The organism is Pseudomonas sp. SED1, from assembly GCF_034044025.1.
In the GTDB taxonomy this organism is placed as follows: Bacteria; Pseudomonadota; Gammaproteobacteria; order Pseudomonadales; family Pseudomonadaceae; genus Aquipseudomonas.
The window spans coordinates 1-54,900 of the sequence record NZ_JAXCIS010000046.1; the positions used below are offsets into that span (position 1 = coordinate 1).

Here is a 54,900-nt window from a genome sequence, read left to right on the forward strand (position 1 = left end):
CAACTCGGTCCCTCAGACTCACTCACCATGCCCAACCAATCCTGCCCCGACTGGGCCGAAGCCCTGCTCAACGGCTTCAGCCAGATTTTCCTCCAGCGCCACCCGCTGTGTGGCCTGCTCTGCCTGCTGGCGATCCTGATCGGCGCCCCGACCCTGCTCGGCGGCGCACTGCTGGGCGGTGTCGCCGGTTTGCTGACCGCCCAACGCCGCGGCTATCCCAAGGCCGAACGCCAAGCTGGCCTTTATAGCTATAACGGTGTGCTACTCGGCTTGCTGATCAGCCAGCATTTCACCTGGTCGGCACTGTTACCGCCGCTGATCCTCGCCTGCGGTGGCCTCAGCGCAATCCTCACCCGCCAATGGCTCAAACGCGCCGCCAACCCTGACGACCTGCCCGCCTACACCACACCGTTTGTGGTGCTCGGCTGGCTATTGCTCGGCGCCGCCCCGCCCACCGCATTCGCCGCCAGCGAACCCGGCACCTGGGCACTGCTCTGCGCACCGTTTAACGGCCTCGCCCAAGTCATTCTGCTTAACCAACCCTTGGCCGGCCTGTTGATCGCCCTCGGCCTGCTGCTCGCCAGCCCCCACGCCGCGTTGTGGGCGCTGGCCGGTGCGAGCCTCGGCGTGCTGGTCGCCCTGCTGATGGACGAACCCGCCAGCGCCCTGCTTGGCCTGCACAGCTATAACCCGGCACTGGCGGCATTGGCCCTCAGCCAGCATCGCCGCCAACCCTGGCTGCCGCTGATCGGTATCCTGCTGGCGATCATCCTCACGCCTGGCTTCACCGGCCTGAACCTGCCCGCGCTGACCGCGCCGTTTATCCTCGCCACCTGGCTGGTGCGCGCCAGCCATCGGGTGATGCACAAAGCCCGCATGGACAGCCCCTTCGAATCCCCCTAGGCTTGCTCGACATTCGATTCAGGCGGGTTTTATGGACAGCAACAACGACTGGCGTCAGCGGCTCTACGTCATGGTATTCCAAAGCGACACCGTCGCCGGGCGGCGCTTCGATGGCATCCTGCTGCTGATCATTCTCGCCAGTTTGGTGATCGTGATGCTCGACAGCATCGACCAGGTGCACCAGAACTACGCTGATGTGCTGGCCTATATCGAGTGGGGCTTCACGCTGATCTTTCTGATCGAGTACGGGTTGCGTCTGTACTGCTCGCCCAAACCCTTGCGTTATGCCTTCAGCTTTTACGGGCTGGTGGACTTGCTGGCCATTGTCCCCGGCATCCTGGCGCTGTATTACAGCGACGCGCAGTACCTGCTGATCATCCGGATCATTCGGATGCTGCGGATTTTCCGTGTGCTCAAGCTCAGCCCGTACCTCAAGCAAGCCAACTACCTGATGGCGGCGCTGCGGGGCAGCAAGCAGAAGATCGTGGTGTTCCTGGTCAGCGTCTGCACCCTGGTCACGGTGTTCGGCACCTTGATGTACGTGATCGAAGGCCCGGAACACGGCTTTACCAGCATTCCCAAAGGCATCTATTGGGCGATCGTGACCCTGACCACCGTGGGGTTTGGCGATATCGTGCCGAAGACCCCGCTGGGCCAAGTGATTTCGTCATTGGTGATGATCACCGGTTACTCGATCATCGCCGTGCCCACCGGGATCTTCACTGCCGAACTGGCCAATGCCATGCGGGGTGACGCGCTGCAAACCGATTGCCCGGTGTGCAAGAAAAACAGCCATGAGCCGAACGCCGCGTTTTGCTCACGCTGTGGTAACGGGCTTTTCAAGAAAGTGGAATAAGCAAAGTTCTTTTTAATCTTTAAGCGACTATGCGCCCCCCGTTATAGTCGCTGGCATATTGCCCCTACATCGTCGACAACCTTCTCGAACAACAAGGAATGAGCAGTGAAAAAACTCGTTAGCGCCTCTCTCCTGGCCGCCGGCCTCGCACTGGCTGGCGTCGTCCAGGCCGCCCCGGTCACTCTGCTCAACGTCTCCTACGACGTGATGCGCGACTTCTACAAAGACTACAACGCCGCCTTCCAGAAGCACTGGGCCGCCGAGCATCCAGACGACAAGCTGACGCTGCAGATGTCTTTCGGTGGCTCGAGCAAACAGGCGCGCTCGGTGATCGACGGCCTGCCGGCAGACGTGATCACCATGAACATGGCCACCGACATCAACGCCCTGGCCGACAACGGCAAGCTGGTGCCGGACAACTGGGTCACCCGCCTGCCGAACAACAGCGCGCCGTTCACCTCGGCCACGGTGTTCATCGTGCGTAAAGGCAACCCGAAAGCCCTGAAAGACTGGCCGGATCTGGTCAAGGACGGCGTACAAGTCATCGTGCCGAACCCGAAAACTTCCGGTAACGGCCGCTACACCTACCTGTCGGCCTGGGGTTATGTGCTGAAGAACGGTGGTGACGAGGAGAAGGCCAAGAAGTTCGTGGGCGACCTGTTCAAACACGCCCCCGTGCTGGACACCGGTGGCCGTGCCGCTACCACCACGTTCATGACCAACCAGATCGGCGACGTACTGGTGACGTTTGAGAACGAAGCAGAAATGATCGCCCGTGAATTTGGCCGTGATCAGTTCGAAGTGATCTACCCAAGCGTCTCCGCCGAGGCTGAGCCGCCGGTGTCGATCGTCGACAAAGTAGTCGAGAAAAAAGGCACCAAAGTGGCTGCCGAGGAATACCTGAAATACCTGTGGTCGCCAGAAGGCCAGGAAATTGCCGCCAACAACTACCTGCGTCCACGTGACCCGAAAGTACTGGCCAAGTACACCGACCGTTTCCCGAAAGTCGACTTCCTGTCGGTCGAGAAGACCTTTGGTGACTGGCGCACCGTGCAGAAGACCCACTTCAATGATGGTGGGGTTTTTGACCAGATCTACTCCGGCCAATAAGCAGTTCTGACTGGAGAAACCTGGTCAAAAATGTGGGAGCGGGCTTGCTCGCGAATGCGGTGGATCAGTCGGTACATCCGGTGACTGTCACACCGCATTCGCGAGCAAGTCGAATCGTCGCACCGCCGCTCCCACATTTGTTTCAGTGTTCAGCGGTTACATCGGCGGTGTCACGCCATCCTTGCCCGCAGAAATCGCCTGGGCCGTCACGCTCCCATCCGCGCCCTTCGCCGCAAACATCACCACTTTCACCCCCGGCTTCAGCAAGCTGCGATCACCCGGCTCCAGGTTGACGATCGGCACATCGTCCGGCACCACGATCTTCTGCTCGCCGCCCTTGTACTTGACGGTCAACGTCCGGCCATTGCTCACCACCAGGTCACCCACGGTGCCGTTGGTCATGCTGCTGCCTTCCTTCAGGTCGAACGCCCGATGCCCGTCGCCCGTACCCGCCATGGCCGGTGGAAACACATGCACTTCCAGCGCCGTCAGGGTGCCATCCGCGTTCGGCATGGCCGCCGAACCGATGTAACTGCCCGGCTTGATGTCTTCGATCTTGGCCAGGGTAACGGCGCGCACCAGGGTGTCTTTGGTCAAGTGAACAGTGACGTCTTCTCCGCTGTTGACCTTGACCTGCATCGCGTCGCCGTCCATCGCGGTAATCGCACCCCGCACGCCGATACGCGGGGCATCCGCGGCCTGGGCAACGCCCACGGTCATCAGCGCGGCCAGACTTGAGGCCAAGAGCATCTTGTTGAATGTCGTCTTCATGGCAGTCGATTTCCTGTTTATGCAGTTGTGACTGAATGTATCATCGACCTTCAGCCCGAAAGTTAACGTTTCAGTCATTAATTCCCGGCATGAGTGTTATCACCACAGACAGGCTACTCGCCCCCAGGCTCAATCATTATTCTCGCTCGCCTCTTTCCTTCGCTTTTATGAGAACGCCATGAACGCCACGCCCCACGCTACAAGCACCATGACCCGAGGCATGGTGATGCTGTTTGCGTTCTGTTGCGGCGCCATCGTCGCCAACATCTACTACGCCCAACCGATCATCGAGCTGATCGCCCCGGACATCGGCCTCACGCCGGCCATGGCCAGCCTGATCGTGTCCCTGACCCAGATCGGCTATGCCCTGGGCCTGTTCTTCCTGGTGCCATTGGGCGACCTGCTGGAAAACCGCCGGCTGATGATCACCACCACCGTGGTGGCCATCGCCAGCCTGCTGGGTGCGGCGTTCACCGAACAGCCGAATCTGTTCCTGCTGGTGTCGCTGCTGATCGGCTTCAGTTCGGTGTCGGTACAAATCCTGATTCCGCTGGCGGCACACCTGGCGCCGGCTGAATCCCGTGGCCGGGTGGTCGGCAGCATCATGGGCGGTTTGCTGCTGGGTATCCTGCTGGCGCGGCCGGTGTCCAGCGTGGTGGCCGACCACTTCGGCTGGCGCGCCATGTTCATGGCCGCCGCGGCCCTGATGGCGTTTATCAGCGTGGTGCTGATGCTGACCATCCCCAAGCGTCAGCCGGATCACGCCGCCAGCTATGGCCAGTTGCTCGGTTCACTGGGCACCCTGTTGCGCCGCCAACCGGTGCTGCGCCAGCGGGCGTTTTACCAAGGCTGCATGTTCGCTACTTTCAGCCTGTTCTGGACCGCCGCCCCGCTGGAACTGTCCCGCAACCACGGCCTGAGCCAGAGCCAGATCGCACTGTTTGCCCTGGTCGGTGCCCTGGGCGCCATCGCCGCCCCCATCGCCGGGCGCCTGGCGGATGCCGGCCACACCCACCGCGCCTCATTGCTGGCGATGCTGTTTGCCGCGCTGAGCTTTCTGCCGGCCTTCGTGCACCCGCTGTACAGCGTGATTGGCCTGGCGGTGACCGGCGTGGTCCTGGACTTCTGCGTGCAGATGAACATGGTCCTCGGCCAACGCGCCATCTACGCCCTCGACGCCAACAGCCGCAGCCGCCTGAACGCGCTGTACATGACCAGCATCTTCATCGGCGGCGCCTTCGGTTCGGCGATTGCCAGCAGCGTGTACGAACACGGCGGCTGGCTGGGGGTGATGCTGGTGGGCAGCGCCTTCCCGCTGGTGGCGTTGCTGCGGTTCCTGAGTGCCTCGCGGCAAGGCGCGGTAGCGACTGCCTAGTTACAACCGCACCAACTTCTCCAAAGCCGCATCGGCCAGAAATGATGAGCGACTTTTCACTTTGTGCTCGCGCACATAACGATCGATACGCTGGATCACGTAGCCGGGCAAGGTCACATTGACCTTCTCGGTCTTGCCCAGATACGGCGAGATGTCGAGCTCCAACATCCCCCAGCCCATGCCGGCGTAATCCTCATTATCGTGATGGGCGGCCACCGACGTTGGCATCGGAATCACCCGGCCTTCTGCCGCGATCTCCTGCAACAGGATGTGCGCCACTTCAACCGCAGCGTTGTAAGCCTCTTCAAAACTGTCCCCGGCAGTCACAGCACCCGGAATATCGGGGATCTGAATACCGGTGGCGACAAAATCATCACCCCATTCGATACAAATTGGGTATTGCATGGAAAATCTCCTTAAACCGTCCTAAAACGAAAACAGCCCGGCACGTTTCCTGATACTTCGCACGGTGCCCATGGGCAGATCCTTCTTGGGACGGGGCACCGGTATCGTGTACGGGTTATAGCGATGGGTGAAAAGATGATGGCTGCCCGTCACCCGATCCAGCACCCAACCTGCCTCTTGCAGCTCTTTGATCAATAGCCTGCTTTGCACCACAGCCTCCTTGCTCCGGCTCGAATAAAGGTAACTCCAGAGTTATCTTTACTCAAGCACAGAATTCATCAGGCTGACTGGCGGCTGTTTTACCGGATGTTGGAAAAACACCGGATCTATTCCTTTAAGGAATAAATTCTATGCCTCCGAATTGACTTCCACGCTTTTCCTAAAGGCCCCATGATTCCCGAAACGCCACGCCACAAGGACACCCGATGGACCGCCTCACTGCCATGGAAACCTTCGTCCACGTCGTCGAGACCGGCTCGTTTTCCGCTGCCGCAAAACGCATGGGAATCGGCCAGCCCGCCGTTTCCAAAGGCATTGCGCAACTGGAAGCCCGGTTGGCGGTCAGCTTGCTGATGCGCTCCACCCGGGGCCTGACGCCGACCGAGGCCGGGCTGGTATTTTTTGAAAAGGCCAAACGCGCGGTCGACGAAGCCAACGGTGCCGAAGACGCCGCCCGGGGCGTCGGCAACGGCCTGTCGGGCACCCTGCGCGTCAGCGCGGGCGTGACCTTTTCCCGCTTGCAAATCATCCCCAACCTGGGCCCGTTCTTGGATAAACACCCTGGCCTGAACGTCGACGTCGTACTCGACGACCGCCTGCTAAATCTGGTGGAAGAAGGCATTGACGTCGCCCTGCGCATCGGCAACCTGAGTGACTCCGGCCTGACCGCCCGCAAGATCGGCCAAAGCCCCAGCCGGATTTTCGGCACGCCGGCCTATTTCGAACGCCATGGCGAACCCCGTTCCCCGACAGACCTCCTGCACCACCAGGCGGTGATCTATAGCTTGAGCGAAAGCACCTGCTGGACCTTCAATCAAGGTGCGCATCAACACCCGGTGGTCGCTCACGGGCGCCTGCGCGTCACGTCCTCCGAAGGCATCCGCGCAGGGGTGCTGTCCCACCAGGGCGTGGCCATGACCGCCGAATGGATGTTCATGCCGGAGATCGCCAGTGGCGAGGTCAAGGCGGTGCTGACCGACTGGGAACTGCCGCCCCGGGACTTGTGGGCCGTATTACCCACAGGCCGTATGGTCAGTGCCAAGGCCCGGGCGTTTATCGAGTTTGTGGAGGGCGTGTTGTGCTGATGACCCAGGACCTTGATAGCCGTGCCCTTGGACTCACACCCAAGGGTCGAAAGGAACTGGCTTGCCGATTTGGCCTTACCGCTCAAGACGGTTTGGCAAGGCGTTGAAACAACTGCAGCAAGGCTGACAACGTCTTCGTGACCATCTCGCTTAGCTGTGAAAGCAGGTCCGGTTTCACATCAATCGACGGCGTCGGCTCCGGAGCCGGTTGCGGCACTACGTTCGGCACTGGCTGCACATTTGGCGTTTGCCCCTGCCACTGCACATCCGCAGGCTTGATCTCGCCAATGCCCTTGACCAGAAAACCGGGAGTGCCACTGCCCTTCAGGTCGATCTCCAGGCTTGAACGCCCCGTCGCAGCATCATGTTTGAGTATCGCCTCGCCCGCCCGGCCACTGAACCGATCAGTAAACACAAGGCCGCTGACGCCCGCCTCTTTCAGAACGCCCGAGACCTCTATTTTGTCGGTGCCACTGGTAAAGTTCTCGATCAGGTCAGGATTCTGCGGCGTGGAATCACTGGCCTTGTCGTAGGTACAAACGTCCGCCCCGCCGCCGCCGCGCAACGTGTCGCCACCCGCGCCACCCTTGAGCCGGCAGCCACCCTGATTAGCGATCAGCAGATCGTTTCCCGAACCGCCTATGGCGTTCTCGACCAAACAGCCCTTGGCGATGGAAACATTGCCCTTCAAACCACCCACATCCGAAAACGACTCGGCGTTCAAATTGATTGTCTGGTTTTGGGAAAACCCGGAAAAATCCAGCGTATCGTCGCCGCCGCCGTCCCATACACAGAAGAGGGGTTTGTCGCTGGCACTCTTGAGGGTCATGGCCTCACGCTCGGTATTGGAATTAAAACCGTAGGTCGTGTCGGTATTACGGGTTTGGCGATTGGCCCCGTAAAGCCGTTGGGCCGCCGCGATATCATCCATCATCGGCGCGGACGGGTTCAGCGCCTGGAAGTTGTGACCGGATTGGTTTTTCTCCGACCAGTAACTCATCACGCTGCGCGCCTTGGTATCTCCGGCATACACTGCGCCACTGTTGTAACTGGAGCCACCACCGTTGTAGTTACCCGGATGTTGAAGGCCGATGGCGTGGCCGATTTCATGCACGGTGGTCACCGAAAAGTGGCTGCCCAGCGCTGGTGAACCACCAGCCCTCTGCGTGCCGATGGTCGCCGATGTACTGGTGGTGGAACGCGTGGGTAATGTGGCGACGCCACCGTCACCGCGGCGGTTGTTTTTGATGTTTACCGTACCGTCCACACCGTTGGCCCGTTCCCTGAAGGTGATGTTTGCAACATCCTGCCAGGACTGCACCGCGTCGCGTACGCGTCGCTGCTGCTGTGGGGTGAAACTCGGATCGACGGTGTAGGACAGGTCAACTTTCTTGTCGCCGTTGCGGTCGTGAAACCGCTGGTTGTTCCGCGTGATCTGCTTTGCGGCCTGATCCGTGGTGTACGTAGGCTTTGTGTTGGCGCCGAAGCCAAGCGAATCAGGCTCAAACGCCGGAAAACTTTGAAGTAAAGGCCTGAGGGAAACCGCGTCAAAAGTATTCATGAGACAGAGCACTCTTCTAATTAATAAACGAGCCGGAACAATCGGCATCAGCTATTAAATTCTCATGCGTAAAAAGCTCGGGACAGCGCTTATTTGGTTCTCACTGAAACACTTTAACGCGGTGAAACACCCATTAATACATTCAATAAATTACTTGCAATTTAAACAATTCAACACACACGTGCACTGCAAGAACCACATTGGTTTATCAGTAAAAAATTAAATACCTACAAAGTGGCGCCCATTTGAATACGCCAAATCGGTATTAACAAAGACACATCCCTTCAAACTTTTTATCCAAATGCCCCTGTGACCAGGACTTCACCGCTTGACATAACTTCCCACGCTAAAGCACACGCCCGTCCCACCCTACCGTCACATGGCGCGGCAACTCCCGCCGATGCTGCAACAACCACGCATCCAGCGTATGCCCCACATGAGTGAGCACACCCAACTGCGCGCCGACCTCATCAATACACTGCAACGCCAGCGTCAGGTCATTGTGATTACGCGGTGCCTGCGGTTGCGGCGGCATGGAGCAGTCGAGCACCAGCACGTCCAGCGGTTCGCGTTGCAGCCATTCGCGAGTAGCGGGTGGCAGGCCGACGGTGTCGGTGAGGTAGGCGATGCGCCGCCCTTCGCCTTCCAGCAGATAACCCAAGGTGGGTTTGGAATGCACCAACGGCAATGCAGTGACGCTCAGCTCACCCAGCCGGCGGGTTTCAAATTCGGCAAATGGTTGGCTGAAATCCAGGATGCCGGGGTGCTTGTACAGGTCGGACAGCCCTTCCGGATCCACCGGCCCATGCACTGGAATCACCAGCCCTTGCCCCCACCGCAAGTGCAGCAGGCCTTGGGCGTGATCGGCGTGGTAGTGGGTCTGGATAATCCCGTTGAAACTGCGCGGCGGGAAGCGTTCGGTGAGGTCGGGCAACCCGCTGTCGATCAACCAGCGCTGGTCGCCGCACTCGATCAGCGCGCTGCATGGGCGACGCCGCAGGCTCTCGTCGCGGCGGGCCAAATCACAGGCCGCGCACTCACAGCCATACACCGGGACTTGCCGCGCGTCGCCGGTGCCCAGCAGGGTCAGGCGCATGCTGGTTGCCCGTCGAGGCAGCCCAGCAGACGCTCGACCGTGTGTTCCAGTTGGCCGGAATTATCGAGCAGGAACACATCTGGAGCAGCGCTCAAACCTTCGGCGAATCGCGCATTGCGTGCGAGCCGCAGATCAATCTCCGCCAGGGATTCGCGGCCCCGTGCCAGCAAACGCTGGCGCAAAACGCCTTGATCCACCGTCAGCAACACCACCAGCAGGTTCGGATAACGCAACCGGGTTTGCGCCAGGTGACCGCGAGAACCGTTGACCAGCACATCATCTCCCGCCGCCAGCCACCCATCGATTTCCCGGGGGATGCCGTAGGACAGGCCGTTGGCGTGCCAACTGAGGGCAAAGGCGCCCTCGGCCTCCATGGCGGCAAACTGCGCCGGGCTCACACCCTGCGCCGCTTCGCCCACCGCTTCCGCCGAGCGGGTGATGACCCGTCGCACAATGCGGCAGCCACGCTCGGCCAAACGCGGGCGTGCGGCATCCAGCAGGCTGTCCTTGCCCGAACCCGATGGTCCGATGAGATAGATCAACCTGCCTGCCATCAAAACACCCTCTTCGCTTGTCGCCAGACTTGTTGGACCACTGGCAGTCCGTCGCGGCTTTTTTTGGCTTGCACCAGGTCGGCCCTCAGGCCCACGGCGATTTCGCCGCGATCCCTCAGGCCCGCCGCTTGTGCGGGCGCCAGGCTGATCATCTTGACCGCCCGGGAAAGGTCGCCGCCGTCCTGTTGATCGGCCAGCACGAACGCCGCCTGCAACAGGCTGGCCGGGTAGTAGTCACTGGAAAGTATATCCAGCAATCCTTCAGCAGCCAGGCCGGCGGCGGCCACATTACCCGAGTGGGACCCGCCACGCACCACGTTCGGCGCACCCATCAAAACTTTCATGTTCAGTTGCTGGCAGCCACGCGCCGCTTCCAGGGTGGTGGGGAATTCAGCGATGGTCATGCCATAGCGCGCCGACTCCTCGACATGCGCCAACGTCGCGTCGTCATGGCTCGCCACCGACAGCCCGCGTTCCAGGCAATGCTCGACGATAGCGGCGCGGTAGCGGTCGCTGTATTCCTTCGAGTTGGCCATTTGCAGCTTGATGAACGCGTCCATGGTCTCGTCGTTCAGGTGGTACTTGCCCATGTAGTACTCACGGTACTTGGATTCGAGCACGAACTGGCGCTGGCCCGGCGAGTGGTCCATCACCGACACCAACTGCACCAGCGGGTTTTCCACCAGGTCACGAAACACGCTCAAGGTGTCGGGGTGGCACAGTTCGCAGCGCAGGTGCAGGCGGTGTTCGGCGCGGGTCAGGCCGGCGCTTTCTGCCGAGGCGATGGCGTTGAGCATCGCTGGTAGCTTCTGCATGCGGTTGCCCTTGGGGTTCACATCGCCGATGGACACCGCGTCGAACACCGTGGTGATGCCGGCCGCGATGATCTGCGCGTCGTGGCTGAGCACCGCCGAAGTCGACGGCCAGTCCACGCCAGGGCGCGGGGTCATGTGTTTTTCCAGGTTGTCGGTGTGCAATTCCACCAGGCCCGGCAGCAGGAAGTCACCGTCCAGGTCCTGGGCTTGGGGCAGTTGGCTGCGGCCTTCGGCGATGTCGACGATCAGCCCGTCGCGCAGCATCACGCTGCCAAGGAACACACGGTCAGTCGTCACCAGCTGGGCATTGCTGAGGATCTGTTCAGCGGGCATGGGCGTATTCCTCTTGGGCAACAGGCGCGGGGGTCATGTCGAAATGGCGGTCGGCAACCGCTTCACGGGCGGCGCGGTCGTGGAAGATGCCGATCAGTGCGGCACCGGCAGCCTTGGCTTCGTTCATCAGCTCCAGCACGACCTGACGGTTGCTGTCGTCGAGGGACGCGGTGGGTTCGTCCAGCAGCATCACTGGCCAATCCACCATGAAGCCGCGGGCGATGTTGACCCGCTGCTGCTCGCCACCGGAGAACGTGCCGGGTGCCAATTGCCAAAGGCGCTGGGGAATGTTCAGGCGGGTCAGCAGATGTTCGGCACGCGACTGTGCATTGGCCTTCGACCAGCCACGGGCCAGGGCCGGCTCCATCACCACATCCAGGCACGCCACGCGCGGAATCACCCGCAGAAACTGGCTGACGTAGCCCAGGGTCTGCTGGCGTACTTGCAGAATGTCCCGAGGCTCGGCGCCTACCAGTTCCAGCCACTCACCGGCATGCCGCACACGAATGCTGCCGCCCGCCGGTAGATAGTTACCGTACAAGGTGCGCAGCAGCGTGCTTTTACCGGCGCCGGACTGGCCGTGCAGCACCAGGCACTCACCGCCTTTCACACTGAATTCCACCCCGCGCAGCACGTTCAGCACCACGCCGTTCTGCTGGTGCAAGGTGAAGGTTTTCGAGAGGTCACGGACCTCGATCAAGGCATTCATCATGGCTGCAATACCGAAGACACCAGCAGTTGAGAGTAAGGGTGCTGTGGATCGTCGAGGATCTGGTCCGTCAGCCCGGTTTCCACCACACGGGAACGGCGCATCACCATCAGGCGGTCCGCCAGCAGGCGCGCCACGGCGAGGTCATGGGTCACGATCACCACCGCCAGATCCAGCTCGCGAACGAGGCCGCGCAGCAGGTCGAGCAAGCGCGCTTGTACCGATACATCCAGGCCGCCAGTGGGTTCGTCCATAAACACAAGGCGCGGGCTGGAGACCAGGTTGCGGGCGATTTGCAGGCGCTGTTGCATGCCGCCGGAGAAGGTCCGGGGCAAGTCATCAATACGCTGCGGGTCGATTTCCACCTGACCGAGCCAGTCGAGGCCGGCGCCGCGCAGTTGCTCATAGTTGCGCACGCCTTGAGCCATCAAGCGCTCGCCGATGTTGGCGCCGGCCGATACGCCCATGCGCAAACCGTCCCGTGGGTTCTGCTCGACAAAACCCCACTCGGTGCGCAGCAAGGTGCGGCGCTCGGCTTCGCTGGCGCTGTACAAATCCAGCCACTCGCCGTCCTTGCCGCGATAGCCGATGTTGCCGGCCTGCGGCGGCAAGCGCCCGCTGAGCAACGAGAGCAAGGTGGATTTACCCGAGCCCGACTCGCCGACAATCCCCAGCACTTCGCCGGGGTACAAATCGAAGCTGACGTCCTGGCAGCCCTTCTCTTCGCCGTATAACAACGACAGGTCACGCACTTGCAAAAGAGGCTGGCTCACTGGTTGTTCTCCTTCACCCGTTGGGCGCAGTACCAGGTGTCGGAACACACAAAACTCTGGGTACCGGCATCGTCGAGAATCAGCTCATCGAGGAACGATTCATGGCTGCCGCAGATCGCGCAGTTGTGTTCCCACTTCTGCACTTCGAACGGATGGTCTTCAAAGTCCAGGCTGGTGACCTGGGTGTACGGCGGCACCGCGTACAAGCGCTTTTCGCGACCGGCACCGAAGAGCATCAGCGCCGGGCTCATGTCGAGTTTCGGATTGTCGAATTTAGGGATCGGCGACGGGTCCATCACGTAGCGTTTATCCACCATCACCGGGTAGGCATAGCTGGTGGCGATATGGCCGAAGGTCGCGATATCCTCGTAGAGTTTGACGTGCATCACCCCGTAATCATTGAGGGCGTGCATGGTGCGGGTCTCGGTTTCCGACGGCTCGATAAAGCGCAGCGGCTCGGGAATCGGCACTTGGTAAACCATGATCTGGTCGGCGTGCAACGGGGTTTCCGGGATGCGGTGACGGGTCTGGATCACCGTGGCGTCCGGGGTGCTTTCGGTGGTGGCGACGCCAGCGGTGCGCGCGAAAAAGCGGCGGATCGAGACGGCGTTGGTGGTGTCGTCGGCGCCCTGGTCAATGACCTTGAGCACATCGTCAGCTCCCAGAATCGCGGCGGTCAGTTGCATGCCGCCGGTGCCCCAACCGTAAGGCAGCGGCATCTCGCGGCCACCGAACGGCACCTGGTAACCGGGGATCGCCACGGCCTTGAGCAAGGCGCGGCGGATCATGCGTTTGGTCTGCTCGTCGAGGTAGGCGAAGTTGTACGCCGGGTCACGCGCAGGTGTTTGGGTCAGGTCATTCATGGCGCGTGCCCTCGGCCGGTTGGCGCAGTTTGCGGATCAGTTCCAGCTCGGACTGGAAGTCCACGTAGTGAGGCAATTTGAGGTGGGAAACGAAGCCCGCCGCCTCGACGTTGTCGCAGTGGGACAGCACGAATTCTTCCTGCTGCGCGGGCGAGACGATCTCTTCGTTGAACTCATTGGCGCGCAACGAGCGGTCCACCAACGCCATGCCCATGGCCTTGCGCTCGGCATGCCCAAAGGCCAAACCGTAGCCCCGGGTGAACTGCGCCAGCTCGGTGGCCGAGCCGACGAACTGGTTGACCATCTCGCACTCGGTGACTTCGATACTGCCCAGGCAGATCGGGAAACCCAGCTCTTCCGGATCGATCCACACCTCGACGTCACCGATGCGAATCTCACCGGCAAACGGGTGGTTGCGGCCGTAACCACGTTGGGTCGAGTAACCCAGCGCCAGCAGGAAACCTTCATCGCCACGGGCCAGGGCTTGCAGGCGCTGAGCGCGGTTGGCCGGGTATTCCAGCGGGTCGCGGGTGATGTCGGCGACGCTGCCGGTGTCGTCGGATTCGTTCTTGATCAGGCCTTCTTTAGCCAACAAACCCAGGACTCTCGGGCATGCTTCCAGGGTCGCCTCCGCTGTGGTTTGCGGGCCTGGGTATTCACCTTCTGCCAGCAGCGCGAAGTCCAACAGACGGTGGGTGTAATCGAAAGTCGGGCCCAGCAGTTGCCCGCCCGGCACGTCCTTGAAGGTGGCCGACAACCGCCGGCTCAGTGACATCTGCGCGGTATCGATCGGCAGGCTCGGGCTGAAGCGCGGCAACGTGGTGCGGTAAGCCCGCAACAGGAAGATCGCTTCCACCAGATCCCCCGCCGCTTGCTTGATCGCCAGCGCGGCCAGCTCTGTGTCGTACAGCGAGCCTTCGCTCATCACTCGCGCCACCGCCAAAGGCAGTTGCTCGCGGATCTGCTCCACGCTCAGTTCCGGAATGGAGGTATCGCCCCGGCGTTTTTTCGCCAGCAGACGGTGGGCATTGTCGATGGCCTGTTCGCCACCCTTGACGGCTACGTACATCAGGCATGCTCCTGTGCAATTCGGGTGCTGCGTGGCAGGCCGATCAGGTGATGGCCAGCGGCGAACAACACATCCAGGCCACGGGGAAACGTCTCGCGGCGTTGACGTTCGAGCCAGAATGCTTGGGGCACCGGCAGGTTGACCTGACGCTGGGTCTTGATCCCCGGGCCGCGCCAGTTCAAGGCGCGACCGGCTTCCAGGTCGGTCAACTGGACCAGCAAGGTGCAGGACTGATCGGGGTAGCGGTCATTGCCGTGGTCGAAGCCGCTGAGGTCGAGCAAGTCCTGTTCACCGAGCAAGGCGAACGCGGCCTCTTCCCGGTTGGTGGTCAGCGGGCAGCCGCAGTGGAACGCCAGGTTGGCGCGAATCAGCGGCGTGTCGAAGCACGGTGCCAGCCACAGCGGGGTGTCCATATCCAGCAGCGCGAGGCACAGCGCGTAGGTGGCCGGCGCCAGGCCTTCAAGGCTTGGGGCGGCGGGTAAGGACTGGATCAGGCCGGGCTCGGCGAGAGCCTTGAGGGCGCCGCGAAAACCGCGCTGGGCATCCAGCACCGGGTCTACAAAGGCCGGTTGCAAGAGTTGGGCATTCATCAGTTTTCTCCTCGAACCAGGGTGAAGAACTCGACCTTGGTGGCGGCGGTGTCGGCCTCTTTTTGCGCCCGGCGTTCGGCCTGGGCGTTGGCCAGTGAGCCGATCAGATCGCTGAGCCAGGGGCTCGGGTGTGCCCCCTGCAAATGCGCATCCGCCAGGGCCGCCAGTTCGGCATGGACCTTGTCGCGCCCGGCCAGGTAGCTGTAGCCGGTGCGCCCGTCAGCCAGGCGCACCACGCAGCGGGTCACGCTCATTTCACCAACGTTGAACGGCGCGCCGTTGCCGCCCATGCGGCCGCGTACCAGGGTCATGCCGATTTCCGGGGCGCGGATCAGTTGGTAATCCACGTCGCGCAGGGCGTCTTCATGGGGCAGCAATTCACTGCGAAAGGCGCGGGCGAGCACGCCGATCCAGTGTTGACGCGGGGACAGGTTCATCGGGGTCTCCATCAGGTCACCACTTGGTACTGGAAGCGATCCGAGCGGCTGGTGGACTGCGCCAGCTCCACCGGGCGGCCGTCGCGATCGCGGGAAAGGGTGAATACGGTCAGCGCCGGCAAGTGCCGGGGCATCATCAGCAGCGCGGCTTCGTCACGGTTGGGCAAACGTGCGCCGATCAGGCTTTGGGTGCGGGTCAACGGCATGTCGCGCTCACGCAGGTAGTGGCGCAAGGAGCCGCCGTTGTAGTCCGCCAGCAGCGGCGCATGGCTGGCGCAGTAGCGGTGGCGGATCAGGCTGACCGGCTGGTGGTCGAGCTTGCGCAGGGTTTGCAGCTCGATCATCGGCGCCATCTCGGCGATGCCCAGTTGCTGCGCCTCTTCGCGGCTCGCGAAGCAGTAGCGGCGCTTGAGCAGCATCGCTTCCACGCCCACGCCTTGGGCCGACAACGACTGGCTGTAGGAGGTCTCGGCGCCCATCGGGTAAATCAGCGGGCGGTCCAGCACTTGGGTACCCTTGCCCTGGCGGCGCAACAGGCTGCCTTCGAACACCAGCTCATCGATGGCGCGTCGCAGGGTGTGGCGGTTGACGCCAAAGCGTTCAGCCAACTGCACCTCGCCCGGCAGAAATTCACCGGCCTGGTAGCTGCTCAGTTCGCGGCGCAGGATGTCGGCGAGTTCGCGGTACACCGGCTCATCTTGTCTAGACAACTGCATGCTTAAAAAAAAGCGCCCTGGGGCACCCCTCCGACGTCAGATGAACTGCTTGCGCAGGCGTTGGGACAACACGTCGATACAGCTCACCACCACGATGATCACCAGCAGCACCGCGCAGGTCTGCACGAACTGGAAGGCGCGGATGTTCTCCCAGAGGATCACGCCGATCCCGCCGGCGCCGACCATCCCCACCACCGTCGCCGAGCGCACGTTGGCTTCGAAGCGGTAGAGCGCGTAGGACACCCACAGCGGCATCACTTGCGGGATCACGCCGTAGATCACTTCCTGCAAGGCACTCGCGCCGGTAGCTCGCACACCTTCAACGGGGCCCGGGTCGATGGCTTCGACGGCTTCGGCAAACAGCTTGGCGAGGACGCCGGTGGTGCTGATCCACAAGGCCAGGACACCCGCGAAAGGACCGAGGCCCACCGCGACCACGAACAACATGGCGAACACCATTTCGTTGATCGAACGGAACGCATCCATCACCCGGCGCAGTGGCTGGTGGATCCACCACGGCGTGATGTTGTCGGCGCACAGGATGCCCAGCGGCACCGAGCAGACAATCGCCAGTACCGTGCCCCAGAGGGCGATTTGCACGGTGACGATCATCTCCTTGAGGTAGGAGCGCCATTCGTGGAAGTCCGGCGGGAAGAAGTCGGCGGCGAAGGTCGCCATGTTTCCGGAATCGCGGTACAGCGCCAGCGGGTTCATTTCGGCGCCGTGCCAGGCCCAGGCCAGCAGGATCAGGAACAGGCCCCAACCGAGGTACTGCGGCCAGGTGCGTTTGCCTACGGCTTCAGCGTGCAGAGTGGTCATGAATCCCTCTCAATGACTTACTGTAGGAGCGAGCTTGCTCGCGAAGGTCGTTAACGATGACGCGGGCACCCTGAATGAGCGCGGTGCCCTGACGTTTTTCGCGAGCAAGCTCGCTCCTACAATGGGGTGGGTTAGCCGTTGGCGGCCGTCTTCTTGTCCAGTTCGGTGATGCGCTGTTGCAACTTGGCGAGGTCGGCGTCGATATCCGCGAGCTTCTTGGTCTTGTCAGCCGCTTCCAGCTTGTCGTCGGCGCTGATGGTGGTGCGCTGCTTGAACAGCTCCAGCTGGCGGATCGGCAATAGTTGGTCGTCACTGGACTTGAGGAACTTGCCCAGTTGCATGTTCTTCAGCACGGCCTTCTCTTCGTCGGTGTCACCGTAGTTGGCGAAGAAGTCGCGGATCTTGGTCTTCTCGCTGTCGCTCAGGGCCTTGCTCCACACCATCGGGTCGGCGGGGATCAGCGGCGACTTCCAGATCACCTTGAGCATCGCGGCCTTGTCTGGCTGGGTAACTTCCAGGCGGTCCCAGCTTTCGGTGTTGAAGGTGGCGACGTCCAACTGCCCCTTGGCTACGCTCAGTGCGTTGACTTCATGGCTGGAGTTGAGGGTGCGCTTGAAGGCGGTGGCGGCGTCGACGTGGTTCTTGGCGAACACGTAGTAGCCGGGCACCAGGTAGCCCGAGGTGGAGTTCGGGTCACCGTTGCCGAAGGTCAGGTTCTTGGCGTTCTTGAGCATGTCTTCAACGTTGTTGATCGGGCTGTCCTTGCGCACGATCAGCACGCTCCAGTAGCCGGCAGCCCCGTTGGCGGCGGCGGTCTGGGCGAAGATTTCGCCGTTGGAACGGTCCACCGCTTCCATCGCGGCCTTGTTGCCCAGCCAGGCTACGTCGACCTTGTTGAAGCGCATACCCTGGATCAGGCCGGCGTAGTCGGAGGCGAAGGTCGCGTTGATGGTCAGGCCGGTCTTCTTGTGCATGTCATCCAAAAATGGCTGCCAGATGCTCTTGAGGTTCTGCGAAGACTCGGTGGACATGATGCCGAAATTGATCGCCTTGTCGGCGGCCTGGGCATTGCCCATGGCCACGCTGGCTAACAGCACGGCGGACAGAAACACATGACCGATACGGTTCAACATGGAGAGGATTCCTGTGGGTCGTTGGAGGGTTTCAAGCGCGAGCCAGGGCCAACCGTGCGGGGACGACGGGTGTGCGGGTCTGGTCGGAAAACATCAGGCTGGTGTCGACATCGGCACCGTACAAATCATTGAGGAACTGGCTGCTCAGCTCGCTGGCGTGGCCATCGAAGTGAATCCGCCCGCCCTTGAGCGCCACGGCTCGGGGGCAATAACGCATGGCGTAATCAACCTGGTGCAGGGTGACCACCACGGTCTTGCCGTCGCGGCCGTTGATGTCGGCGAGGATCTCCATGACCTTGCGCGCCGACTCCGGGTCCAGCGAAGCGATGGGTTCATCGGCCAGGATCACTTCGGCGCGTTGCGTCAAAGCGCGGGCAATTGCTACGCGTTGCTGCTGGCCGCCGGACAAGGTAGAGGCGCGTTGCGCGGCCAGGTCAGCCAGGCCGACGCGGGCCAGGGATTCCATGGCGAACTGTTTTTCCTCGGTGTTGAACAAACCGAGGTTGCCACGCCAGCGCGGCATGCGGCCCAGACAACCGAGCAGCACGTTGTCGAGCACGCTCAGGCGGTTGACCAGGTTGAACTGCTGGAAGATGTAGCCGATGTCGGCGCGCAGGCGCCGCACCTTGCCATTCAACCGCCCGCTGGCCTGCACTTCCCGGCCCAGCACCTTGACGCTGCCGCCGTTGCTCTTGTCGCAACAGGCCAGGCCCGCGAGGTGGCGCAGCAAGGTCGACTTGCCGGAGCCGGAAGCGCCAATCAGCGCGACCATCTCACCGGTGGCGACGGTGAGTTCGAGGTCGACCAGTGCGGACTTCTTCGCAAAGGTCTTGTTCAGATGATCGACATGGATAGCTGGAGTCATGGGCTTCTCTGTCTGGTTGAACAGCCATCCGTGGCTGCGTTTGAGTTCAAACGACAGTAGGCGCGGGCTGTGTCAGCCCTATGACTTGCACATGACTGGAGTAAAACCGTTTGATGAAGGTTTGATGAAAGGTTGGAACTGACGCTGAATACCTAACCTGTGGCGAGGGAGCTTGCTCCCGCTGGGCTGCGCAGCGGCCCCAAGCCTGGGTGACACGGTCTGTCAGATGTACTGAGGTGGCTGACTTGGGCCTGCTTCGCAGTCCAGCGGGAGCAAGCCCCCTCGCCACAAGGTCTTCGCCCGGCATTGGAAATGTGCCGGACTGTGGTGCAATAGCTGGCCGCCAATATGTGCAAGAGGGCAACGTGATGGGAAAAGACAAGGCATGTCCGGTCGTTCTGCGAACCCGCCAATCGCTGGAAATCCTCGCATTCAAACACCCCCTGGCAGGCCTTCAACTGGTCAAGGGCAGCGTGGAGCCTGGCGAAAGCACCGACGCAGCTGCGATTCGGGAATTACAGGAAGAAGCCGGGATAACCGGCAAGGTGATACGTGACCTGGGCACTTGGCACTCAGCGTCCACGGGGCATACATGGGCCTTTCATCAATGCCAGGTCGCAGAAGAGACACCAGATACCTGGACCTATTTTGCAGAGGATGATGGCGGCCATGAGTTCCGGTTCTTCTGGCACTCGCTTGCGAGCGAACCGTCAGAAGAGTGGCATCAGGTGTTTAAAGATGCCTTGGAGTTTCTAAAGCCGCGCCTTTCCGAAGTATCGCTTCAAGAATAATCAAGATCCCGGTAGATCCGTGATTTTTCCTACGATCTCTATGGCTTGCAGCAGCCTTAACTCGCCGCTAGCCTCTCCAAGTCGCTGCTCATCAGCGATCGGGTTTGGTCGCCCGGGTTAGAATGGCGCACAGTGCCGCGCAAGCGGCATTATCGTGTTCGCTTTATGGCGAGCTGTGCGTGGGAGGGCTCTGGCCCTGCCGGGTTTTCCATTCCCTGGTCGACCAACCTGCGTACAGCTCGCCACCCACCTGCTTGGTCGCAGATGTGGTGAGCTCCAACTGAATGGAGAGTCATTGCATGTACAAGGTCACGCCCAATCCGCCAGAAACGTCTGGCTCCAAGTCTGAAAAAACCAAGCTCCAGGACGCCGCCCAGCGGGCCATCGATCACTACCTGAAACCCGCCGAAACCAAAGCGTCCACCAATGAAAAAAACCACTTTAGTCTGTTCACCGTATCAGCCAACGTTGAAACGGAAGCACTGCTGAGCAACGCCTACGAAACACTCCAGTCTGCCAATGCAATGGCGTTGGACCTTTCCGAAAACATTGATGGCAAAGACCGCAGCCTGGTATTGGCGATGCAACAACTGCTGGAGTTGGGATTGTTGTTGGTGGATAGAGCGCTGGATCGAGAGTGCCCGGTGGCCTGATCAAAACGACAGTAGGCGCGGGCCGTGTCAGACCTATGACTTGCACATGACTGGAGTAAAACCGTTTGATGAAGGTTTAATGAAAGGTTGGAAGTAGCTGTAGGACTTTGATCGTTCCCACGCTCTGCGTGGGAATGCCGCCTTTGACGCTCTGCGTCCAGCTGGGGATGCAAGGTTGAAGTCTTGTGCAGTGGTGACGCGGAGCGTCACGGGAGGCATTCCCACGCAGAGCGTGGGAACGATCCAATGGCGCAGTTATTGGTGGATGAGGCGCTTAACCGAGAGTGCCCGGTGGCTTGATCAAAACCGAAATCCAACTGGCAACATAAATTCAATGTGGGAGCGGGCTTGCTCGCGAATGCAGAGGGTCAGTCAATACATCTGGTGACTGATCCACCGCTTTCGCGAGCAAGCCCGCTCCCACATTTTGATCTGCATCAGGTTCAAATTCGTCGGTGTTATTTAGCCGTGCGGGCGCGCAATCGCGGCATTACAAAATCCAGAAACGCCCGCAGCTTCAGCGGCAACGGCGACTGCCCTTTGTGCACCAGGCTAATGGGCAGCGGCGCCGACTCAAACGCCTCAAGCACCACCGCCAAAGACTCCTCCCGCACCGCATCCGCCACTTGATACGACAGCACTCGAATCACCCCAACCCCCAACGTCGCCGCCGCAATCGCCGCTTCTGCGGTGTTCACCGACAACCGCGAATGCACCGGTACCGAGAGCCCGGTTTTACCCGCGCCAAATCCCCACGCCCCTTGGGATGCCAGCACTTCGAAAGTGATGCAGTCATGTCCCGCCAAGTCCTGGGGTTCGCCTGGTACACCGCGAGCGGCCAGGTACGCCGGGCTGGCACACACCACCCGCCGCACCGTGCCGACCTGCATGGCCTTCAGCGAGCTGTCGGGCAACTCACCAATCCGTACCGCCACGTCGCAGTGTTCTTCCATCAGGTGCACAACCCGGTCGGTAAGGATCAGGTTGATGTCGATCTCCGGGTACTGCGCAAGAAATTCCGCCACCACCGGCACGATGTGCAGCCGCCCGAAGACCACGGGTGCGGTGACCACCAGTTCGCCCCGGGGCTCGGAATATTCGCCAGTGGCCGCGCGCTCGGCCTCGCTGATGTCTTCAAGAATGCGCCGACATGCGTCGAGGTAAGAGGCGCCGGCATCGGTCAACGACAGCTGGCGCGTGGTGCGGTGCAGCAGACGGGTTTTCAGGTGCGTCTCAAGTTCAGCCACCTTGCGGCTGACGCTGGCCAGCGGCATGTCGAGGCGCCGAGCCGCAGCCGTCAGGCTGCCTGCATCAACCACGGCAACGAAGATGGACATGGATTCAAGACGGTTCATGGCAACCTATCAAATTCTGGAAGGATGATTCCAAATCCTAGGGGATTATCCTGCCAAGCGCGAGTGCGTAACGTTGGCCACTCATCTCCGCCCCCGGAGATCTGCATTGAAGGAGAGCGCCGTGAGTGGCCAACCGATTACTGACCAAAGTCCTGCAGCGCCTGCGGTCGCGCCGCGCGGCAAGATCATCATGATGGCGGTGATCGCCGGCGCGGTGATCACCAATATTTACTGCACCCAGCCGATCCTGCCACTGATCGCCTCGGACATGGGCGTGGACGTGACCACCGTGGACCTGGTGGCCGGTTCCGCCCTGCTGGGGTTTGCCACCGGCCTGGCATTGCTGTTGCCGATGGGCGACCGCTTTGACCGGCGCAAACTGGTGCTGGGGCAGATCGCGCTGGCGTTCTGTTTTGCCTTGGCGGCGGCGTTTTCATCGGGTATCTGGGCGCTGGTTGCGGCGTCATTTGGCTTGGGGATTGTGAGCTGTGTACCTCAGCAGCTGGTGCCGTTCGCGGCCGTGATGTCACAGCCACACGAACGTGGGCGCAATGTGGGCACGGTGGTCAGCGGGATCATGGTGGGCATTCTGCTGGGGCGTACTATCGCCGGCGTGGTCGGTGAGGCGTATGGCTGGCGGGCGGTTTACGCGATGGAAGCGGCCTTCATGATGCCCGTGTGGATCGCCGCCGCTAAGCTGCTGCCACGGGGCGTGCCCAGCACCAACCTGTCCTACCCTCGCCTGCTGGCTTCGCTGTGGCCGCTGATGCGCGACAACAGCCCGATTCGCCAATCGATGATGGTGCAGGCGTTGTTGTGGGCTTGCTTCAATGCGTTCTGGGTGAATCTGGCGGCGCTGTTGGCCCACGGGCCATGGCAGTTGGGCAGTGCCTGGGCCGGTGGCTTCGGAATTATCGGGGCGGCAGGTGCGTTGGCAGCGTCGCTCGGTGGACGGGCTTCTGACCGGTTAGGTTCACGCAAGGTGATTGGGGCGAGTATCGGGATTGTGACTCTGGCATTCCTGCTGCTGGCGGGTGCGGAGACTTCGATTATCTTGCTGGTGCTGGGGGTGATCGTGCTGGACATCGGGGTGCAGTCGGGCTTGGTTTCCAACCAGACGCGAGCGTTTGCGGTGGACCCGAAAGCTCAGGGCCGCATCAACAGTTTGTACATGACGGCGACGTTTTTTGGCGGCGCGGTGGGGGCAGCGGTCAGCGGCTGGTTGATGGCACGGTTGGGCTGGACGGGGATTGTCGAGTTTGGGGTGGCGCTGGGGGTGATCGCCGGGGTAATCCATTGGCTCAGTGCCCCGCACCGCGCAAGGGAACGGGCCTGACGCTATCGAGGGAATACTCCGATAACGACGTATGAAAACCGCGAACAACAGTAAACATCTGACTTATCCCGTACCAGTCCTAGGAAACTTCGGAAATTTTCGGTTTATTTTGCATGGCTAGAACAACCGGGCTATATCTCATCACGAAGTACTATTCCGACCCATGAGAGAGATAGATAGAATGAGCTGTATTTTTTGCGACATCGTTCAAGGAGTATCCCCTTCGCATGTCATATGGGAAGACGACAGGCACATGTCGTTCCTATCAATCTTCCCAAACACGCCGGGCTTTACGGTAGTCATCCCAAAAACTCACCATGACAGTTACGCATTCAATCAGTCGGACTCGACGCTGTGCGAACTCATTGTTGCAGCCAAAAAAACCGCGCTACTGATTGATAAATCCTTGCCAGATGTCGCCCGTACCGGGTTGATCCTGGAGGGATACGGGGTTGACCATCTACACGCCAAGTTATTTCCAATGCATGGCACCGGCCAAGACAGCACATTCAAAAAGATCAGCTCACGGGTGGACAAGTTCTATGAGGTGTATGAGGGTTATATTTCCTCACACGACTCAAACAGGGCAGATGACGGTGAACTCGCTGAACTCGCCGCGCATATAAGGTCGTTTAAATAAACGACCTTATAGGGTCAGTATCAGTCCCGATAAACAGCCAAATTCATTGCGCGTACTGCTTGCTCAACCCCGGCGGTACGCCATGGACATCGGTCTCTTCCCAAGGCCCGTTCGGGCTGATGGAGCGGCTCCAGCCGTTGCTCCAGCGGTAGTAAGTGCGCTGGCGGTAGAACGTATCGGCCTGCTCATCCAGCACGTACACCTGCATCTTGCCGTCCCAGTGGCTGGCCGCACCCGGTGGCGGAGCGAAGGTCGGCGAGGAGCTCGGCACTGGCTTCGACGGTTTGATCACCGGGCCCGAAGGCTGGGTGCCTGGCTGTGTGCTCGGCTGTGTGCTCGGCTGGGTCGACGGCCCTGTCGGTGGAATGGTCGGCCCGGTGGGCGACGGAGGCCGGTGGACCGCACAAGCACTCAACCCCAATACCAGGCTGAGCAGGGTGATACGAGCGATGGCGGTCATGGGCATTTCCTCGAATTATTTATCCGGACTGTCGATGGTCAGCTGCTGCAGCGCAGTGGTGCTGCTGGCCAGGGGTTGGCTGCGGCCGATCCACTCGCCAGTGGTCGGAACACCTGCCCGGGATATGCGCGCAACCAGTTGGACTTCGGGAAAGTTGGACAGTTTCAACTGCGGCATCATCGCATCGCTGTCGCCCAGTTCGACGGTGATCGGCAGGTCGGCCACGGTCACGCGCTTGGCCGCCAATGGCGCCGGTGGGCCTTTGACGGCACGGGCGAAGATGAACACGCTGTCGGTCGGCAAGGCCTTGGCCTTCACATCCGCCGCCAGGTCCACACGCACTTGCATCTGCTTTTGTGCCTTCACTGGTGCCACGCTACCGCCGCTCTCTTTGAGCTTCTCGGCCGCACGGTCGATCCCGCCTTGCAGCGCGGCCCGGGAGTTGTCTTCCGGCGGCAGTTGCGCCAGCAGGCGGTTCCAGTAGTTGATCGCTTCCTGGTAACGCTGGCCTTCAAAGGCGGCGATGCCCAGCAGGCCGAGGCTGGTGACTTCTTTCGGGTCGAGTTTCAGTGCTTCGTCGGTCAAGGCCTGGACCTTGGGCGACCACTGTTTGTTGTCGGCAAAGTACTGGGCCTGGGCCCACTGCCCGAGCAACTCGGGCTGGCGGCCGGCCAAAGCCACGGTGCGTTCGAAGACTTTGGCCGCATCGGCGGAACGGTCCTGAGCCATGTAGGCGCGACCGAGGAAGTACAGGCCTTCGGGCGAGTCCGGCTGGGCCGCGGCGGCGCGCTCCAGGCGGCGGGTCATGTCTTCCATGGACACCGGCGGCTGGGAGAATTCGCGGGTCAGTTCGACCTTGTCGCTGGCCCCATAATGCAGGTACAGCGCCACGCCCAGCACCGGCACCAGAAAGGCCGCGAGCAACGGCAAGGGTTTGCCGAGGCGCGACTCCCGAGGCTTTTCCACCCCTTCGGTATCCGCCAGCAACTCACGGGCCGCTTCAGCGCGCCCGCTGTCCAGTTGGGCCGCATCCAGCACGCCTTCGGACTGCTGGGTTTGCAGTTCCGCCACGCGTTCTTGATACAGCGCCACGTTCAGCGCGGTGCGATCTTCTTCACGCTGGGCACGGCGGCCGCGTAACACCGGGATCAGCAGGAAACTCAGGGCAATCAGAAGCAGCAGACCGGCTGCGAGCCAGAAATCAATCATCAGTTTTTTTGTCCAGCAGTTGGTCGAGGCGTTGACGCTCATCGACGGAAAGCGAGTCCGAGCCATCGGCCGGGGCGACACGACGGCGGCGCACAATCACCGCCATCACCACGACACCGGCGAGCAACAACCCGGCCGGGCCGAACCACAGCAACGCGGTCTTGCCGGTGAGCGCCGGCTTGTAGCGCACGAAGTCACCGTAGCGATCGACCATGAAGTCGATGATCTGCTGATTGTCCTTGCCCTCGCCGAGCATGCGGAAAATCTCTTTGCGCAGGTCGGCGGCGATCGGTGCGTTGGAGTCGGCGATGTCCTGGTTCTGGCACTTGGGGCAGCGCAGTTCCTTGGTCAATTCGCGAAAACGCTCGCGGTCACCGTCCTTGGCAAACTCGTAAGTGTCGATGGCGGCGTGAGCCACGCCGACCATGCTCAAGCCCAATACAGCGGCGGCTAACCAACGCTTCATGGCTTGGCCTCATCCACCAGCGCCTGGTACTTGGCGGCCAGTTGCTCGCGCCACACCACTTCGTCGATCACGCCTACGTATTTGTCGCGGATCACGCCCTTGGCATCGATGAAGAAGGTTTCCGGGGCGCCGTATACGCCGAGGTTCAGGCCGAGGTTGCCGTCTTCGTCGCGGATATCCAACTGGTACGGGTTGTGGAATTCCGCCAGCCACTTCAGGGCGGCAGCGTTGTCGTCCTTGTAGTTGATGCCGTAGATCACCACGCCCTTCTCCGCCAGTTTGTTCAGCACCGGATGCTCGACGCGGCAGGAAATGCACCAGGTGCCCCACACATTGACCAGCGCCGGTTTGCCCAGCAAGTCAGCCTGGGTCAGGGTTTTGTCGCCCTGCACGGTCGGCAGCGAGAACGCCGGGAATGGCTTGCCGATCATGGCCGACGGCAACTCGGCCGGGTCCAGGTACAGCCCGCGATACAGGAACACCGCCACCACCAGAAACGCCGCCAGCGGTAACACCATCAACCAACGCTTCATACCGCCGCTCCTTGCAGGCCGAGGGCTTCACGCACCCGGCTCTTGACCTTGACCCGGTAGCGCCGGTCCATTGCTGCCAGCAAACCACCGAACCCGGTGAGCAGGCCGCCGAACCAGATCCAGCGCACAAACGGTTTGACGTGGACCCGCACGGCCCAGGCGCCATCGCCCAGTGGTTCACCCAGGGCGACGTAGAGGTCGCGGGTGAAACCGGCGTCGATCCCGGCTTCGGTCATCATCGAGCTTTGCACGGTGTACAGGCGTTTTTCCGGGTGCAGCACCGCGATTTCCTTACCGTTGCGCACGACGCGTACGGTGCCTTTGTCTGAGGTGAAGTTGGGGCCTTCGAAGTGCTTGGCGCCTTCGAAAATGAAGTGGTAACCGGCCAGGTCCATGGACTCGCCGGGGGCCAGGCGCAGGTCGCGCTCGGCACTGTTCTGGCTGGACAACACCACGCCCAACGCACACACGGCGATGCCGATATGCGCAACCTGCATGCCCCAGTAGCTGCGGGTCATGGTCGGCAGGCCTTTGATCAAACCTTTGTGGCGGGTCTTGTCGATCAGGTCACGTACGCCGGCCAGCAACACCCAGGCAGCCAGCATGAAGGTGGCGAGCACGGCCCAGTTGAAGTCGCCGTAGGCAATACCGGCGATCACGGCCAGCGCGGCGCTGCCGAGCAGTACCGGCGCGAGCATGCCCACCAGCCATTTCACCGGGGTGTCTTTCCAGCGCACCAGCATGCCGACCGCCATCACCACCATCAACAGCGCCATCAACGGGATGAACAGTGCGTTGAAATACGGCGGGCCGACGGACAGTTTGGCGCCGCTCAGGGCATCCAGAGCCAGCGGGTACAGGGTGCCGAGCAGGATCATCGAAGCCGCCACCACCAGCACCAGGTTATTGCCCAGCAGCAGGGTTTCCCGGGACCAGAGGTTGAAGCCGACATGGCTCTTGACCACTGGCGCGCGCAACGCAAACAACGTCAACGAGCCGCCCACCACGAACAGCAGGAAGATCAGGATGAACACGCCGCGCTCCGGGTCGGAGGCAAACGCGTGAACCGATGTCAGCACGCCGGAACGCACCAGGAACGTACCCAGCAGGCTCAGGGAAAACGCGGCGATGGCCAGCAATACGGTCCAGCTTTTGAACACGCCGCGTTTTTCAGTGACTGCCAGCGAGTGAATCAGCGCCGTGCCCACCAGCCATGGCATGAAGGAGGCGTTTTCCACCGGGTCCCAGAACCACCAGCCGCCCCAGCCGAGTTCGTAGTAGGCCCACCATGAGCCCAGGGTGATGCCGATGCCGAGGAACGCCCAGGCGACGATGGTCCATGGCCGCGACCAGCGCGCCCAGGCCGCGTCGAGACGCCCGCCGAGCAAGGCGGCGATGGCGAAGGCGAAGGCGACCGAGAAACCGACATACCCCATGTAGAGCATCGGCGGGTGCACGATCAGACCGATGTCTTGCAGCAGCGGGTTGAGGTCGTGGCCGTCTACCGGGATCTGCGGCAGGATGCGGGTGAACGGGTTGGAGGTCATGATCAGGAACAGCAGGAAGCCGATGCTGATCATGCCCATCACCGCCAGCACCCGGGCCAGCATGACTTGCGGCAACTGGCGGGAGAACACCGATACGGCAAAGGTCCAGCCGCCGAGGATCAACGCCCACAGCAACAATGAACCTTCGTGGGCCCCCCACACGGCGCTGAACTTGTAATACCAGGGCAAGGCGCTGTTGGAATTGTTGGCGACGTAGGCGACGGAAAAGTCATCGGTCATGAAGGCGTAGGTCAGGCAACCGAAGGCGAACAGCAAAAAGGCGAACTGGCCCCAGGCAGCCGGCTGGGCCAGGCTCATCCACAGGCGGTCACCCCGCCAGGCACCCAATAACGGGACCACGGCCTGGACGATGGCGAAGCACAGGGCGAGAATCATCGCCAACTGGCCCAGCTCTGGAATAAACAATGCGGACGTCATGACTTAGCCCTCCTTGGCGGGGGTCGGGGCGGATTGGCCGCTGTCTTTGAGGGCCTTGGTGACTTCCGGCGGCATGTATTTTTCATCGTGCTTGGCCAGCACTTCATCGGCCACTACCACGCCGTCGGCGTTGAGCTTGCCGAGGGCGACGATGCCCTGCCCTTCGCGGAACAGGTCCGGGAGGATGCCGCGGTAGGTGATGGTCACGGATTTGTTGAAGTCGGTGACGATGAATTTCACGTCCAGGGAGTCGCCGGAACGTTGCAGCGAGCCCTTCTCGACCATGCCACCGGCACGGATTCGCGTGTCCAGCGGCGCTTCGCCGTTGGCGATCTGGGTCGGGGTGTAGAACAGGTTGATGTTCTCCCGCAGGGCACTCAGGGCCAGGGTCACGGCAATGCCGACACCGGCCATGATGGCCAGGATGATCAACAGACGCTTTCTACGCAGCGGATTCACTTTTCGGTCTCCCGGCGCAAACGACGCGCCTCTTGTTGCAGGTAACGCTTGCGGGCCAGGATCGGCGCGGCGACGTTGAGGGCCAGCACCGCCAGGCAGATGCCATAGGCCGTCCAGACATACAGGGCGTGATGGCCCATGGCGAGAAAATCACTGAAAGAGTTGAAGCTCATCCACGGGCTCCCAGGCTGTTTTGCACTTCGGCCTTGACCCAACTGGTGCGGGCTTCACGCTTGAGCACTTCGAGGCGCATGCGCATCAGCAGCACGGCGCCGAAAAAACAGTAGAACCCCAACACCATCAGCAGCAGCGGCGCCCACATTTCCACGGGCATTGACGGCTTTTCGGTGAGGGTGAAGGTGGCGCCCTGGTGCAGGGTGTTCCACCACTCCACCGAGTATTTGATGATCGGGATGTTGATCACGCCGACAATCGCCAGCACCGCGCAGGCCTTGGCGGCGCTGTCACGGTTGCTGATGGCGTTGCCCAGGGCAATCAGGCCGAAATACAGGAACAGCAGAATCAGCATCGAGGTGAGTCGCGCGTCCCAGACCCACCACGAACCCCAGGTCGGCTTGCCCCAGATCGCGCCGGTGACCAGCGCCACGGCGGTCATCCAGGCACCGATGGGCGCGGCGCATTGCAGGGCAACGTCCGCCAGCTTCATCTTCCACACCAGGCCGACAATGCCGCACACCGCCAGCATCACGTAGCAGGACTGGGCCAGCATCGCGGCGGGAACGTGAATGTAGATGATGCGAAAGCTGTTGCCTTGCTGGTAGTCCGGCGGCGCGAAGGCCAGGCCCCAGACCAGGCCGATGCCGATCAGCAATACAGCGGCGATGCTCAACCACGGCAGCAGTTTGCCACTGATGCCGTAAAACCATTTGGGCGAGCCGAGCTTGTGAAACCAGGTCCAGTTCATGCTGTTTCCATCACGGTTGCTTCTTGTCGTGGCAAGAAGCTTAGGGTCTTTACTGACCAAGACAATGCTCGGTCAGACCTCATTATTCGCCGACGCTGATCTTCAGGCCAGCCGCTATAGCAAAGGGTGTCAGGGTTACCGCCAGGGCGGCCAGGCTGCCAAGCCACAGGAGGTAACCGGTCGCCGGCATACCCTGGAGCGCGGCTTGCAAAGCGCCGCTGCCCAGGATCAACACCGGGATATACAAAGGCAAAATCAGCAGGGCCAACAACAGGCCGCCGCGTTTCAAACCGACCGTCAGCGCCGCACCCACGGCGCCCAGTAGACTGAGTACCGGCGTGCCAAGCAACAAGGAAAGGAGCAACACCGGCAGGCACTCGGTGGGCAATCCCAGCATCATCGCCAGCAACGGCGCGAGCAATACCAGCGCCAGGCCGGAAAACACCCAGTGTGCCAGTACCTTGGCCAATACCAGAAGTGGCAGGGGGTGCGACGAAAGGACCCACTGTTCAAGGGAACCATCTTCAAAATCACTGCGAAACAGCCCGTCCAGCGAGAGCAGGACCGACAAAAGTGCCGCCACCCAGACCAGTCCCGGAGACAAGGTTTGCAACAGTTTAGTCTCGGGGCCCACCGCCAAGGGGAACAGCGCGATCACAATCGCGAAGAACACCAGCGGGTTGGCCAATTCGGCCGGGCGGCGACAGAGTAACCGCGCTTCGCGGGCGACCAGCAGGGCAAAAACACTCATACCGCCCACCGGCCCAGGTCGAGGTCGCGGTAACCGGCGGGAATGCGCGTCAACGTGTGGTGAGTCGTAAGGACAATCATGCCGCCCTGCTCGCAATGGGCGGCGAGGTGTTCTTCCAGCTGAGCGACGCCTTGTTTGTCGAGGGCGGTGAAGGGTTCGTCGAGAATCCATAGCGGCGGGCCGCCCAGATACAAACGGGCCAGGGCCACGCGGCGCTGTTGCCCGGCGGACAGGGTGTGACAGGGAACGTCTTCAAAACCCTTCAGGCCAACGGCGGCGAGGGCCTGCCAGATCGCTTCGCGGCTCGCGGGATGATGCAGGGCGCTGAGCCAGCTGAGGTTTTCTTCGGCGGTGAGCACATCCTTGATCCCGGCGGCGTGGCCGATCCAGATCAGGTTGCGCGCCAGCTCGGTGCGTTGCTCGTGCAACGGTTTGCCATTGAGCCGCACTTCGCCCGCCGTCGGCTGCATCAGGCCGGCCAACAGCCGCAACAGGCTGGTCTTGCCGCTGCCGTTGGGGCCGCTGACTTGCACCATGTCGCCGCCCGCCAGACGCAGTTCGAGGTGTTCGAACAGCATCCGCAGGTCACGTTCACAGGCGAGCGCTACGGCTTCTAGAAGAGGGCTGGTCAAGAGATCGCGGGCCTTTACGGTTCAAGTCGGCGGTGGAACGGCCGTTAAAGAGATGCACATTAACTGCTTTGGCGACCGATTTTAGAGAGCTGGATCAAATAGTTGTGATGTTTATACCGCTCTCTTTGAAGACGGGCGGCATTATACATGTGATGCCCTACTCTAAAGAGGGCAATTTCCCTTGAGACGGCGCGCACGATGACCGGTGAGATCAATCTTCCCACGCTTCCTCCCACGCTGCCGGCCGGGCCTGCGCCCGCGCCTGCGACGGGTGAGCTGCTGAAACTGCTGGAGCCGCAGACCGGCCTGATTGACCCCGGTAAAACCGTGAACGCCGAGGTGCTGGCACTTAAACAAGGCGGCGATGCGTTTCAGTTGCTGCTCAAGCTGACCCTGGAAGGCGGCCGGCAAACCCTGGTGCAGGCCAGCAGCAGCCAGCCGCTGCCGCTGGGCACCCAGGTGGAGGTCAGCCAGACGTCGTCGGGCAACTTGTCCATCAGCCTTCAGCAGGCGTTGAGTTCCAGCGTCGCCGCGCTGACACGCATCGACACCAGCCAACTGCCGGTGGGCACGCTGCTGCAAGGCAAGGTGCTGACCACCCAGGCGCTGCCCCAGGGCGCCAACCAGCCGGTGGTGTATCGCTCGCTGGTGTCGGTGCTCAATAACGTCCTCAGCGGCGCGACCCTGACCGTCGAAAGCCCGCAGCCATTGCGCATCGGCAGCCTGCTCAGTGCCGTGGTGCAAAGTGCCCAGACCTTGAGCTTTGTGCCCCTGAGCGGGCGCCAGGACCAACTGGCCGTGGCCCAACAACTCTCCACCCAACAAAGCCGCCAGGGTTCGCTGGACGTGGTGTTCACCGCGTTGCAAAGCCTGCCGGCGACCCGTAGCGACAGCACCTCAGTCGATTTGCGTGCCGCCGCCGAGCGATTGCTGGCGAGCCTGCCCGACCTGGCCCAAGCCAGCAATCCCAAGGTACTCGCGCAACTGATCCAGAACAGCGGCACATTCCTGGAAGCCAAGCTGCTCGCCGGGCAAAACCCGCAGATACCGCCGCTGGACATGAAAGGCGCCCTGCTGCGCTTCGTCGCCGACCTGCTGCCTAACCTGCCCGCCAGCACCAACCTCAACGCGATCCTGGCCGCCAACACCCTGGCGCAACTGCTGCCCAGCTTCGTGCGCAGCCCGCTGGGCACCCTCGGCCAGGTCGGCGCCCGCCAAGCACCCGCTGGCTTTCCGCTGCCGGATCGGCTGATGCAACGCCTGGAAGGTGAGAGCGACCTGGAAAACCTGCTGCGCCTGGCCGCCGGCGCCATTTCCCGCTTGCAAAGCCATCAGCTGTCGAGCCTGGAACAAACCGGTACCACCGCCGATGGCAAGCTCTTGACCACCTGGCAGCTGGAAATCCCAATGCGTACCTTGCAGGACATCGTGCCGTTGCAGGTCAAGTTCCAGCGTGAAGAACCGGCCCCCGACAAGGATCAGCCGGAACGCAAGGACACCAAGGACCCCAAGCAAATGCTCTGGCGCGTGGAAATGGCCCTCGACATGGAGCCTCTGGGCCCGTTGCAGGTTCAGGCGCAACTGAGCCAGGGCAAGCTGTCGAGTCAACTGTGGGCGAGCCGCCCGTTCACCGCCAGCCTGATCGAAAGCCACTTGGGTAGCCTGCGCGAGCGCCTGGTGTCGTCTGGGCTCAACGTCGGCGACCTGGACTGCCACCTCGGCACCCCGCCGCGCGGCCCGAAAACCGGACTGGAACAACGCTGGGTGGATGAAACCGCATGAAAAACCCCAACCCGCCCCGCCAGGCCATTGCCCTCAAATACGACGGGCAACAAGCACCGACCCTGACGGCCAAGGGCGACGACGCCCTGGCCGAAGCCATCCTCAAGCTGGCCCGGGAAAACGAAGTCCCGATCTACGAAAATGCCGAGCTGGTCAAATTACTGGCGCGCATGGAATTGGGCGACAGCATCCCGGCAGAGTTGTACCGCACCGTCGCCGAGATCATCGCGTTTGCCTGGACGTTGAAGGGCAAGTTCCCGGTGGGTTATGACCCGGATGCAGGGCCGGTAGAGCGGGATGTGACGGAAAGAGGCGACGATTATTAATGTGGCCTGATCGTTCCCACGCTCTGCGTGGGAACGCGGCCTCGGACGCTCCGCGTCCAACTGGCGATGCAAAGTTCAAGTCTTGCGCAGTGATGACGCGGAGCGTCACGGGATGCATTCCCACGCAGAGCGTGGGAATGATCAGTGTCTGTAAACGTCGGTGTATAGCAATTATATCTTTCAAGGTATAGATTATCCCGAACCCGATAGTTCAGGATAAAACCCATGAGCCCTACCCGCCCGATCCTCAGTCGAAAGCTACTCGCCGAAGCGCTGGCCCGTGATTTGGCGGGCGAGTCATTTGCCGATTACAGCTCCGGGATGTTCCTCGCTGCGCCTCGTCGTACGGGCAAGAGTACGTTCCTGCGTAACGACCTCATCCCCGAATGCAAGGCCCGAGGCTGGCTGCCGGTGTACGTGGACCTCTGGATGAACCGCGAAATCGACCCCGCCGAGCTGATCTCCGGGGCCATCGGCAAAGCCCTGGGCGAGTTCGAAAGCGCAGTGAGCAAAGCGGCCAAGAAGGCCGGTATCGAGAAGATCAGCCTGCTGCGCACCTTGAGTTGGGATTTCACCAAACCTCAATTGCCCTCCGGCACCACGCTCACCCATGCGCTGGACGTGCTGCACCAGGTCTCGGGGCAGATGATCGTGCTGATCGTCGACGAAGCCCAGCACGCCCTCAACAGCGAGGGTGGCGTGAACGCAATGTTCGCGCTCAAGGCTGCACGGGACCATCTCAACGGCAGCAATACCACAGATGGCCTGCGCCTGGTCTTCACCGGATCCAGCCGCGACAAACTGGCCAACCTGGTACTCAAGAGCAAACAACCGTTTTTCGGCGCCCACATCACACCATTCCCGTTGCTGAGCCGCGACTTTGTGGAGTTCGTGACGGACCTGTGGAACCAGCGCCTGGCCGCGACCAACCAGTTCAACCTTGAGGATATGGACTATGCGTTCCAGCTCGTCGGCCGGCGCCCGGAGATGCTCAACAAACTGTTGACCGAAGTCAGCGTGGGTCTTGGCGAAGCCAGCAATCTTGGCGAGTTGCTGAGGACCGGGGCACTGAATCACCAGGCCGGAATCTGGAGCGACTACGAGAGCGCCTACAACGACCTGTCACCCTTGCAACAAGCGGTGCTGGAAGTGATGGGTGAACGAACCCTGGGCAAGCAAGCGTTCTCGCCTTTTGCGGAAAAAACCTTCCAGGACGTGAACCGCAAATTGGAGTTGGCCCAGGTCGAGCCGAACGCAAGCACGCCAAACGTTCAGAAAGCGCTGGAAGTGCTGCGGGAGAAGGAGTTGGTCTGGAAAGCCAACCGTGGTGAATATGCGCTCGAAGACTCGACCATGGCCGAATGGCTGAGCAACCGGCATCAGCTATAAGCGGCAAGCAAACCTGCTTGCCGCTCGTAACCTTCAGCTGTCCTTGTGCAACCGGCTCATCAACTGCGCTTCAGCCTGGGTCAACCCGCAGGACTGGGTCAGCTCATCCACCGTCGCGCCCATACCTACCAGCTTCGCCGCCTGGGCGAATGACAGGCTCGACGGGTCACGCTGCTCCAGCGCAGACAGCTTGTCCGGCAACGGCGCCAGCACCGAACGCAGTTCGTGCACTTCATCCCCTACACGTACCGCGCTCTGCTGGAAGTGGTCGACCCGCTTGACCAGTTCCAGGATGCGCCGGTCGCGCACGGCGTCGCGCTCGGCCTGTTGCATGGCCAATTCCCGTTGCTGGCGCACGTAGCGCAGCAGGAAGCCCAAGGTCCCGGCCCATAGGATGGCCAGGACGATCACCGCTACCTCAAGGAACAATCAGATATTCTCCAGATCCTGCCATTCTTCTTCGCTCATCATCTTGTCCAGCTCAACCAGAATCAGCAGCTCGCCGTTCTTGTTGCAGACACCCTGGATGAACTTGGCCGATTCTTCGTTGCCGACGTTCGGCGCGGTCTCGACTTCAGATTGGCGCAGGTAAACCACTTCCGCCACGCTGTCGACCATGATCCCGACCACTTGCTTGTCGGCTTCGATGATCACGATGCGGGTGTTGTCGTTGACTTCGGTCGGCACGAGGCCAAAACGCTGGCGGGTGTCGATCACAGTTACAACGTTACCGCGCAGGTTGATGATGCCCAGCACGTAGCTTGGGGCACCCGGAACCGGAGCGATTTCGGTGTAGCGCAGCACTTCCTGCACACGCATCACGTTGATGCCGTAGGACTCGTTGTCCAGCTTGAAGGTGACCCATTGCAGGATTGGATCATCCACCAGACCTTGTGCGGACGCTGATTTGTTCATACTCCAGACCCCTTCAAATACCGTTGGTTACGGTGTGTGTTCTTGGGCAGCGCCGTAGCGCTGCTGCTTGTTATCAAGTGCGTTTGTTGAGCGACATCGCTTTTACCGCGCCGCTGGCAATCAGCTCCGCCAGTTCGGCGACATCCAGCAACGCGCACATGTGTTCGATCACGGTGCCCGCCAGCCATGGCCGCTGGCCCCGGTGGCTGCGCCATTTGATTTCGTTCGGGTCCAGGCGCAATGAGCGACTGACCTGATGCACTGCCAGCCCCCACTCGTAGCCCTGGACCGAAATAACGTATTGCAGGCCCTGGCGGAAATCATCCCGATAGCGGTCAGGCATCACCCAACGCGCAGTGTCCAATACCTTCAAGTTGCCCTGTTGGCTCGGCAGGATCCCGAGGAACCATTCCGGCTGGCCAAACAGCGGCGTCAACTCCTGGCCTTCCAGGGAGTAGATCGAGCCCAGGCACACCAGCGGCACCGCCAGGGTCAACCCGGCGACGTCGAACAGCAAACATTCGAACGGCTCGGCGGCCCACGCCGGCCGACCATCGCCCTGTACCGGCGGCGGCGTGATGCTCGGCGGGAGATGAACCTCAACCACCGGCTCGACCACCACGGGCGCGATCACCACAGGCGCAACAGGCACGGGCACGGGCACGGCAACCGGTGCCGGAACCGCTACGGGGACCACCAACGCATCTCGGGCCTGCTCTTCCAGGACCGCCAGTTGAAACTCGTCCAGGGCCGCAGGTTCAGGCTCGATGACTTCATCGAGGATCAGAATCGGTTCCGGCATTTCCTCGGTCGCGTCCTGGAGCAAGGCGTCCAGGTAGGACTCCAGCGCCAGTTGCGGCCGGGTCTTGAAATCAACGGGACGGTTCATCTGTATGCCCACGCGCAAGCCCCATCAACCCTGTATTTAGAGGTTATCGGCCTGTGGGTGTCCGGACTTGAATCGAGAGCCGGTTTTGTCGCGAAAACTGCGGCGTCTGCATCGCTGGCAAGCCAGGCTCCTACAATGATCATCACGCCACCTGCGCCACAAGTTGCTGGGACAACAGGTGCTTGAGCAACGCCCGATATGCCAGCACGCCACGGCTCTTGCCGTCGAACTGCGAAGGCGTCAGCCCTGCCCGGCTCGCATCCCGCAGGCGCGTGTCCACCGGGATGTAGCCTTGCCAGATGGTGTCCGGATAGGCGTCGCGCAATACCCGCAAGGTGCCGAGGGACGCCTGGGTACGGCGGTCAAACAGGGTCGGCACGATGCTGAACGGCAACGCCTGTTTGCGCGAGCGGTTGATCATCGCCAGGGTGCTGACCATGCGTTCCAGGCCTTTGACGGCCAGGTGCTCGGTCTGCACCGGGATCACCAGCTGTTGACTGGCGGCCAGGGCGTTGACCATCAGCACGCCCAGTAAAGGCGGGCTGTCGATGATCGCGTAGTCGAAGTCCTGCCACAGCTGCGCCAGGGTCTTGGCGATCACCAGGCCCAGGCCGCTCTGCCCCGGAGACTGGCGCTCAAGGGTAGCCAGGGCGGTGCTCGACGGCAGCAACGAGATCTTTTCATTACTGGTAGGCAGCATCAGTTGGCCCGGCAAATCCGCCGGCACACTGCCCTTGTGCAGGAACAGGTCGTAGCAACTGTGCTCCAGGGCATCCGGGTCGTAGCCGAAATAGCTGGTCATGGAGCCGTGGGGGTCCAGGTCGACCACGACCACACGCTTGCCGGCCTCTGCCAGCAAGCCGGCCAAGGCGATGGAAGTGGTGGTTTTACCGACACCACCCTTTTGATTGGCAACTGCCCAGACTCTCATTCGGATTGTTCCTCCCGGCAGGCACAGGCTCGACCGAGAAATTGCATAGGGTTATAGAGCCGGTGACGGAGAATTGACGGCACTCCCGCGAACCGGCGCCTTTACGGGCGCTGGTGCAGTTTGTGTGCCAGCCCGCTTCAAGGCGGCATCCGGTGTTGCATTGGCGGTGCCGGTACCGGTCAGGCTGCGGCGCACATCGAGGTTGCGCGACACCACCAGCACCACCCGACGGTTACGCGCACGGCCTTCTGCCGTGGCGTTATTGGCCACTGGCTGGAACTCGCCGTACCCCACCGACGCCAGGCGCCCGGGGTTCACGCCCTGCATCGCCAGCATCCGCACAATACTCGCCGCGCGGGCCGAAGACAGCTCCCAGTTGGTCGGATACTGCGCCGTGCTGATCGGCAGGTTGTCGGTAAACCCTTCAACGTGGACCGGGTTTTCAAACGGCTTCAGGATCGCCGCCACCTTGTCGATGATGGTGAACGCCTGGTCGCTGGGCATCGCATCGGCGCTGGCGAACAGCAGGCTGGAATTAAGCTCGATTTCCACCCACAACTCATTGCCGCGCACGGTCATCTGGTTGGAGCTGATCAGGTCGCCAAAGGCTGCGCTGATGTCATCGGCGATGCTTTTCAGCGGGTCGCTGGTGCCACCGATGCCGGCGGCGGTTTCATCACTGTCGTTGACCAGCGGTTTGGCCGGGGTCACGGTCTTGGGGCGTTCTTCGCCGATCGGGATCGGCTTGAGGGCGCGGTCAGCGTCGTTGAACACGCCGATCAGCGCCTGGGAAATGACTTTGTACTTGCCTTCGTTGATCGAGGAAATGGAGTACATCACCACAAAAAACGCGAACAACAGCGTAATGAAGTCGGCGTAGGACACCAGCCAGCGTTCATGGTTGACGTGTTCTTCAGGCTCGCGGCGGCGACGGCTCACAGGCGACTACCTCGACAAAACGAATCACCTGTAGGAGCGAGCTTGCTCGCGAAAATCGTCAACGATAACGCGGGCATCCTGGATGAACGCGTTGTTCTCGGGTTTTTCGCGAGCAAGCTCGCTCCTACAGGGTTCATGACCATCAATCCATGAAGCCCTGGAGCTTCAATTCGATGGAGCGTGGGTTTTCACCCTCGGCAATCGAGAGGATGCCTTCCAGCAACATCTCGCGATAACGCGACTGGCGCATGGCGATCGACTTGAGCTTGCTGGCCACCGGCAACAACACCAGGTTGGCACTGGCCACACCGTAGATGGTGGCGACGAACGCCACGGCAATCCCGCTGCCCAGTTGCGACGGATCGGCCAGGTTGCCCATCACGTGGATCAAGCCCATCACCGCACCGATGATGCCGATGGTCGGCGCGTAGCCGCCCATGCTTTCAAAGACTTTGGCGGCGTTGATGTCGCGGCTTTCCTGGGTGTAGAAATCCACTTCCAGGATGCTGCGAATCGCTTCCGGCTCGGCGCCGTCCACCAGCAATTGCAGGCCTTTGCGTGCGTAGCTGTCGGGCTCGGCATCGGCCACGCCTTCCAGGCCAAGCAGGCCTTCCTTGCGCGCCGTGAGGCTCCAGTTGACCACGCGGTCGATGCCACCCGGCAAGTCGACACGTGGCGGGAAAATAATCCAGATAAGGATCTGCATCGCGCGCTTGAACGAACTCATGGGCGACTGCAGCAAGGCCGCGCCCACGGTGCCACCGATCACGATCAACGCTGCCGGGCCGTTGGCCAGGGCACCCAGGTGGCCGCCTTCGAGGTAGTTGCCGCCGATAATCGCGACAAACGCCATGATGATGCCAATCAGGCTCAATACATCCATTACAGGCAGGCCTCCACCAGATGCTTGCCGATGTCGTCCAGGCTGTAGACGGCGTCGGCCAGGTCGGCTTTGACGATGGCCATGGGCATGCCATAGATCACGCAGCTGGCTTCATCCTGGGCCCAGATCGCGCTGCCGCCCTGCTTGAGCAAACGTGCGCCTTCGCGGCCGTCGGCACCCATGCCGGTCAACACCACCGCCAGAACTTTGTCGCCGTAGGACTTGGCTGCGGAACCGAAGGTGATATCCACACACGGCTTGTAGTTCAGGCGCTCGTCACCCGGCAGGATTTTGATCGCGCCACGGCCATCGACCATCATCTGCTTGCCGCCAGGGGCCAGCAGCGCGAGACCCGGGCGCAGGATGTCGCCATCCTCGGCTTCCTTGACGCTGATGCGGCACAGCTTGTCCAGGCGCTCGGCAAAGGCCTTGGTGAACGCGGCAGGCATGTGCTGGATCAACACGATCGGCGCCGGGAAGTTGGCCGGCAGTTGGGTCAACACCCGCTGCAAGGCAACCGGGCCGCCGGTGGAGGTACCGATGGCCACCAGCTTGTAGGCTTTGCGCTTGGGAGCAGGCGAATGCGCGGAGGGCGCAGCCGTACGCACAGGCGCTGCGGCCGGACGCGCAACCGGCGCAGGCGCCGGGCGACCAAAGGTGCTCGGGGCTGCCGGGGGCGGTGTAACAGGTGCCGGCGCCGGTGCACTGAACAGGCTGCGACGGTTACTGCGGGAGATGCTGTGCACCTTCTCGCAGAGCATCTGCTTGACCTTCTCGGGGTTGCGCGAGATGTCTTCGAAATTCTTCGGCAGGAAGTCCACCGCGCCGGCGTCCAGCGCATCCAGGGTGACCCGGGCGCCTTCGTGGGTCAGCGAGGAGAACATCAACACCGGAGTCGGGCAGCGCTGCATGATGTGCCGCACCGCCGTGATGCCGTCCATCATCGGCATCTCGTAGTCCATGGTGATCACGTCTGGCTTGAGGGCCATGGCCTGATCGATCGCCTCTTTGCCGTTGGTGGCCGTACCGACCACCTGGATATTGGAATCCGATGAAAGAATTTCCGAGACGCGGCGGCGGAAGAAACCTGAATCGTCCACCACCAGGACCTTGACTACCATAAACACTCCGTTAGGCCGGGCGAGGGACAACCGCCCTGCCCGGGCCGAATCAAATACGCCGTGCGGCGTAACGCTTGAGCATGCTCGGAACATCCAGAATCAGCGCGATCCGACCGTCACCGGTAATGGTCGCACCCGACATGCCCGGGGTTCCCTGCAGCATTTTGCCCAAAGGCTTGATGACCACTTCTTCCTGGCCCACCAGTTGATCGACGACAAAGCCGATACGCTGGGTGCCCACGGAAAGAATCACCACATGGCCTTCGCGCTGCTCTTCATGCTTGGCCGAAGCCACCAGCCAGCGCTTGAGGTAGAACAGTGGCAACGCCTTGTCGCGCACGATCACCACTTCCTGGCCGTCCACCACGTTGGTGCGCGACAGGTCGAGGTGGAAGATTTCGTTGACGTTGACCAGCGGGAAGGCGAACGCCTGGTTGCCCAGCATCACCATCAGGGTCGGCATGATCGCCAGGGTCAACGGCACCTTGATGACGATCTTCGAGCCCTGGCCCTTGGTCGAGTAAATGTTGATCGAGCCGTTGAGCTGGCTGATCTTGGTCTTCACCACGTCCATGCCCACGCCACGGCCCGAAACGTCGGAAATCTCGGTCTTGGTGGAGAAGCCCGGGGCGAAGATCAGGTTGTAGCACTCGGTGTCGGTGAGACGGTCGGCGGCGTCCTTGTCCATCACGCCACGCTTGACCGCGATGCCTCGCAGGATATTCGGGTCCATGCCTTTGCCGTCATCGGTGATCGACAGCAGGATGTGGTCGCCTTCCTGTTCGGCCGCCAGGATCACTTTGCCCAGGCGGTTCTTGCCCGAGGCTTCACGTTCCTCCGGGGACTCGATGCCGTGGTCGACGGCGTTGCGCACCAAGTGGACCAGCGGGTCGGCCAGGGCCTCGACAAGGTTTTTGTCGAGGTCGGTTTCTTCACCCACCAGTTCCAGGTTGATCTCTTTCTTGAGCTGGCGTGCCAGGTCGCGAACCAGACGCGGGAAGCGGCCGAAGACTTTCTTGATCGGCTGCATCCGGGTCTTCATGACAGCGGTTTGCAGGTCGGCGGTGACCACGTCGAGGTTCGACACGGCCTTTTGCATGGCCTCATCGCCGCTGTTCAGGCCCAGGCGCACCAGGCGGTTACGCACCAGCACCAGTTCGCCGACCATGTTCATGATGTCGTCCAGGCGCGCGGTATCAACCCGCACGGTGGTTTCGGCTTCACTGGCTGGTTGCTTGTCCGGAGCCGGAGCAGCAGAGGCACGCGCGGGTGCTGGGGCCGGTGCAGGTTTTGCAGCCACCGGTGCAGCGGCCTTGGCGGCCACCGGGGCCGGCGTTGCAACCGCAGTGGCCGCTGTAGCAGCCGGTGCAGCAGCGCCGGCCACTTCGGTGAACTTGCCCTTGCCATGCAGTTCATCCAGCAGGGCTTCGAATTCGTGATCGGAGATCAGTCCATCGGCAGCCGGTGCAGCGGCAGCAGCAGCGGGTGCTGCAGGTGCAGCGACTGCTGCAGCAACTTCCGGCAGTGCATCGGCAACAAACGAGCCTTTGCCATGCAACTGGTCCAGCAACGCTTCAAATTCGTCATCGGTGATTTCGTTGCTGGCAGGCGCCGCGGCTTCCGTAGGCGCTGGCGCTGCGGCCACCGCGTCCGGGGCAAACTGGCCCTTGCCGTGCAACTGGTCGAGCAATGACTCGAACTCGGCGTCGGTAATGTCTTCAGTGGTCGGCACCATGGCCGGCGCACTGGCCGCCGGAGCTTCGGCTTCGGCCTTGACGGCATTCAGCGAGTCCAGCAGTTGTTCAAATTCGCTGTCGGTCACGTCGCCCGCAGGCTCGGCGACAGGCTCAGCCACCGCTTCAACCACCGGAGCATTGGCCGCAGGTTCTGCCAGGCGCGCCAGGGCGGCCAGCAGTTCCGGGGTGGCGGCCGTGATCGGTGCACGTTCGCGCACTTCACTGAACATGCCGTTGACCGCGTCCAGCGCTTCCAGGATCACGTCCATCAGTTCCGAGTCGACGTGCCGCTCACCCTTGCGCAGGATGTCGAACACGTTCTCGGCGATGTGACAGCACTCCACCAGCTCGTGGAGCTGGAGGAAGCCGGCGCCCCCTTTTACAGTGTGAAAACCGCGAAAAATTGCATTGAGCAGGTTCGCATCATCCGGTCGGCTTTCCAGCTCGACCAGTTGTTCGGACAGTTGCTCTAAAATTTCGCCGGCCTCTACAAGGAAATCCTGAAGGATTTCTTCATCGGCGCCGAAGCTCATGGGTGTGCTCCTTAGAAGCCTAAACTGGACAGCAAATCGTCTACGTCGTCTTGCCCGGATACAACGTCTTCACGTTTATCGGCATGAATCTGCGGACCTTCACCCTTGGCGAGGTGTTTTTGTGGATCTTTTTCAGAAAGGATCGCTTCGCGGTCATGTTCGATGCCGGCAAACCGGTCGACCTGGCCCGCCATCAACACCAGTTTGAGCAGGTTGCTTTCCACTTCGGTGACCAGTTGGGTCACGCGCTTGATCACCTGACCGGTGAGGTCCTGGTAGTCCTGGGCCAGCAGAATGTCATTCAGGTTGCTGGAAACCGTGCGGTTTTCCTGCTCGCTGCGGGACAAAAAGCCCTCGACCCGACGCGCCAGTTCACGAAACTCTTCAGCGCCCACTTCCCGACGCATGAACCGGCCCCAGTCAGTGCTCAGGGCCTTGGCTTCACTGGCCATACCGTTGACCAGAGGCGTGGCGTTTTCCACCAGGTCCATGGTGCGGTTGGCCGCCGCCTCAGTCAGCCTGACCACATAGGACAGGCGTTCGGTGGCATCCGTGATCTGCGAGATTTCTTCGGCCTGGGGCATGTGCGGGTCAATCTGAAAATTGACAATCGCACTGTGCAACTCACGCGTGAGCTTGCCCACTTCCTGGTACAGGCCGCGGTCACGGGTCTGGTTGAGCTCATGGATTAACTGCACCGCGTCACCGAACTGGCCTTTTTCAAGGCTTTCGACAAGTTGGTGGGCATGTTTTTTCAGGGTCGACTCGAAGTCGGCCTGCGATGATTCTTTATGCTCCATAGCTCCCCCGTGGCAGCATCAATGACCGATGCGTTCGAAGATCTTTTCGATCTTCTCTTTCAAGGCCAGTGCAGTGAATGGCTTGACCACGTAGCCGTTAACCCCGGCTTGGGCGGCTTCGATGATCTGTTCACGCTTGGCTTCAGCGGTCACCATCAGCACAGGCAGGCTGCGCAGTTTTTCATCCGCGCGCACGTGGCGCAGCAGATCGATACCGGTCATGCCCGGCATGTTCCAGTCCGTTACCAGAAAGTCGATGCTCCCGCTGTTGAGGATCGGAATCGCCGTAATGCCGTCATCCGCCTCGACCGTGTTAGTGAACCCAAGGTCACGCAACAGGTTTTTTATGATCCGCCGCATCGTTGAGAAGTCATCAACGATGAGGATTTTCATGTTCTTGTCCAATTCGACCTCCAAGCAGTCTTAAACGCGCCCAGCACCTGGGCGCGCCATATCAATCAACAGGCGTTACACAAAAAGGACTACCGGGGGCGCACCACGGGCCAAGCCCGTCCGGGCGCAGCGCCTGGACGGTATCGTTCGCAGTGTCCCCACACTGCCTGTCAGCGCGCTCGCCACTCTCCCAAACGCCCCCGCAAGCGGGCCGCGCACTGGCTGTGTAACTGGCTGACTCGCGATTCGCTGACTCCCAGGACCTCACCGATTTCCTTGAGGTTCAGCTCTTCGTCGTAGTACAGCGCCAACACCAGTCGCTCACGCTCCGGCAAATTGGCAATCGCGTCCGCCAGCGCAGTCTGGAAGCGTTCATCTTCCAGATCGCGTGACGGTTCGAGATGAGCACTCGCGCCGTCCTCGTGCAGCCCTTCATGTTCGCCGTCCTGCAAAAGGTCGTCGAAACTGAACAGGCGGCTGCCCAAGGTATCGTTCAAAATCCCGTAGTAATCGTCGAGACTCAATTGGAGTTCGGCCGCAACTTCGTGATCTTTAGCGTCGCGACCGGTTTTTGCTTCAATTGAGCGAATTGCGTCACTTACCATGCGCGTATTGCGGTGTACCGAACGCGGCGCCCAATCACCTTTACGCACTTCATCGAGCATGGCCCCACGGATACGAATACCCGCGTATGTCTCGAAACTTGCGCCCTTGCTCGCATCGTATTTGGTCGACACTTCGAGCAAGCCGATCATCCCGGCCTGGATCAAGTCTTCGACCTGGACACTGGCGGGCAGGCGCGCCAGCAAGTGATAGGCAATGCGCTTGACCAGGGGCGCATAGCGCTCGATCAATTCGACTTGACTGTCACGTGCCGACTTCTTGTAAAGGTTGTAGCCGCTGGATGTCATAGCACCGGTCCTGCGCTCGTCTGATGCACCAATCGCTCGACGAAAAACTCCAGATGCCCACGCGGGTTGGCGGGCAACGGCCAGGTATCGACCTTCTGGGCAATAGCCTTGAACGCCAATGCGCACTTCGAACGAGGGAACGCTTCATAGACCGCACGCTGCTTTTGCACGGCCTTGCGTACGCACTCGTCGTAGGGAACTGCGCCAACGTATTGTAAGGCGACATCGAGGAAGCGATCTGTGACCTTGGTCAACTTGGCGAACAGATTCCGCCCTTCCTGCGGGCTTTGGGCCATGTTGGCCAGCACGCGGAAGCGGTTCATGCCGTAGTCGCGGTTGAGCAGTTTGATCAGCGCGTAGGCGTCGGTGATCGAGGTCGGTTCGTCGCACACCACCAGCAACACTTCCTGGGCTGCTCGCACGAAGCTGACCACGGACTCGCCGATCCCGGCGGCGGTGTCGATCACCAGCACGTCGAGGTTGTCGCCAATGTCGCTGAACGCCTGAATCAGGCCGGCATGCTGCGCCGGGCTCAGGTGCACCATGCTCTGGGTGCCGGACGCGGCCGGCACGATGCGAATCCCGCCGGGGCCTTGCAACAGTACGTCGCGCAGCTCACAGCGGCCTTCGATGACATCGGCCAGGGTATGTTTGGGCGTCAGTCCCAGCAGAACGTCAACGTTCGCCAGACCCAGGTCAGCATCCAGCAGCATGACGCGACGGCCAAGCTCTGCCAGGGCCAGGGACAAATTCACTGACACGTTAGTTTTCCCGACGCCACCTTTGCCGCCGGTCACCGCGATCACCTGTACGGGATGCATGCTGCCCATTTTATTTCTTTACCTTGTCTTGCTTAGACGCAGGCTACATGACTTGGCCGCGCGAACTGCTGGCAGACCATCGATGTAGATACTTTGCACTGTGTTCATATTGCCTCAGCCGACACGTTTGTTCGGGCTGTGGTAGAGGTCAGCAAACATGTCAGCCATCGCTTCCTCACTGGGTTCTTCCTGCATTTGCACGCTGACAGCCCGGCTGACCAACTGATGACGGCGCGGCAGATGCAAATCATCCGGGATCCGCGGCCCGTCGGTCAGGTAAGCAACCGGTAATTCATGACTGATGGCCAGGCTCAATACTTCGCCCAGGCTTGCCGTTTCATCCAGTTTAGTCAGGATGCAGCCCGCCAGCCCACAGCGCTTGTAGCTGTGATAGGCGGCGGTCAATACCTGCTTCTGGCTGGTGGTAGCAAGTACCAAATAGTTTCTGGATTTGATCCCGCGCCCGGCCAGGCTTTCCAGCTGCATGCGCAGGGCCGGGTCGCTGGCTTGCAGGCCGGCGGTGTCGATCAGCACCACGCGCTTGCGCAGCAGTGGGTCGAGGGCGTTGGCCAGGGACTGGCCCGGGTCGACGTGGGTCACCGGCACATTGAGAATGCGGCCCAGGGTCTTGAGCTGTTCCTGGGCGCCAATGCGGTAGCTGTCCATGCTCACCAGCGCAATGTTCTGTGCGCCGTACTTGAGCACGTAACGTGCGGCCAGCTTGGCCAGGGTGGTGGTCTTGCCCATGCCGGCAGGGCCGACCATGGCAATCACGCCGCCTTCTTCCAGGGGTTCGATTTCCGGGGTGACGATCATCCGCGCCAGGTGGGCCAGGAGCATGCGCCAGGCCTGGCGAGGTTCTTCAATTTGGGTGGTCAGTTGCAGCAGGTCGCGGGACAGCGGGCCGGACAGGCCGATGCGTTGCAGGCGACGCCACAGGTTGGCCTGTTGCGGCTGGCTGCCCTGCAACTGGTTCCAGGCCAGCGAGCCCAGCTGCACTTCCAGCAGTTCACGCAGGCCGTTGAGTTCGAAACGCATCGAGTCGAACACTCGCTGGTCTACCGCTGCCGCCGGGGCGGGCGCAGCAGGACGCGGCGGCTCAACAAAAGTCGGTTCTACCAGCGGCTCGGACGCCGTCAGCGGCAACCCGGCAAACAGCTGGCGATTGGTGGAGGCGTCGCTGTCGCCACGCATGCTCAGTTCAGCCTGGGCCGAGACAATGCGCGAAGCGGTCTTGCGCAGCTCGTCTTCCAGTTCCATGTTCGGCACACGCGGCGCCAGGGCCGAGGGCTTGTAATCGAGGGCAGCCGTCAGCTCGACACCGCCGGCAATACGGCGGTTACCGATAATCGCAGCGTCGGCGCCCAACTCATCACGCACCAGTTTCATGGCCTGACGCATATCGGCGGCGAAAAAACGCTTCACTTGCATATCCCACTACCTCAGCCGTTGGGCCCTACTGTCGCGACGATAGTCACTTGCTTATTGTCAGGAATTTCCTGGTAAGCCAATACGTGCAAATTCGGTATAGCCAGGCGTCCAAACCGCGACAACATCGCCCGGACGGGGCCAGCCACCAGCAGGATCACCGGATGGCCTTCCATTTCCTGGCGCTGCGCGGCCTCAATCAACGAACGCTGCAGCTTCTCAGCCATGCTTGGCTCCAGCAACACGCCTTCATCAGCGCCCTGCCCAGCCTTCTGAATACTATTGAGCAATATTTGTTCCAACCTTGGTTCCAAGGTGATCACAGGCAGCTCGGAGTCAAGCCCTACAATGCTTTGGACGATTGCACGCGACAATCCGACGCGCACTGCGGCCACCAGGGCGGCAGTATCTTGACTCTTGGCGGCATTGTTGGCGATAGCTTCGGCAATGCTGCGAATGTCCCGCACCGGCACCTGTTCGGCCAACAGCGCCTGCAGCACCTTGAGCAGTTGCGAGGTAGACAGCACGCCCGGCACCAGTTCTTCGGCGAGCTTTGGCGAGGCTTTGGCCAGCAATTGCAAGAGCTGCTGGACTTCTTCGTGGCCAATCAGCTCGTGGGAATGCTTGTACAGAATCTGGTTGAGGTGAGTCGCGACCACGGTGCTGGCGTCGACCACGGTATAGCCGAGCGACTGCGCCTGGCTGCGCTGGCTGATTTCGATCCAGACCGCTTCCAGGCCAAAAGCCGGATCTTTGGCGGTAATGCCGTTGAGCGTACCGAACACCTGGCCCGGGTTGATCGCCAACTCGCGGTCCGGGTAGATCTCGGCTTCGGCCAGGATCACCCCCATCAGGGTCAGGCGGTAGGCGCTGGGGGCCAGGTCGAGGTTGTCGCGGATGTGCACGGTGGGCATCAGGAAGCCCAGGTCCTGGGACAGCTTCTTGCGCACGCCCTTGATCCGCGCCAGCAATTGGCCGCCCTGGTTGCGATCCACCAGGGGAATCAGGCGGTAGCCGACTTCCAGGCCGATCATGTCGATCGGGGTCACGTCGTCCCAGCCCAACTCCTTGGTTTCCTGGGCCCGGGCCGGGGACGGCAGCAGTTCCTGCTGGCGTGCGACTTCCTGCTGGGCAATCACTTTGATGTTGTTTTGCTTTTTCCAGAACAGATACGCACCGCCTGCCGCCAGCGCCGCCATGCTCAAGAAGGAGAAATGCGGCATACCCGGGACGATGCCCATGATCGCCATGATGCCCGCCGCCACGGCCAATGCCTTGGGCGAAGCAAACATCTGCCGGCTGATCTGCTTGCCCATGTCTTCGGAGCCCGAAGCACGGGTCACCATGATCGCCGCTGCTGTAGATAACAACAGTGATGGCAATTGCGCCACTAAACCGTCACCGATGGTCAGCAGGGCGTAAACCTTGCCGGCGTCGCCGAAGGTCATGCCGTGCTGGAAGATGCCGACTGCCATGCCGCCGATCAGGTTGATAAACAGAATCAGCAGGCCGGCGATGGCGTCACCGCGCACGAATTTGCTGGCACCGTCCATGGAACCGTAGAACTCGGCTTCCTGGGCGACTTCAAGACGGCGGGATTTGGCCTGGTTCTGGTCGATCAGGCCGGCGTTGAGGTCGGCGTCGATGGCCATCTGTTTGCCGGGCATCGCGTCGAGGGTGAAACGCGCGCTCACCTCGGAAATCCGCCCGGCGCCCTTGGTCACTACCACGAAGTTGATGATCATCAAGATCGCAAAAACCACGATACCGACCACGTAGTTACCGCCGATCACCACCTCACCGAAGGCCTGGATCACCTTGCCTGCGGCGGCGTGGCCGTCCTGGCCGTGGAGCATCACCACCCGGGTAGAGGCCACGTTAAGCGCCAGCCGCAGCAGCGTGGCGATCAGCAGAATCGTCGGGAATACCGCGAAATCCAGCGGTCGCAGGGCGTACACACACACCAGCAGCACGACCACAGACAGCGCGATGTTGAAAGTGAAGAACACGTCCAGCAGGAACGGCGGCATTGGCAACATCATCATTGCCAGCATCACCAGCAACAACAACGGCACACCCAGATTGCCTCGCGAGAGGTCAGTCAGGGTGCCACGTGCCGTGTTGAGCATTTGAGAACGATCCACCGGTATTCCTCGTTTCCTTGAAGCAAACTTTTGACGCCGGGAGGCGTCCTGGAGGCGGTATTGCAAGAAGCCTTCCAACTTTTGCTTGAGGGAGCAGATCGGCCTCGCGGGCAGCAAAGAGCTACCGCCGTACACACATCACCTGAGGCGAGGGAGCTTGCTCCCGTTGGGCTGCACAGCAGCCCCAGAACGGCTTACGCGTTTTGCCTGAATAACCGCGATAACTTTATTTGGGGGCGCTTCGCACCCCAGCGGGAGCAAGCTCCCTCGCCACACAAGCCCGTTCGCGGGAGATGGCGAAACGTCCGACAGGTATTTAGGGTTGCTGGTGGGAAAGTCGATCTCTAGTCTTCGGGCACCGCTGCAAACGCAGCGGGCGGGCGTCGCGGCCCGAGTGAATTCAGGCGCAAAGCGCCATTGTCCGCTTTCAGTTGACGCCTTTTTATCGTCTACTGTGCGGCGCCATGGTGGCTGTGCGCGGGATACCTTCGGGTATGCCGGTTTCCTGATCCCGGTCCGCGAACCTGCGTACAGCTACCACCCAATCGCGTCGCGGCGATAAGTGGCAGCTCCATTTAATTCAGGAGCTTCACAATGATTAAACCCACACCAAATCCTCCACTCGGTTCCGAAACCAACAACTCCCCCGTCGTACTATTCACCGTCATCGACGGCATCAGCGCCGAAGACTTGCTGGTCAACCTCACCGAAACACTGGCTTCGGCCCATGCCCTGACCTGCGACTTTGCCTTTGAGCTGGAAGGATCGCGACGGGAAGGCGCGCTGGGGATTGCGCAGTTGATTGAGGTAGCGCGACTGTTGGCCGATCGGGTGCTGGATGACATAGCGCCCTCGCCTGCGATTTAAACGTTTGCCAGATGCAATTGCGGGAACGCTCAGGGGGATTTTTGTTGTTTGGGCGGACGCCTTCGCGAGCAAGCCCGCTCCCACATTTGACCGTGTACACCCGGTAGGAACGCGGTCGAATGTGGGAGCGGGCTTGCTCGCGAAGAGGCCGGCACAGGCGCTACAAAACTCAGGAATCCCGACGCAAATCCGGGGGAATCGGCAGGTCTTTGAGCGGATCCGGCCGCTTGCCCTTGCCCGCGCGGTACTGGCGGATCTGGTACACGTACGCCAACACCTGAGCCACCGCCAGGTATAACCCGGCCGGAATCTCCTGGTCCAGGTCGGTGGAGTAGAAAATCGACCGCGCCAACTCCGGCGATTCCAGCAGCAGGATGTCGTTGGCCACGGCAATCTCACGGATTTTCAATGCCGTGAAATCACTGCCCTTGGCCAGCAACATCGGCGCCCCACCCTTCTCCGGGTCGTACTTAAGCGCCACGGCATAGTGAGTCGGGTTGGTGATAACCACGTCGGCGTCGGGAACGGCAGCCATCATCTTGCGCTGGGACATCTCGCGCTGCAGCTGGCGAATCCGCTGCTTGACCTCGGGCCGACCTTCCTGGTCCTTGTGCTCGTCGCGCACTTCCTGCTTGGTCATCAGCAGTTTCTTGTGGCTTTCCCACAGCTGGATCGGCGCGTCCACCGCAGCAATGATGATCAACCCGCAGGCCATCCACAGCGAACTCCAGCCCACCACTTGCACGCTATGGATGATCGCCAGTTCGATCGGCTCGTGGGCGATGCGCAGCAGGTCGTCGATGTCGGACGACAACACCGTCAACGCCACAAACAGGATCAGGATGAACTTGGCCAACGCCTTGAGCAGTTCCACCAGGGCCTTGGTGGAAAACATCCGCTTGAGCCCGGGCCCCGGGTTCATCCGGCTGAATTTGGGCGCCATGCTGCCGGCGGCAAACAACCAGCCACCGAGGGAAATCGGCCCGATCAGTGCGGCCAGCAGCAAGGTGATCAGGATCGGTTGCACCGCCAGGATCGCGATCTTGCCGGAGTGCAGCAGGTACAGGCCCATGGCGCCCGGGCTGAGCAGCACGTCACGGGGCAGGGAGAAGTTCAGGCGCATCAACTCCATCAGGTCCAGGGCCAAACCACCGCCGTAGATCAGCAGGCCACCGGAGCCGGCGAGCATGATCGCCAGGGTGTTGAGCTCTTTGGAACGGGCAATCTCGCCCTTTTCCCGGGAGTCCTTTTTACGTTTCTCCGTGGGGTCTTCTGTTTTGTCCTGGCCACTCTCGCTCTCGGCCATGGCTTACCGCGCCCGCGCCAAGTCACGTAAGAACTGCAAGGCGTCAGTCGCCAGCGGTTGATACTGATTGAGAATGTCAGCCATGCCGACCCAGAAAATCCCCATGCCCAGCACTAGAGTCAACGGGAAACCGATAGAGAAGATGTTCAACTGCGGCGCCGCCCGGGTCATCACGCCAAAAGCGATGTTGACCACCAGCAGCGCGGTGATCGCCGGCAATACCAGCAGCAACGAGGCGCCGAGCACCCAGCTCAGGCGCCCCACCAGCTCCCAGAAGTGATTGACCACCAGCCCGCTGCCCACCGGCAAGGTGGTAAAGCTTTCGGTCATGACCTCGAACACCACCAAGTGGCCGTTCATGGCCAGGAACAGCAAGGTCACCAGCATCGTCAGGAACTGCCCGATCACCGCCACCGACACGCCGTTGGTGGGGTCGACCATGGACGCGAAGCCCATGCCCATCTGGATCGAGATGATTTGCCCGGCAATCACGAAGGCCTGGAAGAACAGCGTCAGCGAGAAGCCCATCAAGGCGCCGATGATGATTTGCTCGGCGATCAGCATCAGCGCGCTGAGGTCCAGGGCATTCACCGGCGGCATCGGCGGCAACGCCGGCACAATCACCACAGTAATTGCCACCGCGAAATACAGGCGAATGCGCCGCGGCACCAGGGTGGTACCGAACACCGGCATGGTCATCAGCACCGCCGTGACCCTGAACAACGGCAGGATGAACGAGGCCACCCAGGTGCTGATCTGGGTGTCGGTCAACGCCAGCATCGAATTCACGGGGTCAGCCGATCAACTGCGGAATACTGCCGTACAGCTGCAGGATGTATTCCATGAAGGTTTGCACCAGCCACGGGCCGGCAACGATCAGGGTGATCAGCATCACCAGCAGGCGCGGCAGGAAGCTCAGGGTCTGTTCGTTGATCTGGGTCGCGGCCTGGAACATCGCCACCAGCAGGCCCACCAACAGGCTCGGCACCACCAGCACGGCGACCATCATGGTGGTCAGCCACAGGGCTTCACGAAACAGGTCGACCGCTACTTCTGGCGTCATCGTCTACACCCCACCGAAACTGCCGGCCAGGGTGCCGATAATCAGCGCCCAGCCGTCCACCAACACAAACAGCATGATCTTGAACGGTAACGAAATGATCAGCGGCGACAGCATCATCATACCCATGGCCATCAGCACACTCGCCACGACAAGGTCGATGATCAGGAACGGAATGAAGATCATGAAGCCGATCTGGAACGCAGTCTTCAGCTCCGAGGTCACGAACGCCGGCACCAGAATGGTCAGCGGCGCCATGTCGGGGCTGGCGATGTCGGTACGCTTGGACAGCCGCACGAACAGTTCAAGGTCGCTGGAACGGGTCTGCGACAGCATGAAGTCCTTGATAGGGCCCTGGGCCTTGTCGATCGCATCCTGGGCGGTCATTTTCTCCGCCAGGTACGGTTGCAAGGCTTGCTGGTTCACCTTGTCGAACACCGGCGCCATGATGAACAGCGTCAGGAACAACGCCATGCCGGTCAGGATCTGGTTCGACGGCGTCTGTTGCAGGCCGAGGGCCTGACGCAGGATCGAGAACACAATGATGATGCGAGTGAAACTGGTCATCAGCATCACGAACGCCGGGATGAAGCTCAGCGCGGTCATGATCAGCAGGATCTGCAGGCTGACCGAATACTCCTGCGCGCCCGCCGCGTTGGTGCCCAGAGTAATCGCCGGGATCGACAACGGGTCTGCCGCGTACGCCAGCGGCGCCGCCAGCAACAGCATGAGCGTCAATAAAACGCGCATTACTTCTTATCCTTCTGATCCTTGCCCAGCAACTCCATGAGGCGCTGGGCGAATTCCGGCGTGGCCGCTTGGGTCTGGGCCACTTCCACAGGCTGCTTGAGCACGTGCAACGGGGTGATGCGGCCGGGGGTGATGCCCAGCAGGATCTGCTCTTCGCCGACTTGCACCAGCACCAGCCGGTCTCGCGGGCCAAGGGCGCGCGAACCCACCAGCTCAATCACCTGAGCATTGCCCGGGCCGATGCGCTGTACGCGGCGCAACACCCAGGCGAGCACGAAGATCAGCCCCACCACCAACAACAAGCCCAGCACCAGCTGGGTCAGTTGCCCGCCAACGCCACTGCCGAGCGCCGGTGCGGCTGCCTGGGCGACCGGTTCTGCTGCCAGTACGCTCAAGGGCAGCGTCGATAACAGTCCTACCAATGAGCGCTTCATATCAACGCAACTTCTTGATGCGTTCGCTCGGGCTGATCACGTCGGTCAGGCGGATGCCGAACTTCTCGTTGACCACCACCACTTCGCCATGGGCGATCAGCGTGCCGTTGACCAGCACGTCCAGCGGCTCGCCGGCCAGGCGGTCCAGCTCGATCACCGAACCCTGGTTGAGTTGCAGCAGGTTGCGGATGTTGATTTCAGTGCTGCCGACTTCCATGGAGATCGACACCGGGATGTCGAGGATCACGTCCAGGTTCGGACCGTCCAGGGTCACCGGCTCGTTGTTCTTCGGCACGCTGCCGAACTCTTCCATGGGAAGGCGGTTGCCCACCGGTGCGGTGGCCGCATCAGCCGCCAGCAGCGCGTCGATATCGTCCTGGCCGACATCGCCGGTTTCTTCCAGCGCAGCCGCCCACTCGTCAGCCAGGGCCTGGTCTTCGGCGGAAGTGTTTTCGTGTTCAGTAGCCATTACATGTCCTCGGCGGAGCAGAAATTAGTGTGGATCAGCGGCGGTTGATCGGTTCAATCACTTGCAACGCGAGGTTGCCTTTGTGAGAACCGAGCTTGACCTTGAACGACGGCACGCCGTTGGCGCGCATGATCAGTTCTTCCGGCAGTTCGACGGGAATCACATCCCCCGGCTGCATGTGCAAAATATCCCGCAAACGCAACTGGCGACGGGCCACGGTGGCGCTCAGGGGTACGTCGACGTCCAGCAGGTCTTCGCGCAGGGCCTTGACCCAGCGTTCGTCCTGGTCGTCGAGGTCGGACTGGAAGCCCGCATCGAGCATTTCGCGCACCGGCTCGATCATCGAGTACGGCATGGTTACGTGCAGGTCGCCGCCACCGCCATCGAGTTCGATGTGGAAGGTGGAGACCACAATGGCTTCGCTGGGGCCGACGATGTTGGCCATGGCCGGGTTCACTTCCGAGTTGATGTACTCGAAATTGACTTCCATGATCGCCTGCCAGGCTTCCTTCAAGTCGATGAAGGCCTGTTCCAGCACCATGCGCACCACGCGCAATTCAGTCGGGGTGAATTCACGGCCTTCGATCTTGGCGTGACGGCCGTCACCGCCGAAGAAGTTATCCACCAGCTTGAACACCAGCTTGGCGTCGAGGATGAACAACGCGGTGCCGCGCAGCGGTTTGATCTTGACCAGGTTGAGGCTGGTGGGCACGTACAGCGAGTGCACGTATTCACCGAACTTCATCACCTGCACACCGCCCACCGCCACGTCCGCCGAGCGGCGCAGCATGTTGAACATGCTGATGCGGGTGTAACGGGCG

62 protein-coding genes and 1 pseudogene (1 of these 63 only partly in view) are annotated in these 54,900 nt (G+C 61.3%); 14 read left to right on the top strand and 49 right to left on the bottom strand.

Translation table 11 applies throughout. From position 1 onward, the window contains the following. Positions 1–27 precede the first annotated feature (27 nt). The 3 genes from SNL23_RS05950 to SNL23_RS05960 all read left to right on the top strand — a co-directional run bounded on the left by SNL23_RS05950 (position 28) and on the right by SNL23_RS05960 (position 2,869). Positions 28–903 (top strand): urea transporter, encoded by an 876-nt coding sequence (locus SNL23_RS05950; RefSeq protein ID WP_318301848.1) that lies wholly within the window; start codon positions 28–30, stop codon positions 901–903. Between the two features lie 31 nt (positions 904–934). Further along, positions 935–1,759 carry an ion transporter gene (locus SNL23_RS05955; RefSeq protein WP_076015198.1) on the top strand — a complete coding sequence of 275 codons (825 nt, stop codon included), beginning with the start codon at positions 935–937 and terminating at the stop codon, positions 1,757–1,759. 105 nt (positions 1,760–1,864) lie between these two features. Beyond that, positions 1,865–2,869 (top strand): sulfate ABC transporter substrate-binding protein, encoded by a 1,005-nt coding sequence (locus SNL23_RS05960; RefSeq protein WP_076015197.1) that lies wholly within the window; start codon positions 1,865–1,867, stop codon positions 2,867–2,869. A gap of 156 nt (positions 2,870–3,025) precedes the next feature. On the opposite strand, the gene SNL23_RS05965 is transcribed toward SNL23_RS05960, so the two are convergent. Further along, positions 3,026–3,640 carry a DUF5666 domain-containing protein gene (locus SNL23_RS05965; RefSeq protein WP_318301832.1) on the bottom strand — a complete coding sequence of 205 codons (615 nt, stop codon included), beginning with the start codon at positions 3,638–3,640 and terminating at the stop codon, positions 3,026–3,028. Between the two features lie 178 nt (positions 3,641–3,818). Between SNL23_RS05965 and SNL23_RS05970 the strand changes: the two genes are divergently transcribed. After that, positions 3,819–5,015 (top strand): MFS transporter, encoded by a 1,197-nt coding sequence (locus SNL23_RS05970; protein WP_318301833.1) that lies wholly within the window; start codon positions 3,819–3,821, stop codon positions 5,013–5,015. On the opposite strand, the gene SNL23_RS05975 is transcribed toward SNL23_RS05970, so the two are convergent. Then, positions 5,016–5,420 carry a type II toxin-antitoxin system HicB family antitoxin gene (locus tag SNL23_RS05975; RefSeq protein WP_318301834.1) on the bottom strand — a complete coding sequence of 135 codons (405 nt, stop codon included), beginning with the start codon at positions 5,418–5,420 and terminating at the stop codon, positions 5,016–5,018. A 21-nt stretch (positions 5,421–5,441) separates the two neighbouring features. After that, the gene (locus tag SNL23_RS05980; RefSeq protein WP_318301835.1) at positions 5,442–5,630 is read right to left on the bottom strand and encodes a type II toxin-antitoxin system HicA family toxin; all 189 of its coding nucleotides are present in this window, start codon (positions 5,628–5,630) and stop codon (positions 5,442–5,444) included. Between the two features lie 215 nt (positions 5,631–5,845). Between SNL23_RS05980 and SNL23_RS05985 the strand changes: the two genes are divergently transcribed. Together SNL23_RS05985 and SNL23_RS05990 are read left to right on the top strand one after the other, a co-directional pair. After that, positions 5,846–6,724 carry a LysR family transcriptional regulator gene (locus tag SNL23_RS05985; protein WP_167663626.1) on the top strand — a complete coding sequence of 293 codons (879 nt, stop codon included), beginning with the start codon at positions 5,846–5,848 and terminating at the stop codon, positions 6,722–6,724. After that, a pseudogene (locus SNL23_RS05990) lies at positions 6,724–6,831 on the top strand (transcriptional regulator); the annotation flags it as partial. The gene SNL23_RS05985 and the pseudogene SNL23_RS05990, both read left to right, overlap by 1 nt. On the opposite strand, the gene SNL23_RS05995 reads toward SNL23_RS05990, so the two are convergent. The 14 genes from SNL23_RS05995 to phnC form a co-directional block, all read right to left on the bottom strand. Next, on the bottom strand, positions 6,807–8,285 hold the full coding sequence (locus SNL23_RS05995; protein ID WP_318301836.1) for a M10 family metallopeptidase C-terminal domain-containing protein: 1,479 nt from the start codon (positions 8,283–8,285) through the stop codon (positions 6,807–6,809). The pseudogene SNL23_RS05990 and the gene SNL23_RS05995 sit on opposite strands and share 25 nt — an antisense overlap. Before the next feature lie 346 nt (positions 8,286–8,631). After that, positions 8,632–9,381 carry a phosphonate metabolism protein PhnP gene (gene phnP, locus SNL23_RS06000; RefSeq protein WP_318301837.1) on the bottom strand — a complete coding sequence of 250 codons (750 nt, stop codon included), beginning with the start codon at positions 9,379–9,381 and terminating at the stop codon, positions 8,632–8,634. Then, positions 9,372–9,935 carry a phosphonate metabolism protein/1,5-bisphosphokinase (PRPP-forming) PhnN gene (gene phnN, locus SNL23_RS06005; protein WP_076015190.1) on the bottom strand — a complete coding sequence of 188 codons (564 nt, stop codon included), beginning with the start codon at positions 9,933–9,935 and terminating at the stop codon, positions 9,372–9,374. Before phnN ends, phnP begins: the two co-directional genes overlap by 10 nt. Then, entirely contained in the window at positions 9,935–11,083 is a 1,149-nt protein-coding gene (locus tag SNL23_RS06010; RefSeq protein WP_318301838.1) for an alpha-D-ribose 1-methylphosphonate 5-triphosphate diphosphatase, read from the bottom strand. The genes phnN and SNL23_RS06010 overlap by 1 nt, the downstream gene beginning before the upstream one ends. After that, positions 11,073–11,792 carry a phosphonate C-P lyase system protein PhnL gene (gene phnL / locus SNL23_RS06015; protein ID WP_076015188.1) on the bottom strand — a complete coding sequence of 240 codons (720 nt, stop codon included), beginning with the start codon at positions 11,790–11,792 and terminating at the stop codon, positions 11,073–11,075. Before phnL ends, SNL23_RS06010 begins: the two co-directional genes overlap by 11 nt. Then, entirely contained in the window at positions 11,792–12,601 is an 810-nt protein-coding gene (phnK, locus tag SNL23_RS06020; RefSeq protein ID WP_143503585.1) for a phosphonate C-P lyase system protein PhnK, read from the bottom strand. Before phnK ends, phnL begins: the two co-directional genes overlap by 1 nt. Beyond that, positions 12,562–13,428, bottom strand: a complete 867-nt coding sequence (locus tag SNL23_RS06025; RefSeq protein WP_167663629.1) for an alpha-D-ribose 1-methylphosphonate 5-phosphate C-P-lyase PhnJ — start codon at positions 13,426–13,428, stop codon at positions 12,562–12,564. The genes phnK and SNL23_RS06025 overlap by 40 nt, the downstream gene beginning before the upstream one ends. Next, positions 13,421–14,497 carry a carbon-phosphorus lyase complex subunit PhnI gene (locus tag SNL23_RS06030; protein ID WP_167663630.1) on the bottom strand — a complete coding sequence of 359 codons (1,077 nt, stop codon included), beginning with the start codon at positions 14,495–14,497 and terminating at the stop codon, positions 13,421–13,423. Before SNL23_RS06030 ends, SNL23_RS06025 begins: the two co-directional genes overlap by 8 nt. Next, positions 14,497–15,087, bottom strand: coding sequence for a phosphonate C-P lyase system protein PhnH (phnH, locus tag SNL23_RS06035; RefSeq protein ID WP_318301839.1), 591 nt, complete (start codon positions 15,085–15,087; stop codon positions 14,497–14,499). Before phnH ends, SNL23_RS06030 begins: the two co-directional genes overlap by 1 nt. After that, a complete protein-coding gene (gene phnG, locus SNL23_RS06040; protein ID WP_318301840.1) occupies positions 15,087–15,524 on the bottom strand; it encodes a phosphonate C-P lyase system protein PhnG in 438 nt (145 codons plus the stop codon). The genes phnH and phnG overlap by 1 nt, the downstream gene beginning before the upstream one ends. A gap of 11 nt (positions 15,525–15,535) precedes the next feature. Beyond that, the gene (gene phnF, locus SNL23_RS06045) at positions 15,536–16,240 is read right to left on the bottom strand and encodes a phosphonate metabolism transcriptional regulator PhnF (RefSeq protein ID WP_023659262.1); all 705 of its coding nucleotides are present in this window, start codon (positions 16,238–16,240) and stop codon (positions 15,536–15,538) included. Between the two features lie 36 nt (positions 16,241–16,276). Continuing rightward, complete coding sequence (gene phnE / locus SNL23_RS06050) at positions 16,277–17,059, bottom strand: phosphonate ABC transporter, permease protein PhnE (protein WP_003210621.1); 783 nt, start codon at positions 17,057–17,059, stop codon at positions 16,277–16,279. A gap of 131 nt (positions 17,060–17,190) precedes the next feature. Beyond that, positions 17,191–18,192 carry a phosphonate ABC transporter substrate-binding protein gene (gene phnD / locus SNL23_RS06055; RefSeq protein WP_167663632.1) on the bottom strand — a complete coding sequence of 334 codons (1,002 nt, stop codon included), beginning with the start codon at positions 18,190–18,192 and terminating at the stop codon, positions 17,191–17,193. Positions 18,193–18,223: 31 nt separating this feature from the next. Beyond that, entirely contained in the window at positions 18,224–19,057 is an 834-nt protein-coding gene (phnC, locus tag SNL23_RS06060) for a phosphonate ABC transporter ATP-binding protein (protein WP_076015182.1), read from the bottom strand. Between the two features lie 368 nt (positions 19,058–19,425). Between phnC and SNL23_RS06065 the strand changes: the two genes are divergently transcribed. Together SNL23_RS06065 and SNL23_RS06070 are read left to right on the top strand one after the other, a co-directional pair. Further along, positions 19,426–19,848: an NUDIX hydrolase gene (locus SNL23_RS06065; RefSeq protein ID WP_167663634.1), complete on the top strand. Its 423-nt coding sequence runs from the start codon at positions 19,426–19,428 to the stop codon at positions 19,846–19,848. Positions 19,849–20,147: 299 nt separating this feature from the next. Beyond that, entirely contained in the window at positions 20,148–20,501 is a 354-nt protein-coding gene (locus SNL23_RS06070) for a DUF6124 family protein (protein ID WP_076015180.1), read from the top strand. Between the two features lie 458 nt (positions 20,502–20,959). Here the strand turns inward: SNL23_RS06070 and SNL23_RS06075 are convergent, their stop codons facing one another. Next, positions 20,960–21,856, bottom strand: coding sequence for a LysR family transcriptional regulator (locus SNL23_RS06075; protein WP_318301841.1), 897 nt, complete (start codon positions 21,854–21,856; stop codon positions 20,960–20,962). A gap of 106 nt (positions 21,857–21,962) precedes the next feature. Here SNL23_RS06075 and SNL23_RS06080 point away from each other — a divergent pair, with 106 nt between their 5' ends. Further along, complete coding sequence (locus SNL23_RS06080) at positions 21,963–23,192, top strand: MFS transporter (protein WP_173860378.1); 1,230 nt, start codon at positions 21,963–21,965, stop codon at positions 23,190–23,192. A gap of 181 nt (positions 23,193–23,373) precedes the next feature. Continuing rightward, positions 23,374–23,832, top strand: coding sequence for an HIT family protein (locus SNL23_RS06085; RefSeq protein WP_076015177.1), 459 nt, complete (start codon positions 23,374–23,376; stop codon positions 23,830–23,832). A 43-nt stretch (positions 23,833–23,875) separates the two neighbouring features. On the opposite strand, the gene SNL23_RS06090 is transcribed toward SNL23_RS06085, so the two are convergent. From SNL23_RS06090 to ccmA, 10 genes are all read right to left on the bottom strand, one after another. After that, positions 23,876–24,292 (bottom strand): hypothetical protein, encoded by a 417-nt coding sequence (locus SNL23_RS06090; protein WP_318301842.1) that lies wholly within the window; start codon positions 24,290–24,292, stop codon positions 23,876–23,878. A gap of 15 nt (positions 24,293–24,307) precedes the next feature. Further along, the gene (ccmI, locus tag SNL23_RS06095) at positions 24,308–25,501 is read right to left on the bottom strand and encodes a c-type cytochrome biogenesis protein CcmI (protein WP_318301843.1); all 1,194 of its coding nucleotides are present in this window, start codon (positions 25,499–25,501) and stop codon (positions 24,308–24,310) included. Further along, positions 25,494–25,967, bottom strand: coding sequence for a cytochrome c-type biogenesis protein (locus SNL23_RS06100; protein ID WP_010166149.1), 474 nt, complete (start codon positions 25,965–25,967; stop codon positions 25,494–25,496). Before SNL23_RS06100 ends, ccmI begins: the two co-directional genes overlap by 8 nt. Continuing rightward, entirely contained in the window at positions 25,964–26,500 is a 537-nt protein-coding gene (locus SNL23_RS06105) for a DsbE family thiol:disulfide interchange protein (protein ID WP_008434782.1), read from the bottom strand. Before SNL23_RS06105 ends, SNL23_RS06100 begins: the two co-directional genes overlap by 4 nt. Next, positions 26,497–28,485, bottom strand: a complete 1,989-nt coding sequence (locus tag SNL23_RS06110) for a heme lyase CcmF/NrfE family subunit (RefSeq protein ID WP_167663639.1) — start codon at positions 28,483–28,485, stop codon at positions 26,497–26,499. The genes SNL23_RS06105 and SNL23_RS06110 overlap by 4 nt, the downstream gene beginning before the upstream one ends. Positions 28,486–28,488: 3 nt before the next feature. Continuing rightward, positions 28,489–28,944 (bottom strand): cytochrome c maturation protein CcmE, encoded by a 456-nt coding sequence (gene ccmE / locus SNL23_RS06115; RefSeq protein WP_008434786.1) that lies wholly within the window; start codon positions 28,942–28,944, stop codon positions 28,489–28,491. Further along, the gene (gene ccmD / locus SNL23_RS06120) at positions 28,941–29,117 is read right to left on the bottom strand and encodes a heme exporter protein CcmD (RefSeq protein ID WP_008434788.1); all 177 of its coding nucleotides are present in this window, start codon (positions 29,115–29,117) and stop codon (positions 28,941–28,943) included. Before ccmD ends, ccmE begins: the two co-directional genes overlap by 4 nt. Next, positions 29,114–29,869 (bottom strand): heme ABC transporter permease, encoded by a 756-nt coding sequence (locus SNL23_RS06125; protein ID WP_167663640.1) that lies wholly within the window; start codon positions 29,867–29,869, stop codon positions 29,114–29,116. Before SNL23_RS06125 ends, ccmD begins: the two co-directional genes overlap by 4 nt. Positions 29,870–29,951: 82 nt before the next feature. After that, positions 29,952–30,620, bottom strand: a complete 669-nt coding sequence (gene ccmB, locus SNL23_RS06130) for a heme exporter protein CcmB (protein WP_093207517.1) — start codon at positions 30,618–30,620, stop codon at positions 29,952–29,954. Beyond that, a complete protein-coding gene (ccmA, locus tag SNL23_RS06135) occupies positions 30,617–31,198 on the bottom strand; it encodes a cytochrome c biogenesis heme-transporting ATPase CcmA (RefSeq protein WP_412104166.1) in 582 nt (193 codons plus the stop codon). Before ccmA ends, ccmB begins: the two co-directional genes overlap by 4 nt. Positions 31,199–31,450: 252 nt before the next feature. On the opposite strand from ccmA, the gene fliK reads away from it, so the two are divergent. The 3 genes from fliK to SNL23_RS06150 all read left to right on the top strand — a co-directional run bounded on the left by fliK (position 31,451) and on the right by SNL23_RS06150 (position 34,749). Continuing rightward, positions 31,451–33,034: a flagellar hook-length control protein FliK gene (gene fliK / locus SNL23_RS06140; protein WP_076015170.1), complete on the top strand. Its 1,584-nt coding sequence runs from the start codon at positions 31,451–31,453 to the stop codon at positions 33,032–33,034. Then, the gene (locus tag SNL23_RS06145; RefSeq protein ID WP_318301845.1) at positions 33,031–33,360 is read left to right on the top strand and encodes an EscU/YscU/HrcU family type III secretion system export apparatus switch protein; all 330 of its coding nucleotides are present in this window, start codon (positions 33,031–33,033) and stop codon (positions 33,358–33,360) included. The genes fliK and SNL23_RS06145 overlap by 4 nt, the downstream gene beginning before the upstream one ends. A gap of 225 nt (positions 33,361–33,585) precedes the next feature. After that, the gene (locus tag SNL23_RS06150) at positions 33,586–34,749 is read left to right on the top strand and encodes a hypothetical protein (RefSeq protein WP_318301846.1); all 1,164 of its coding nucleotides are present in this window, start codon (positions 33,586–33,588) and stop codon (positions 34,747–34,749) included. A gap of 33 nt (positions 34,750–34,782) precedes the next feature. Here SNL23_RS06150 and SNL23_RS06155 read toward each other — a convergent pair whose 3' ends face one another. The 14 genes from SNL23_RS06155 to flhA all read right to left on the bottom strand — a co-directional run bounded on the left by SNL23_RS06155 (position 34,783) and on the right by flhA (position 49,178). After that, positions 34,783–35,178, bottom strand: coding sequence for a DUF2802 domain-containing protein (locus tag SNL23_RS06155; protein WP_076015167.1), 396 nt, complete (start codon positions 35,176–35,178; stop codon positions 34,783–34,785). Further along, positions 35,179–35,664, bottom strand: coding sequence for a chemotaxis protein CheW (locus tag SNL23_RS06160; RefSeq protein ID WP_106576477.1), 486 nt, complete (start codon positions 35,662–35,664; stop codon positions 35,179–35,181). Between the two features lie 73 nt (positions 35,665–35,737). Beyond that, the gene (locus SNL23_RS06165; protein WP_167663643.1) at positions 35,738–36,553 is read right to left on the bottom strand and encodes a CheW domain-containing protein; all 816 of its coding nucleotides are present in this window, start codon (positions 36,551–36,553) and stop codon (positions 35,738–35,740) included. A gap of 142 nt (positions 36,554–36,695) precedes the next feature. Continuing rightward, positions 36,696–37,484, bottom strand: a complete 789-nt coding sequence (locus SNL23_RS06170) for a ParA family protein (RefSeq protein WP_076015165.1) — start codon at positions 37,482–37,484, stop codon at positions 36,696–36,698. A gap of 51 nt (positions 37,485–37,535) precedes the next feature. Then, entirely contained in the window at positions 37,536–38,423 is an 888-nt protein-coding gene (gene motD, locus SNL23_RS06175; RefSeq protein ID WP_076015164.1) for a flagellar motor protein MotD, read from the bottom strand. Between the two features lie 142 nt (positions 38,424–38,565). After that, a complete protein-coding gene (locus SNL23_RS06180; RefSeq protein ID WP_010166125.1) occupies positions 38,566–39,306 on the bottom strand; it encodes a flagellar motor protein in 741 nt (246 codons plus the stop codon). Then, complete coding sequence (locus SNL23_RS06185; RefSeq protein ID WP_076015163.1) at positions 39,306–40,427, bottom strand: protein-glutamate methylesterase/protein-glutamine glutaminase; 1,122 nt, start codon at positions 40,425–40,427, stop codon at positions 39,306–39,308. The genes SNL23_RS06180 and SNL23_RS06185 overlap by 1 nt, the downstream gene beginning before the upstream one ends. Positions 40,428–40,476: 49 nt before the next feature. Beyond that, entirely contained in the window at positions 40,477–42,696 is a 2,220-nt protein-coding gene (locus tag SNL23_RS06190) for a chemotaxis protein CheA (protein ID WP_318301847.1), read from the bottom strand. Positions 42,697–42,707: 11 nt separating this feature from the next. Beyond that, positions 42,708–43,496 carry a protein phosphatase CheZ gene (locus tag SNL23_RS06195; RefSeq protein WP_063028114.1) on the bottom strand — a complete coding sequence of 263 codons (789 nt, stop codon included), beginning with the start codon at positions 43,494–43,496 and terminating at the stop codon, positions 42,708–42,710. Positions 43,497–43,514: 18 nt separating this feature from the next. Then, entirely contained in the window at positions 43,515–43,889 is a 375-nt protein-coding gene (locus SNL23_RS06200; RefSeq protein WP_005790040.1) for a chemotaxis response regulator CheY, read from the bottom strand. 170 nt (positions 43,890–44,059) lie between these two features. Continuing rightward, positions 44,060–44,800, bottom strand: coding sequence for an RNA polymerase sigma factor FliA (fliA, locus tag SNL23_RS06205; RefSeq protein WP_076015161.1), 741 nt, complete (start codon positions 44,798–44,800; stop codon positions 44,060–44,062). Further along, entirely contained in the window at positions 44,797–45,630 is an 834-nt protein-coding gene (fleN, locus tag SNL23_RS06210) for a flagellar synthesis regulator FleN (protein WP_003192912.1), read from the bottom strand. The genes fliA and fleN overlap by 4 nt, the downstream gene beginning before the upstream one ends. A gap of 105 nt (positions 45,631–45,735) precedes the next feature. Continuing rightward, positions 45,736–47,052 (bottom strand): flagellar biosynthesis protein FlhF, encoded by a 1,317-nt coding sequence (gene flhF, locus SNL23_RS06215; RefSeq protein ID WP_017477470.1) that lies wholly within the window; start codon positions 47,050–47,052, stop codon positions 45,736–45,738. A gap of 11 nt (positions 47,053–47,063) precedes the next feature. Then, positions 47,064–49,178 carry a flagellar biosynthesis protein FlhA gene (flhA, locus tag SNL23_RS06220; protein WP_218585839.1) on the bottom strand — a complete coding sequence of 705 codons (2,115 nt, stop codon included), beginning with the start codon at positions 49,176–49,178 and terminating at the stop codon, positions 47,064–47,066. Between the two features lie 609 nt (positions 49,179–49,787). Between flhA and SNL23_RS06225 the strand changes: the two genes are divergently transcribed. Further along, positions 49,788–50,060, top strand: coding sequence for a DUF6124 family protein (locus SNL23_RS06225; protein ID WP_076015159.1), 273 nt, complete (start codon positions 49,788–49,790; stop codon positions 50,058–50,060). A 169-nt stretch (positions 50,061–50,229) separates the two neighbouring features. Here the strand turns inward: SNL23_RS06225 and flhB are convergent, their stop codons facing one another. The 7 genes in view from flhB to fliM are tightly spaced (at most 34 nt apart) and all read right to left on the bottom strand, a layout consistent with a single transcriptional unit that may run on beyond the window. Further along, positions 50,230–51,366 (bottom strand): flagellar biosynthesis protein FlhB, encoded by a 1,137-nt coding sequence (gene flhB, locus SNL23_RS06230; RefSeq protein WP_063028108.1) that lies wholly within the window; start codon positions 51,364–51,366, stop codon positions 50,230–50,232. 3 nt (positions 51,367–51,369) lie between these two features. Next, positions 51,370–52,146 carry a flagellar biosynthetic protein FliR gene (fliR, locus tag SNL23_RS06235; protein ID WP_076015158.1) on the bottom strand — a complete coding sequence of 259 codons (777 nt, stop codon included), beginning with the start codon at positions 52,144–52,146 and terminating at the stop codon, positions 51,370–51,372. A 13-nt stretch (positions 52,147–52,159) separates the two neighbouring features. Further along, on the bottom strand, positions 52,160–52,429 hold the full coding sequence (gene fliQ, locus SNL23_RS06240) for a flagellar biosynthesis protein FliQ (RefSeq protein WP_003214552.1): 270 nt from the start codon (positions 52,427–52,429) through the stop codon (positions 52,160–52,162). A gap of 3 nt (positions 52,430–52,432) precedes the next feature. Further along, positions 52,433–53,176, bottom strand: coding sequence for a flagellar type III secretion system pore protein FliP (fliP, locus tag SNL23_RS06245; protein WP_003214554.1), 744 nt, complete (start codon positions 53,174–53,176; stop codon positions 52,433–52,435). Further along, the gene (fliO, locus tag SNL23_RS06250; RefSeq protein WP_167663644.1) at positions 53,176–53,610 is read right to left on the bottom strand and encodes a flagellar biosynthetic protein FliO; all 435 of its coding nucleotides are present in this window, start codon (positions 53,608–53,610) and stop codon (positions 53,176–53,178) included. The genes fliP and fliO overlap by 1 nt, the downstream gene beginning before the upstream one ends. Before the next feature lies 1 nt (position 53,611). Further along, complete coding sequence (gene fliN, locus SNL23_RS06255) at positions 53,612–54,079, bottom strand: flagellar motor switch protein FliN (RefSeq protein WP_063028102.1); 468 nt, start codon at positions 54,077–54,079, stop codon at positions 53,612–53,614. Positions 54,080–54,113: 34 nt separating this feature from the next. Next, positions 54,114–54,900, bottom strand: partial view of a flagellar motor switch protein FliM gene (fliM, locus tag SNL23_RS06260; RefSeq protein WP_010166091.1) — the 3' portion only. Its footprint extends 182 nt past the window's final position; 787 of the gene's 969 nt are visible here — the last part of the coding sequence; its start codon lies off the right edge, out of view; the stop codon is at positions 54,114–54,116.

Bases quoted from the DNA above. Each gene is read 5' to 3' on its own strand.
- phnF (WP_023659262.1), bottom strand. From the start codon at position 16,240: ATGCAGTTGTCTAGACAAGATGAGCCGGTGTACCGCGAACTCGCCGAC.
- SNL23_RS06110 (WP_167663639.1), bottom strand. From the start codon at position 28,485: ATGACGTCCGCATTGTTTATTCCAGAGCTGGGCCAGTTGGCGATGATT.
- SNL23_RS06200 (WP_005790040.1), bottom strand. From the start codon at position 43,889: ATGAAAATCCTCATCGTTGATGACTTCTCAACGATGCGGCGGATCATA.
- SNL23_RS05970 (WP_318301833.1), top strand. From the start codon at position 3,819: ATGAACGCCACGCCCCACGCTACAAGCACCATGACCCGAGGCATGGTG.
- fliK (WP_076015170.1), top strand. From the start codon at position 31,451: ATGACCGGTGAGATCAATCTTCCCACGCTTCCTCCCACGCTGCCGGCC.
- SNL23_RS06065 (WP_167663634.1), top strand. From the start codon at position 19,426: ATGGGAAAAGACAAGGCATGTCCGGTCGTTCTGCGAACCCGCCAATCG.
- phnE (WP_003210621.1), bottom strand. From the start codon at position 17,059: ATGACCACTCTGCACGCTGAAGCCGTAGGCAAACGCACCTGGCCGCAG.
- SNL23_RS06160 (WP_106576477.1), bottom strand. From the start codon at position 35,664: ATGAACAAATCAGCGTCCGCACAAGGTCTGGTGGATGATCCAATCCTG.
- SNL23_RS06170 (WP_076015165.1), bottom strand. From the start codon at position 37,484: ATGAGAGTCTGGGCAGTTGCCAATCAAAAGGGTGGTGTCGGTAAAACC.
- flhB (WP_063028108.1), bottom strand. From the start codon at position 51,366: ATGGCCGAGAGCGAGAGTGGCCAGGACAAAACAGAAGACCCCACGGAG.
- SNL23_RS06010 (WP_318301838.1), bottom strand. From the start codon at position 11,083: ATGCCCGCTGAACAGATCCTCAGCAATGCCCAGCTGGTGACGACTGAC.
- SNL23_RS06085 (WP_076015177.1), top strand. From the start codon at position 23,374: ATGAGCTGTATTTTTTGCGACATCGTTCAAGGAGTATCCCCTTCGCAT.
- SNL23_RS05985 (WP_167663626.1), top strand. From the start codon at position 5,846: ATGGACCGCCTCACTGCCATGGAAACCTTCGTCCACGTCGTCGAGACC.
- SNL23_RS05955 (WP_076015198.1), top strand. From the start codon at position 935: ATGGACAGCAACAACGACTGGCGTCAGCGGCTCTACGTCATGGTATTC.
- fliP (WP_003214554.1), bottom strand. From the start codon at position 53,176: ATGCGCGTTTTATTGACGCTCATGCTGTTGCTGGCGGCGCCGCTGGCG.
- ccmA (WP_412104166.1), bottom strand. From the start codon at position 31,198: ATGCTGTTCGAACACCTCGAACTGCGTCTGGCGGGCGGCGACATGGTG.
- SNL23_RS05995 (WP_318301836.1), bottom strand. From the start codon at position 8,285: ATGAATACTTTTGACGCGGTTTCCCTCAGGCCTTTACTTCAAAGTTTT.
- SNL23_RS06185 (WP_076015163.1), bottom strand. From the start codon at position 40,427: ATGGTAGTCAAGGTCCTGGTGGTGGACGATTCAGGTTTCTTCCGCCGC.
- phnP (WP_318301837.1), bottom strand. From the start codon at position 9,381: ATGCGCCTGACCCTGCTGGGCACCGGCGACGCGCGGCAAGTCCCGGTG.
- SNL23_RS06150 (WP_318301846.1), top strand. From the start codon at position 33,586: ATGAGCCCTACCCGCCCGATCCTCAGTCGAAAGCTACTCGCCGAAGCG.
- SNL23_RS06090 (WP_318301842.1), bottom strand. From the start codon at position 24,292: ATGACCGCCATCGCTCGTATCACCCTGCTCAGCCTGGTATTGGGGTTG.
- phnG (WP_318301840.1), bottom strand. From the start codon at position 15,524: ATGAACCTGTCCCCGCGTCAACACTGGATCGGCGTGCTCGCCCGCGCC.
- phnH (WP_318301839.1), bottom strand. From the start codon at position 15,087: ATGAATGCCCAACTCTTGCAACCGGCCTTTGTAGACCCGGTGCTGGAT.
- SNL23_RS06025 (WP_167663629.1), bottom strand. From the start codon at position 13,428: ATGAATGACCTGACCCAAACACCTGCGCGTGACCCGGCGTACAACTTC.
- ccmI (WP_318301843.1), bottom strand. From the start codon at position 25,501: ATGATTGATTTCTGGCTCGCAGCCGGTCTGCTGCTTCTGATTGCCCTG.
- SNL23_RS06190 (WP_318301847.1), bottom strand. From the start codon at position 42,696: ATGAGCTTCGGCGCCGATGAAGAAATCCTTCAGGATTTCCTTGTAGAG.
- ccmD (WP_008434788.1), bottom strand. From the start codon at position 29,117: ATGAGCTTCAACTCTTTCAGTGATTTTCTCGCCATGGGCCATCACGCC.
- SNL23_RS06030 (WP_167663630.1), bottom strand. From the start codon at position 14,497: ATGTACGTAGCCGTCAAGGGTGGCGAACAGGCCATCGACAATGCCCAC.
- SNL23_RS06105 (WP_008434782.1), bottom strand. From the start codon at position 26,500: ATGAAGCGTTGGTTGATGGTGTTACCGCTGGCGGCGTTTCTGGTGGTG.
- SNL23_RS06145 (WP_318301845.1), top strand. From the start codon at position 33,031: ATGAAAAACCCCAACCCGCCCCGCCAGGCCATTGCCCTCAAATACGAC.
- SNL23_RS05965 (WP_318301832.1), bottom strand. From the start codon at position 3,640: ATGAAGACGACATTCAACAAGATGCTCTTGGCCTCAAGTCTGGCCGCG.
- fliA (WP_076015161.1), bottom strand. From the start codon at position 44,800: ATGACATCCAGCGGCTACAACCTTTACAAGAAGTCGGCACGTGACAGT.
- ccmB (WP_093207517.1), bottom strand. From the start codon at position 30,620: ATGAGTGTTTTTGCCCTGCTGGTCGCCCGCGAAGCGCGGTTACTCTGT.
- flhA (WP_218585839.1), bottom strand. From the start codon at position 49,178: ATGCTCAACACGGCACGTGGCACCCTGACTGACCTCTCGCGAGGCAAT.
- flhF (WP_017477470.1), bottom strand. From the start codon at position 47,052: ATGCAAGTGAAGCGTTTTTTCGCCGCCGATATGCGTCAGGCCATGAAA.
- SNL23_RS06180 (WP_010166125.1), bottom strand. From the start codon at position 39,306: ATGGATGTATTGAGCCTGATTGGCATCATCATGGCGTTTGTCGCGATT.
- fliN (WP_063028102.1), bottom strand. From the start codon at position 54,079: ATGGCTACTGAACACGAAAACACTTCCGCCGAAGACCAGGCCCTGGCT.
- phnD (WP_167663632.1), bottom strand. From the start codon at position 18,192: ATGTTGAACCGTATCGGTCATGTGTTTCTGTCCGCCGTGCTGTTAGCC.
- SNL23_RS05975 (WP_318301834.1), bottom strand. From the start codon at position 5,420: ATGCAATACCCAATTTGTATCGAATGGGGTGATGATTTTGTCGCCACC.
- SNL23_RS06070 (WP_076015180.1), top strand. From the start codon at position 20,148: ATGTACAAGGTCACGCCCAATCCGCCAGAAACGTCTGGCTCCAAGTCT.
- fliO (WP_167663644.1), bottom strand. From the start codon at position 53,610: ATGAAGCGCTCATTGGTAGGACTGTTATCGACGCTGCCCTTGAGCGTA.
- fleN (WP_003192912.1), bottom strand. From the start codon at position 45,630: ATGGGCAGCATGCATCCCGTACAGGTGATCGCGGTGACCGGCGGCAAA.
- SNL23_RS06195 (WP_063028114.1), bottom strand. From the start codon at position 43,496: ATGGAGCATAAAGAATCATCGCAGGCCGACTTCGAGTCGACCCTGAAA.
- fliR (WP_076015158.1), bottom strand. From the start codon at position 52,146: ATGCTGGCGTTGACCGACACCCAGATCAGCACCTGGGTGGCCTCGTTC.
- phnN (WP_076015190.1), bottom strand. From the start codon at position 9,935: ATGGCAGGCAGGTTGATCTATCTCATCGGACCATCGGGTTCGGGCAAG.
- SNL23_RS06225 (WP_076015159.1), top strand. From the start codon at position 49,788: ATGATTAAACCCACACCAAATCCTCCACTCGGTTCCGAAACCAACAAC.
- phnL (WP_076015188.1), bottom strand. From the start codon at position 11,792: ATGAATGCCTTGATCGAGGTCCGTGACCTCTCGAAAACCTTCACCTTG.
- SNL23_RS06100 (WP_010166149.1), bottom strand. From the start codon at position 25,967: ATGAAGCGTTGGTTAGCCGCCGCTGTATTGGGCTTGAGCATGGTCGGC.
- SNL23_RS06125 (WP_167663640.1), bottom strand. From the start codon at position 29,869: ATGAACTGGACCTGGTTTCACAAGCTCGGCTCGCCCAAATGGTTTTAC.
- SNL23_RS05950 (WP_318301848.1), top strand. From the start codon at position 28: ATGCCCAACCAATCCTGCCCCGACTGGGCCGAAGCCCTGCTCAACGGC.
- SNL23_RS06075 (WP_318301841.1), bottom strand. From the start codon at position 21,856: ATGAACCGTCTTGAATCCATGTCCATCTTCGTTGCCGTGGTTGATGCA.
- fliQ (WP_003214552.1), bottom strand. From the start codon at position 52,429: ATGACGCCAGAAGTAGCGGTCGACCTGTTTCGTGAAGCCCTGTGGCTG.
- SNL23_RS06165 (WP_167663643.1), bottom strand. From the start codon at position 36,553: ATGAACCGTCCCGTTGATTTCAAGACCCGGCCGCAACTGGCGCTGGAG.
- phnC (WP_076015182.1), bottom strand. From the start codon at position 19,057: ATGACTCCAGCTATCCATGTCGATCATCTGAACAAGACCTTTGCGAAG.